This window comes from Sphingobium psychrophilum (genome assembly GCF_012927105.1).
Taxonomy (GTDB): Bacteria; Pseudomonadota; Alphaproteobacteria; order Sphingomonadales; family Sphingomonadaceae; genus Sphingobium; species Sphingobium psychrophilum.
Window position 1 is genome coordinate 1 of sequence record NZ_JABBFV010000016.1, and the last position, 56,878, is coordinate 56,878.

Consider the following 56,878-nt stretch of genomic DNA (forward strand, 5'->3'; position numbering starts at 1 on the left):
ACCATACCGGCCAGCGGCTTCTGGAAAACGCTGCAATCAAAGGCCTGACAGAAGACCGCGCTCGATCACCTGTTCACCGGTTCAAAAACTTCTTGCCTCACGGGCGGCAACCACAGAAGACTCATAGATGGTCAGAATAGCGCCTTCACGCCGACTTGCCAGCGGCGCGGCGCGCCCGGCCCATAAGCGCGGGGGTTGGACGCACCGGGCGCTTCTTCCAGTGCGATCTCGTCCACTTCGCCGAAGGTGCCGAAGGTCGCATAGCGGCGGCCGAGCGCATTGTTCAGCGTGCCGAACAGGCTGACGCCCTTCATCAACGTCACGCTCGCGCGCAGGTTCACGAGCGCATAGCCGCCCAGCCTGGCCTCGTCATTGCCCTCGTCGCCGACCAGATACTGGCCGGACCGCGCGATCAGGTCGCCACCGACGGACCAGCCTGTCCCCGCATAATCGAGGTTCAGCGTGGCGCTGTGCCGGGGGATGCCGGGCAGCCGGTCGCCGCGTGCGACGGCGATAAGCCCCTCAGCGTCCGCCGACGGATTGGCCGGGCTGGAGAGGCTGAGCGGGGCGCGATAGGTCGCGTCGGTGAAGGCGTAGCTGAGGCCCGCGTGCAAGCCGCCCCGGCTGGCGCGCAGGGTCGCCTCCACGCCCTGCCGCCGCGTGCTGCCGATATTGCGGAAATAGGCGCGGCCGCGAATTGCCGACGCGACATATTGGATGTCGTTGCGATTGTCGGTGCGCCAGGCGGACAGCAGCCAGTCGATCGTGAAGCCGCCCGCCTGTGCATGACCCTTCGCGCCTGCTTCCCAGCTTTTGGCGACGACCTGCTTCAACGGCGGATCTGCGACGAAGAAATTGGTCAGGCTGCATGGCGCATTTTCGTCGGCGCAGGACAGTTCGGCCGGGGTCGGCACGCGGTTGCTTTCCGCATAGCCCCCGCGCAGCGTCAGCCCGTCGGAAACGACATAGTCGAACTCGATGCCGGGGTTCAGGCGCTGGAAGCGGTGGCGGCCGTTCAGCGCGGTGCCGATCTGGTCCAGCATCACGATGCGCGCATGATTGTAACGCAGCCCGATCTCGGCCGACAGGCGTGACGTGATCGGCAACCTGTCCTGCACGAACACGCCCCAATAGTCGGTATGGGCGATCAGGCCGACCGGCGCGATCGCGCCGTCCGCCTGCACGATGGTCGACCCCAGACCCTCGACGCTGCGATCGTCGGTTAGCGCGCCCAGTTCGGTCGAGGTGTCGAAGCGCGTGCGGCTGGTGTCGTAGCTGAAGCCGAGCGCAAAGACATTCTCGCCCGCGCCGATCGCGCGCTTGTCGATCAGCTGCACCAGCGCGCCCATCGCCCGCGTCGCCGTGCGCCCGCGGTTGAGCACGCCATAGCCCTCGCCGCCCAGCGTATCGATGATGGCATTGCCATTGGCGTCGGTCAGGACGGCCTGTTCCTCTTCCTCGTCATCGTCCCCAACGGTCTCCAGGCAGACCAGTCCTGCCTCATCCTCTTCCTCGCATCCCTCGATATCGGCAGCGTCGCCATTGACCGAGCGCAGCGTCAGTTTCTGGGCATAGAGCGTGGCTTCGATCCGGGTGGTGTCGGACAGCGCGACCCAGGGGTGCAGGCTGACCCGGCCATAGCGGCTGCGGCTGTTGTCGGGCCAGGTGAAGACCGCGCTGCGATCCGCCGCCAGCAGTTCGACCGGAGACACGCCATTGCCGGTCAGGTCGGTATTCGCGCCCACGATTTTCAGGTGCAGGCCGCCGGTCGCCGTATCGAAACCGATATCGGCATAGCCATTATAGAGGGTGGAGGGCGAATAATCGCGCCAGCCATCGTCGCGCGTATATTGGAAAGCGCCGAACGCGCTCCAGTCGCCCCCCGCGACCTCCCGTGCCATGCCGCCCGCGATGCTCGCCTCGGTCGTGCCGAACCGGCCGAGCGACAGGCTCGCCTCCAGCCCCGGATCGCTCAGCCCGGTCTTCGTGTCGATGACCAGCGCGCCGCCCAGCGCATTGAGGCCATAGACCGCGCTCTTGTCGAGCAGGCTGACGCCCCGGACTGCGGCTTCGGGCAGCAGGTCGAACTGCACCGTATCGCCGAAGGGCTGGTTGAAGCGCGCGCCGTCCAGATAGACGGCGATGCCCTGCGCCTGCCCCTGTAGCGGCGAGGCGACGAAGCCGCGATAGACCAGATTGGGCTGCCACGGGTTGTTCTGCGCATCCTGCAAGGTGACGCCGGCGAAATTGCGGGTGAGCGCGCCCAGGAAATCGGGACTGCCGCTGCGGCCGATGTCGGCGGCGCTGAGCGTCAGCGCATCGTCCAGATCGATCGCACCGCCTGGCGCGGTGACGATGATCGGCTGGCGCACAGCGTCCCCGGCATCGGGCGCCTGCGCCAACGCCGATCCGCCGCCGACCAACGCGCTACCCACCAATAACGCCGCCATCACCTTCATGCCTATCCTCCCGTCTTTTATGGACGGGACGCTAGGGGGCGGCGGCGTGGCGCTCCATTATACCTTGGGTCGGGCCGCCCTTATGCCGCCTGCGCTTTCAACAGCTTGTCGATCGTCAGCGGATAATCGCGCAGCCGGATACCGGTTGCGTTGTAGATCGCATTGGCCACCGCCGCACCTGCGCCGCATATGCCCAGTTCGCCCACGCCCTTGGCCTTCATCGGCGAGCTTTTGTCGTCCAGTTCCTCTATGAACAGCACATCCTGCTGCGGAATGTCGGCATGCACCGGCACCACATATTCGGCCATATCGTGATTGACGAAGAAGCCGAAGCGGGTATCGACCTCCAGCGATTCCATCAACGCGGCACCCACGCCCATGGTCATCGCGCCGATCACCTGGCTGCGCGCCGATTTGGGGTTGAGGATGCGCCCGGCGGCAAAGGCTCCGCCCATGCGGCGGACGCGGACTTCGGCGGTGTCGATATCGACGCCCACTTCGCAGAAATGCGCGCCGAAGGTCGCCTGGGCATAGCGTTTGTCGAGATCGCCATATTCCATGCTGTCTTCGGCCCAGATGCCTTCGCGCCCGGCCAGCGCGGCGAGCGTCTGGGACTTATTATTCAGCTTGACCAGCCCATCCTCGAACTGCGCCTGATCGACGGGATAGCCCGCCTTTTCCGCCAGTTTCGCGCGCAGCGCCATCGCCGCGGCATAGACGCCCGCGGTCGAGCTGTTCGCGCCCCATTGCCCGCCCGACCCGGCCGATTCGGGGAAACGGCTGTCGCCCAGACGCACGATCACCTGATCCAGTGGCACGCCCAGCATTTCGGCCGCAGTCTGGCCGATGATCGTGTAGCTGCCGGTGCCGATGTCGGTCATGTCGGTTTCGACGATGACCTTGCCCTGCGCGTCCACGCCGATGCGCGCGCCCGACTTGCCGACCAGATTGTTGCGGAAGGCGGATGCCATGCCCATGCCCACCAGCCAGCGCCCATCGCGCACTTGCCCTGGCTTGGCCTTGCGCTTGTCCCAGCCGAAGCGATCGGCCCCGGCGCGCAGGCATTCCACCAGCTTGCGGCTGGAATAGGGGCGTTGCGGCCCGGCTTCGGGATCATATTGCACATCGTTGCGGATGCGCAGTTCGACCGGATCGACGCCGCACGCCTCCGCCAGTTCGTCCATCGCCACTTCCAGCGCCAGCAGGCCCACGGCCTCGCCCGGCGCGCGCATCGCATTGCCTTCGGGCAGGTTCAGCGTCACCAATCGGTGCGCCGTCATCCGGTTGGCCCCGCGATAGAGCAGCCGCGTTTGCTGCGCCGCCGTTTCCGGGCTGCCGCCGGGCAGATCGCCGGACCAGACTTCATGGCCGATCGCGTCGATCACCCCGTCCTTGTCCGCGCCGATGCGGATGCGCTGGATCGTCGCCGGGCGGTGTGTGGTGTTGTTGGGAATCTGGTGCCGGGCGATGGCGACCTTGACCGGCCGCCCCACCTGCTTCGCGCCCAGCGCCGCCAGCACCGCGTCGGCGCGCAGGAACAGCTTCGACCCGAAGCCGCCGCCGATATAGGGCGACACCAGCCGCACATTTGCCTTGGGGATGCCCAGCGTCTTGGCAACTTCGCCCACGCCCCAGGCGATCATCTGGTTCGACGTCCACAGCGTCAGCTTGTTGCCATTCCAGGCCGCCGTCGTGGCGTGCGGCTCCATCATCGCATGGCTATGGTCGGGCGTGGTGTAGCGCTGGTCGATCCTGACCGCCGCCTTGGCGAAGCCGCCATCGAAATCGCCCGCCTTCGTATCGGCCGGGGTGCCGAAACTGTCGGGCGGCATGACGCCCTTCAGGCTCTCGGCCGCCAGGTCATATTTGCCGTCCTCCGGCGTATAGTCGATCCGCACCAGCTTGGCCGCGTCGCGCGCATTTTCGAACGTGTCGGCGATGACCAGCGCCACCGCCTGTTCATAATGGTCCACCTGCGGCCCGCCCAGCAGCGGCGCGGTGTTCATGGCGCCCTTGCCCAGCTTGCCGGCATTGGCGTGGGTGACGATGCCCAGCACGCCCGGCGCAGCCTCCGCCGCGCGCAGGTCCATCGCCGCGATCCGCCCCTTGGCGATGGCGGACCCCACGATCCAGCCATAGACGGCGTTGGGCGCGGCGTCGTGCCGTTCATAGGCATAGGGCGCGCTGCCCGTCACCTTGGCCGCGCCGTCGATGCGGTCGTGCGGAATGCCGATCACCCGGCCCTTGTCGATCGGGTTGATGCCCGCTGGCGTATCGAACTTCATGCCCGTGCCTCCCGCTGGCGATAGAGGGACGCGAGCGTCCGTTCGACCAGTGTCTTCTTGAAGTCGTTATGATGGGTGGTGCGTGCGCCGGCCAGCGCTGCCTCCGCCACGGCCTTAGCGCCGCTCTTGGCTGCAGCGTCGGCCTCTTGCGTGCGCCACGGTTTCGCGCCGATCCCTCCGAAGGCGAAGCGCGCCGTCCCGTCCTTGCCGAACACGGCCGCCACCGACACCAAAGCGAAGGCGTAGGAGGCGCGGTCGCGGACCTTGCGATAGACATGGGTGCCGCCGATCGGCTTGGGCAGAGTGACCGAGGTGATGATCTCGCCGGGCCTCAGCGCGCTTTCCCTGTGCGGCGTGTCGCCCGGCAGCAGGTGGAAGTCCGCGATCGGGATCGCCCGCGCCGCGCCGTCTGCACCCATGGTATCGACCTGCGCGTCGAGCAGCCGCATCGCCACCGCCATGTCGCTGGGATGCTGAGCGATGCAGGCGTCGCTCACCCCTAATATCGCCAGACTGCGGTTCATCCCCTGTAGCGCGCCGCAGCCGCTGCCCGGCTGGCGTTTGTTGCAGGGCATGCGCGTGTCGTAGAAATAGGTGCAACGGGTGCGTTGCAACAGGTTGCCGCCGGTCGTCGCCTTGTTGCGCAACTGGCCCGATGCGCCGGCCAGCAGCGCGCGGCTCAGCACCGCATAATCCTGCCGCACGCTCTTGTCGGCCGCCAGATCGGTATTGCGCACCAGCGCGCCGATGCGCACGCCTCCGCCATCGGTTTTCTCGATCCGATCCAGACCCAGATGGTTGACGTCGATCAGGTGGGTCGGCGTCTCGATCTGAAGCTTCATCAGGTCGAGCAGGTTGGTGCCGCCGGCGATGAAGCGCGCGCCCTGCACCGACGCTGCTGCTTTCGCTGCGGCCTGCACGCTCGTCGCGCGCTCATAGGTGAAGGTCTTCATGCCACCTTCTCCCCAGCGACATCGCGCATGGCGGCGATGATGTTGGGATAGGCGGCGCAGCGGCAGATATTGCCGCTCATCCGCTCGCGCAGTTCCGCGTCGTTCAGCGACACATCGTTCAGCTCTGTCGTCGCATGGCTGGGGATGCCCGCCTTGATCTCGTCCAGCACCGCCACCGCCGAACAAATCTGTCCCGGCGTGCAATAGCCGCATTGATAGCCGTCATGGACGATGAACGCCTTCTGCATCGGGTGCAGCTTGTCGGGCGTGCCCAGTCCCTCGATCGTCGTGATGCTCTCACCATCATGCATCACCGCCAGCGTCAGGCAGCTGTTGATGCGGCGGCCCTCCACGATCACGGTGCAGGCGCCGCATTGGCCATGGTCGCACCCTTTCTTGGTGCCGGTCAGGTGCAGATGCTCGCGCAGCGTATCGAGCAGGCTGGTGCGCGGGTCGAGTTGCAGATGGACCTCACGCCCGTTGACGGTCAGTTCGACGGGCATCATCGCGCTTCCTCCATTGCGCCTGGGTGTCGCGACAGCGGCGGCTTGCGCCTGCGCCGCTACGGGGCTGGCTGCGGCGAGCGCCGCGCTGCCTTGCAACAGGCCGCGGCGCGTCAAATGATCGGACGACATGGCTGGTCTCTCCTGTTGGTTGCTGGTGACTACGAAGGGCGAGGGCAAATGATCCCGCCGCGGCAAGAAACTTGTCACGACAGCCTAGCAGAAGCACGGCGCGCGCCAAGCCACCCTTTCGCACGCGGCCAAGAGGTGATTCGCGCGGCAGATGATGCACCGACCCGACCGAGACATATTCCGTATCCATCTAACATACGGGGAAACATGGGTTTTTGTGCCTGGGAAGGAGAATTTCATTTTTGTGCAATTCTCCCCTTGCCCCTTTAGACAAGCGCTGCTAGTTCCCCGCCACCCGCCGAGAGAGACACATCCTCCGGCCGCCCGAGCGGGCGTAGCTCAGTGGTAGAGCACAACCTTGCCAAGGTTGGGGTCGAGGGTTCGAATCCCTTCGCCCGCTCCAGTTTTCCCCAAGAAAACTAATTAATTGCACCTCGCGTAGCTCGCGAGGCCTTGGTGACAAGGCTCCAATCGCTCGCCGTTGTCACCACATTGTCACCAATTCAAATCCAACTCAGGGCTAGTCAGGCGTTCTCCCAAGTTCAGCTTAGACTGATCGTATCGATCGCCGATCTCAAGCCTGTCCGCCCGAATGAGCTACTTTGGCATAGGCACTGGTAGGCGGATCGCTCGCTCCGCCGCAGAACCAACCACTCGCGTTAGCCGCTGATCCCTGGGCTCGAAGCCTGTCCTCCTTCAATCAACCCGTGAAGGGTCCGCTACGCGTGCGCGTGCGGCCGCAGCTTTGCTGCGGTGATTGCGGCCAGCCCCCGGCCTGTGGGGCGACTGTCGAGCGGGGTGGTCCCGCTCCTAGGCAGGAGCCGCAACATGCCATTGGCAACCGCACAATCGCTTGGCTGGAACCTCTCCCGGACGCTGATGACGGTCATCGTCCTCATCGAAACCAATCAGGGCTACTTCGTCATCCCCGCTGACGAATTTGACGGTGACCCCGAACAGGTGGTTCGCGAATATGACCCCTTCAACCGCTAATTTCAGGCACATTTCGCCTTTTCGGCCTGAGCCCTGCCGTGCTATTCTTGCACCGCAGATTGCGCTGAGGTGGTGGTGGCGAGCGCGTCCAGACAAGGGACGCTTATGACCATTTTTCTCATCCTCGGGGCCGTTGCTGGCCTTTATGTGCTCGCGCTGCTCTTCCGCCTCGCCAGCCACGCGCTGCCTGTCTATGCCGGGCTAACTTGTGCTTTCCTGCTGCTCCGCCATGATGTTGGCCATCTCGGAGCAATCCTGGGCGGACTGGCGGCAGGCATTGCTACGCTTCTGATTGGGCAGGGCCTCGTTGCCTTTATCCGCTCCCCCATGCTCCGTGCCGGGATCGCGCTCCTCTTTGCCATACCTGCGGGATTCGCCGGTTTTCAGGCCGCGCACGCGCTTGGATCACTGGCAACGGACAACAGCATGCTGCTGGCGATCCTTGGATCCATCGCTGCTATGGCGACATCCCTCTCGGCATGGCGAAGCGTGACAATGTCGGAGCGTGATACGCGCGTCACCTGACAGTTTGCCGTTCCCGTGGCTGGGCAAGCCTCTACAGGCCAATCCATGTCGGCCGAGTGATGGCGCGAGTGGCCAATACCGCCGGTCCAGTCGCTTCCTTTGCTTGGCCGATTTTGAACCGAGGGTTCAGGGCCAGCGTTCACCCGAGCCAGTGCATGCGATCAGCATCTGGCGTCCTTCCCGGCAGAACCGACCAGTACGGCCTCTTTCGATCCGCGCCCATGTCAGCCAGACGCTTCGCTTGGCAGGCTTGCCGCAACGGTGCTTGCCGAACTTTCTTCCCCCGGCGTTCCGCCGTTCCTCGCGAGACAAGAAAGCCCGGCCACACCGTCCTTCGCTAACGCTGCGGGCTGACGCTGCGGCGCCTGCCACTGGCTGACCCTTATCCGCGCATCGAGGCCGCACTGGCGCGGTCCCGTCCAACGGAAAGGAAATACCCATGGCAAAGATCGGCAACTTCAAGATGGTTTCGGGTGAACTCCGGGGCCAGATCGTTACTCTCGCCCTTCAGGCCAAATCGGTCAGGATCGTCGCGGAAGAGAACACCAGCGGCAATGCCCCCACCCACCGGGTCCTCATCGGGGAAGTCGAAATCGGCGCAGCCTGGAAAAAGCATACCCAGGATGACCGGCCTTACCTCTCGGTGAAGCTCGACGACCCCAGCTTTACTGCCGCAATCTTCGCTCAGCTCTTCGAGGCAGAGGACGGCAGTCACGATCTGGTCTGGAACCGCCCGAGCCGCCGCAACGACCAATGAATCAGCCAAGTCATCGCTCGGGTAACACCGGGCGATGACGAATCCCTAGTATATTGGGTGGCAGTATATTAGGGTTACGCCGACCCACGAGGCATGAAGCTTCGGGAGATTTTTGCTACCAACTTAAGGCGATTGCGGCACGCCAGTGGGCTTTCGCAGGAGGAATTGGCGCACCGTGCCGGACTCAACCGTAACTATGTTGGTCTACTTGAACGCGCAGCAAATTCGCCAACGCTCGACACGATCGAACGACTCGCCACTGAGCTTGCAGTCGAACCGGTCCGCTTCTTCGACAAGCCTGCCGGACATTGAACGCAAACCCACCGCCGTTCACCGAATCTCAGCAGCAATTTTACAATTTCTCGACTACAACAGGCAGATCATTGCCTCTGGGAAGGTTTTGTCCCGGCAGGCCGGTCTCAGCGTTATCCCGTGCTGGGGATAGCGCACTGCCCGATTGGGGATAAGTTCACCCTGCTTCTCTGCGCGCGTTGCAGGGGCGCAGTCACTAATCAGGTTTTGCTACAAGGAGAGACCCATGTCGGCTCCTGAGTTTGCCGATGAACCACCGCAGTCAGACCGATTGAGCGCTTATGATGAGCGCCACCTTGTCACGTATCTTCGCCTGCTGGATGCCGAAAAGGACGAGGCATCATGGGAAGAGGTGGTTTCGATCATCTTCGCCATCGATCCTGCCAGTGAGCCGGATCGCGCGCGAAGGGTCTATGATACCCATCTCGCCCGCGCCAAGTGGATGACGGAACACGGCTACAAGCACCTGATGGTCCCGCGAACCCAATAAAACTGGGCATTTAGCACCAATCTGGCGCAATCGATTGTGCCTCGCCGCGGGGGAGCCCGGAACTGACTCGAGCACTTCTCTCGTCACAGCTCCGACATGATCGTTCGACTCCAAAAAAACCTCATAGGAGAGGTGCGATGGAGAAGCCGCCCGACTGGCGTTCGGAGAATTACGCCAAAGCGTATGAAACCTATGACCGCACGGATTTCGCGCAGGAATTCCTGCGCCGCAATCCTGAATACCGCGACCAATATGCTGAGGCCGTTGACGCTACGCCACTCGCGCTGAGTCGTCTGGCCCGGCACTGGGGGTTGGTCTTTCGCTGCGGACCCTGACCTCCCGGCCCACCATCTCCCGATCATCTGGCACCCATCTACCGCGGCCAGCGTCATCCTTTTGCGCCCGGCTCCTTTCCCTTGCGACGGCTGCAGCCAAGCCGAAATTGTCGGGAGCATGAATATCGCGGCCCAGCACCGCGATGAGGAAGGGCGGCATCTCGTCCTATCGACGGCTAAGCGCCGCTACCGCCTGAATATTTGCGGCGAGACAACAGAGACCGAACCGCTCGCCTATGTTCTTCCGGGCGACGCATTTTGGGAAACGCGGAAGGCCGCTGTTTGCGACTTTCATGAGCATTGCCATCTCGGACATGTGAAGAAGCTCCCGTTCTGCCTTGCGCCTGGTCCGTCAGAGCACTGGCGTCTGGTCCAATGGCTTCGGTTGCTCGATGCGCTGTCCGGCGGTGCAACCACACGCGAATTGGCCATCGAACTTATCGCCCGCGATACCGGACGATATTCGGCCGCCGAATGGGATACGTCGAGCGAGCGCAAACGGATTGCTCGCTGGCAGCGACAGGCGCTCGCTATGCGCGACGGCGGCTATCTCGCCCTGTTGAGCGGCCACTAATCGGGACATTCGGCAGCCACGCCTTATGTCCGTTCACCCAAGTCCCTGAAAATCTCAAATCTCGCCTCCTGCTCGCCGGGCCAACCCCTTGTGTCCGGCACTTCACAGGAGACGTTTCATGGATGGAGATTTCGTCCCGGTATTCCCGCGCTATGTCAGGACGCCCGATGCTGCCGTGCATTTGGGTCTCTCAGCCCGCACGCTTGAAAAGCATCGTTGCTATGGGACGGGCCCGGCCTTTCACAAGCTCGGTCGGCGCATTGTCTACGCCATAGTCGATCTCGATGCCTGGGCGCAAAATGGTCGCCGCAATTCAACATCCGATCCCGGACAAGGCATTTGCCTGTCTGCACGCCCGGTGCGCCGCTGATGCGTTTGGTGAGCCCCCAGCAACAGCTCGACCTGTTCTACTCAATGCCCGGTGATATTGCTGCGCGCGATGCGCAGGATCTGATGTCCTGGCCTTTCTTCAGCCTTGCCAAGTCGCGGCGCTCCGCACCGATCGACTTCGCAATGGGGGCCACATGGATCTCGGTCGAAGCCGTGGCCGAACACGGCATGGCGACCATCTGGGATGCCGACATTCTGATTTGGGCGGCGAGTCAGCTCGTTGAAGCGCGCGACGCAGGCCGCCCGACATCTCGGCACATCGCCGCCCGTCCGCACGAGATTCTGACCTTCATCGGGCGCGGGACTGGCAAGGACCATTATGAGCGGCTGCGCGCAGCGCTCGACCGCTTGCAATCGACGACCATTGCCACGTCGATCCGCCAGCAACACCAGCGCCGACGCCACCGCTTCTCCTGGATCAACGAATGGCGGGAGACACTCGACGACCGTGGCCGCGCCATTGGCATCGAGCTCATACTGCCCGACTGGTTCTATGCGGGTGTGCTCGATCGCGGCCTGATCCTGACGATCGACCGCGCCTACTTTGCGCTGACTGGCGGCGTCGAGCGCTGGCTCTACCGTATCGTGCGCAAGCACGGTGGACACCAGCGCGGTGGCTGGAGCTTCGACGTTCCGCACCTTCATCTCAAATCAGGTGCGCTTTCGCCGCTCAAGCAATTCGCATTCGAGCTGCGGACCATCGTCCGGCGGCAGTCTCTCCCGGGCTACCATCTGAGCCTTGAGCACAGCTTCGGCCGCGAGCGGCTGATCTTCAAACCCATCCCCGTCGACCCGTTCGTTGCCGCTGCCCGGCGCGTCGGTTTCCCTGTGGAGAAGTTGGCATGACATTCGGCCTATCAAAAACCGTCGGACTCGGCCCATCGGAAACCCGATCCTCGGCCTATCGAAAACCGGGACCATGCGGAAACCCGCAGAAATCTGCGGTAAATCGGCGCTCCTCTAACGATGCTAATAGAAAAGAATCCTTCGGATTCTTGCTAACCCTTTTGCAGCCTGTGGATAATCTCGGTGCGACGGGCCTGCTCAACGCCCGCGTCAAGCTTGTCGGGTTCGCGGCGGCAGGAGCGCGGCCATGAGCGAGCCAACTGCGCAGCGGCACACCTCCTCGCATGCCATCAGGTCAGCGACAGCCAGCGCCCTGACCGAGGTCGAAGTGACCTGGATCGAGAAGCGCTACGAACAATGGATCCGCTTCGGGCGCATTGCGGCTGACACGATTATCAACCGCCGCACGCGCGTCATCGCCTTCCGTCCCGGCGCGGTCTTCGCTTTCGTGCGCTGGACCTCGAACGACTATGGCACGATCCATTCGTGCATCGACATCGTGACGGCAGTGGCACCGGGCGAGGCCTACACGACGTTGCCGTTTGTCCGTCCCGGCGCTGACATTCTGCTGCACATCGAGGGCTGGCCCAAGGTCGCACAGGTGTTGCAGGCCATCGATGCGGTCGAAGCCGCAGGTGTTGATCCGTGCGACGCATCGCCCGATCACTGGCGCCACGTCGGCAACCGGCTAAATGCCGGAATGCCGTTCAGGGCTTACACAGCGGAGCGGCACGCGGCCTGGCTCCGGCGCAAGGCGCTCGAAGCATGAGCCGCCGCCGCTATGTTCGCGCCACGATAGTGTGGGCAGGCCTGTTCAGCGCCGGGTTCTCAGCAGTCGCCGTGCTGTCGCCGCGACCGCGACTGATGTGGAACGCGAGCGCCAGTGCGCCCGTCGGCCTCTATCGCCTCGAGAGCGACACACGTCCAAGGTTTGGCGAACTGGTCGCCATTGTGCCCCCGGCTGCGACCGCGCGGATGATGGCCGACCGCCACTATCTGCCGATCGGCATACCGCTCATGAAACATGTCGCGGCTCTGCCCGGACAAAGGGCGTGCCGCGCCGGCGCTGTCGTCTCGGTGGACGGCAACCATGTCGCCATAGCCAAAATGCACGACAGAATGGGTCGGCCTTTGCCAAGCTGGCAGGGCTGTCACCGCGTTCGGACAGACGAATTGTTCCTGTTGAACCCGGCGCCCGACAGCCTTGATGGGCGCTATTTCGGCGCTCTGCCCGCAGCCGGTCTTATCGGCACGGCACACCCCATCCTTACCCGTGATGCACCTGACCAGCCCCTGCGCTGGCGAGGCTTTGGTGCGTCCGCCGCTTCCCCAACCACCAACCAGGAGCACAGGCCATGATGATCGGCATCTTCCATTCCGCGCAGGACAGTTTCACGGGCCAAATCCGGACCCTCTCGCTCGATGTTGTCGTGACGCTCGTCCCGGCTCCATCGAACGACAGCGACAATGCACCCGACTGGCGCGTGCTGCTCGGCGATGCCGAAACCGGCACTGAAATTGGTGCTGGCTGGAACCGCACAGGCGAGCGCGCCGGTGCCTTTGTCGCGGTGCAGATCGACGACCCGGCCTTTGCCCATCCCCTGCGCGCCAACCTGCTCCGGTCCATGTCCCGTGACGACGAGCATCACCTGCTCTGGTCGCGTCCGACCAATCGCGATCGGAAATAGGCCATGATCGTTGCTTCGCTTCGCCGTCGCAGGTGTTCCGTAGTTCGGATTGCCGTTCGGCTGCGCCTTCACCTTCTCCTTCCCGGCACTTGTTTCGCTCTCGGCTTGGCAGCGGCGACTTCTCCGGTTGCCGCAGTTGCGACGATACCTGACCAGTTTGCAGCGCATCCCTATGCGCCGCATGTAGCAGAGGCGTCGCAGCGCTTCGGCATTCCCGAGCTCTGGATATGGGCGGTGATGCGGGCGGAAAGTCGCGGCAATTCGCGCGCGGTTTCACCCGCAGGAGCCATCGGTCTGATGCAGATCATGCCCGGCACTTGGTCGATGCTGAGCGCGCGGCATGGCCTTGGCTCTGACCCGTTCGATGTGCGTGCGAACATCCTTGGAGGTGCGGCCTATCTGCGCGCCATGTGGGATCGGTATCGCAATGTCAGCTTGATGCTGGCGGCCTACAATGCGGGGCCAGGCCGTGCCGATGACTATGCTGCCGGTCGTCGCAGTCTTCCGGCAGAAACCGTCAACTACGTCGCCCAGATCGCGCCAAGTCTTGGAATGGCCAGCATCGCTTCGCCTGCTGCCATGCCACCTGCCAATGCTCATCCCTGGCGTCAGGCTACATTGTTCACACCGCGCGGCGATGGAGAAGCGAGCAGCAATGACGGTGCTGCCGATGTGCAGCCACAGCGCAGTCCGCTTGCGACGCCGTCGGCCTCTTTGCCGTTACCGAACCCCGCGCCGCACCCCCTGTTCGTCTCGCTTTCACCGCGAAATCCGTGATGGGTTACACGAGTGCATCTCTGACGCTTCGGGCGTCGTGTCGGTTAGAGACGGCGGGGAGACGTGTGTTTGAGCGAGGGGGCAATTTTGGAGGGCAAGATAAAAGGAGTGCCAGCACCTGGCCCTCATATGGTTGTTATAGAGCGATAATTTCGTATGGCACCGGGCAAAGCCTGCCATACGATGTTTCCCAATCACCCGCAAAACTGCGGCGTAATCGTCTGGCACCTTCAAAATGAGCCGCGACGACAATGAATTTCGGGTGCGGCCGGGAAGAAGCAGGGACAGCGGTGCAGCCTCTGGGCGGCGGAGCCAAAAGCTGGCGGCTCAGGTCCAGCGTGCCACCAACAAGGCGGGCCATGCGGGTTCACGGGGAGCGGGTCTGAAACGCGGCAGTGGCAGCGGCAAAGCCGCGCGCGGGCGTCGGACGGTTGCCGCGATGCGCCGCACACCTGGCCAACGCCGCGTTACCGTCATGGCGCGCATCGCTCGCCATAAAGGTGCGCATTACCGCGCCGCACCGCTGGCAAAGCACATCAAGTATCTTGAGCGTGACGGCGTGTCCCGCGACGGGCGCGATGCCTCGATGTTTGATGCCCAGACCGACAGGGCTGATCGGGATGCCTTTGCAGGGCGTTGCGAAGATGACCGGCACCACTTTCGTTTCATCGTCTCGCCCGAAGATGCAGGGGACATGGAAGACCTGCGCACCTTCACCCGCGAATTGATGGCTGACGCGGCTAAGGATCTGGGCACCGAACTGGACTGGGTCGCCGTTGACCATTGGAACACCGACAATCCGCACATCCATGTGCTGGTGCGCGGCGTTACCAGTGACCGCACCGATCTTGTCATTGACCGGGGCTATATCAGCGAAGGTCTGCGGTTCCGGGCGGAAGAGCGGGTGACGCTCGAACTGGGGCCGCGCACCGCGCTGGACATCCGCACCGCGCTCGAACGCGAGGTCGATGCCGAGCGCTGGACCAGTCTTGACCGGCAGCTTGAACGCTTGGGTCAGGATACCGCAGGCCTTGTCGATCTGCGTCCAGGCGGCGACGCCGATCCCGAAATGCGCCGGCTGCTGTTGGGCCGCGCCGCCAAGCTGGAACAGCTGGGGCTGGCGGCGCGCGAAGGGCCTGCGGTGTGGGCTCTGGAGCCCGGTGCCGAAAACACACTGCGCGATCTTTCGGTGCGCAACGACATCATCAAGACGATGCACAATGCCATGGGCCGCGACGGCGGGCGGTTTGATGTATCGGCATTGGCCCTGCATCACGACGTTCCAAGCGAACCGATTATCGGACGCCTGGTCGAACGTGGCCTCCACGACGAGTTGACCGGCAGCGCTTATGCCATCGTCGACGGAGTCGATGGCCGCACGCACCATCTGCGGTTCCATGACATGGAGATGACCGGCGATGCCAAAACCGGATCGATCGTCGAACTGCGCTCATGGGAGGATGCCAACGGGCATGACCGGCTGTCGCTCGCCACGCGATCAGACATACCCCTAGAGGCACAGATCAAAGCACCTGGCGCGACGTGGCTTGATCGCCAACTTGTTGCCCGCGATCCCGTGGCAACGGGCAATGGTTTCGGGCGCGAGATGCGCGACGCCTTGGATGCCCGCGCCAGCCATCTCGAAACGCAGGGTCTTGCCCGCCGGCAGGGCCAGCGGGTCATCCTTGCTCAGGATCTCGTCGGGACGCTGAAGAATCAGGAACTGACGGCCGCCACTCAGGCCATCGCCGCGCGCACGGGACTTGAGCACAAACCGTCGGGCCCAGGCGACTATGTCAGCGGCATCTACCGGGAGCGGGTGACGCTTTCGACGGGCCGCTTCGCGATGATCGACGAAGGGCTGGGCTTCCAGCTCGTGCCCTGGCGCCCAGCGCTCGATCAGCACCTCGGCCAGCACATCACCGGCACCATGTCGCCGGGCGGTTCTGTCGACTGGGCCTTGGGCCGCGGACGCGGGATCAGCCTGTGACCCTCATTTACCCCCTCATCAGGAGTAACTTTCAATGAACGCCACCCGTATTCTCTGGGGTCAGGTCATCGCCGTCATCAGCGTCACCTTGCTTGGCATCTGGTCTGCCACCCAATGGACGGCCCACGCCCTTGCGTACCAACCCGAGCTCGGCCAGCCTTGGTTCTGGCTTGGACCTTGGCCAATCTACCCGCCCTACGCCTTCTTCTGGTGGTGGTTTGCGTTCGACGCCTATGCACCAAAGATCTTCCAGACCGGCGCTTTTATCGCGGTCTCGGGTGCCATGGCCGCCATAGTCATCGCGATCGCCATGTCGGTGTGGCGCGCGCGGGAGGAGAAGCAGTCAGAGACCTATGGTTCCGCGCGCTGGGCGACCGACAAGGAAATCCGCCAGGCAGGCCTCCTGAAACAGGACGGGGTGGTGATCGGTTCGCACAAGAACCGGTATCTGCGGCACAATGGCCCCGAACATATTCTCTGCTTTGCACCGACCCGTTCCGGCAAAGGCGTTGGTCTCGTCATCCCGTCGCTGCTCGCCTGGCCGGGGAGCTGCATCGTCCACGATATCAAGGGCGAGAACTGGGATCTGACGGCGGGCTTTCGCGCCCGGTATGGCCGCGTCTTGCTGTTCGATCCGACCAACCCCGCATCCAATCCCTACAACCCGCTGCTCGAAGTCCGGAAGGGCGATTGGGAGGTGCGTGACGCGCAGAACATCGCCGACATCTTGATCGACCCCGAAGGGTCACTGGAAAAACGCACGCATTGGGAGAAGACCAGCCATTCGCTGCTCGTTGGCACCATCCTGCACGTCCTCTATGCCGAAAAGGACAAGTCGCTGGCCGGGGTCGCTGGCTTCCTTTCCGATCCGCGCCGTTCGATAGAAACCACGCTGCACCGGATGAAGACGACCCCGCACCTCGGCAAAGACGGTGTTCACCCCGTCGTGGCTGCCGCCGCGCAGGAACTGCTCAACAAGTCTGACAATGAGCGGTCTGGCGTCCTGTCGACGGCCATGTCGTTCCTCGGCCTCTACCGCGACCCTGTGATTGCGCAGGTCACCGGAGCCTCGGACTGGCGCATCACCGATCTTGTCGATTCAGCGGCACCTGTGTCGCTCTATTTGGTCATTCCTCCTTCCGATATCAGCCGGACCAAGCCGCTCGTGCGCCTGATGCTCAATCAGATCGGTCGCCGCTTGACCGAAGAGCTAAAGGCCAAGGGTCGCCGGCAGCGCGTGATGTTCATGCTCGACGAATTCCCGGCTCTGGGGCGGCTCGATTTCTTCGAAAGCGCACTGGCCTTTGTTGCAGGCTACGGGATCAAGGCATTCCTGATCGCGCAGTCGCTCAACCAGATTGAAAAAGCCTACGGGTCAAACAACGCCATTCTCGACAATTGCCATGTCCGCGTCGCGTTCGCGGCCAATGATGACAACACCGCCAGCCGCGTCTCGAATGCCCTTGGCACCGCGACCCAGATGCGGGCGATGAAGAATTATGCCGGACATCGGCTCTCACCATGGCTCGGACATATCATGGTTTCACGGACCGAGACCCCAAGGCCGTTGCTGACGCCCGGCGAAGTTCAGCAATTTTCTGAGCACGAGGAGATTGTACTGGTGGCCAGCACGCCGCCGATCCGCGCGGAAAAGGCAAAATACTTTCTCGACCCGCGGTTTCGCGCACGTCTTCTGCCTGCGCCAACCCCCAAACCGCTGCACCCGAAAAAACGGCCAAAGGACGACTGGTCTGCGCTCGCCCCCATTGCGGCAACGCTGCCGACTGAAGCAGCCAAGGCAGAAGCGAAAAGCTCCGAACAACCGTCAGCTGCTCAGCCAAAGCCGGATGTGCCGTCAGACGCCGATGGGACCGGTTCGGAAAACGACACGGCCAACTCTGGCATCAGGCGAGAACCAGAATTGGGTGAACACGAGGACGTCGTTCCTGCCCCGAAGCCACCGGCCAACGAGTTCGATCTTGATCGTGACGTTGCCGAGGATGACGCAGCCAGGGCGAAACGGGAGGCTGATCGCACAATGAATCGCAATGCCCGAAATGCATCGCTCGACCCCGATGACGGCATCGACCTGTGAGGAAGAAGCCCCACAGCAAACAAACCTTCCGGCTCGATATCGAACTGGCCAAATTGCTGGAGGAACGCGCTCATGCCCGCGGCGTCTCGCGCACCGAAGTGGTGGAAGCGGCGTTGATGTCCCTGCTGCAGTCCGATCAGGATGAGCGGATGGAAGCCGCTCTGGCGAGGCGGCTCGATCGCCTGTCGCGGCAACTAGACCGGCTAGAATGGCATGTGGAATTGACGAACGAAGCGATTGGCCTGTTCGTGCGCTTCTGGCTCACCAGCAATCCACCGCTACCTGAGACGGCAATGAAGGCGGCGCAAGCGATGGGCGCCAAGAGGTGGCATGGATTTGTGGAATCTCTTTCACGGCGGATGGAGGCGGGGCCGAAACTGCGGGACGAAGTCGAGCGCTGGCACCCAAAGGTCACCGAAATCTAGCTACGGGATCAAGGTCAAACGCGTTAAGAAAATTGCACCCGCCTTCTTTTCAGGTTCGCGCAGGTGCTGCTTTTTTGCTCTTCGCCCGTAGCGTTGCTTCCCGGAAGCAGGACAATCTCGATAGGCAGGCTGCATTCATTTTTATTATCGATTTTCATCTCGTACCTTTGATTGCATTGGCTATAGTAGCTGCCATGACGTTCTGGGGTGTTCTTCCCGGGCGTTATTTTTGAGTGATGGCGGTGGCAGAGAATCCTAAGTTCCCGTCGGAACACAGCTGCCCAGGGGGAATGATGGCAAGCGAGCCAATTGACGATATTGTCGCGTGGTCAAACACGCTGTCAACGTGGCGCCAGGATTGCTTAAGGCGGCTCGCTTTAGCTGATGACCTCAGTGACAGTGATCAAGCCGAGTTGCTCGGCATGATCAAGCAGGAGGCAGGCCTCGCTCTGGCTGAAGTGCCGCCGACCGCGATCCCATTTACAAAGCAGCATTTCAACGGGGGTAGTCACACTCCAATCGTTCTAAAAGGCATCGCCAATATTGTTGGCGTCAATCGCCTACTTTCGAATGCATCGCTCGAATTCTGCCCCAAGGCACTGACAGTGATTTATGGCCGCAACGGGAGCGGCAAAAGCGGCTTTGTGCGCATCCTGCGGACGGCCTGCAGAACTCGTATCGAAAACGCTGCGACATTGAAGGTACTCGCCGACGTCTATGGCGATGGCAAAGGTGCGCTTTCGGCAGATATCTTGATAGACGCTGGCGCAGGCGAGGTTCCGATTGCTTGGACGCCGGGTATGACTGCCGCTCCTCAACTTGGTCAAGTTGCTGTCTTCGACACGGCTTCGGCCCAACTCTACGTCGATGGTGGAAACAAGATCCGATATCTGCCGTTCGGCCTAGCGCTCCCGCACCGGCTAAATGCAGTTTGTTTGGCTTTGAAAGCGGTACTGGAATCCGAGAAACGGACGGCAGTTGGAGATAAGGTTTCGTTGACGACGATCGCGTTCCTTGCAGTGCGTGCAACTGCCGCGCAGAAGTTCAATCAGGCCGTCAATAAATCTACCACTGATTCTGCCATCGAAAAGGCCTCGGCATTCGACGATGCAGACGACGCCCGGTTGATCGAGGTTGCAGGAATCCTTTCGGCAGGCACGAGCGCTGCGGCCGATATGTCCAGCCTCGTCACTTGGGTCGAGACGATCACAGCCGAATGCACAACGGCCGAAACCAGCCTCAGTGATGCGGCATTGGCCGCTGCGACTGAACTCAAAGGCAAAGCTCTCTCTGCGCGTGAAGCTGCTAAGGTCTCTGCCGGCGCGCTCTTCGATGATGAGCCCTTGCATGGTGTGAGCAGTGATAGCTGGCGCAGATTGTGGCGTGCTGCGCGGGATTATTCCGTAGCCGAGGCTTATCCTGGGCAGGCATTTCCAGTTTTACCAACGGCTGGCTCAGATGCGGAATGCGTACTTTGCCAGCAACCTCTTTTGCCTGACGGTGCAGCGCGGATGCACCGATTTCAGGCCTACATGGACGATACCCTCGACACAGCGGCTACCAGAGCAGAGCAGGCGGTCGTCGAAGCAATCGCGGCGCTCCCAGTGTTCAAGCAGCTCACCGCCGATGATTTTGCCGAACGCATCGAACAAATCCGCTCGCGCGACACCCTTCTGGCGGATACGCTTGTTACGTTCCACCAATCCGTCATGGTGCGTCGCGCCGAAGCAGCTGCCAGGCTCGCTGGCGAAGCTGAAAACGACGTTGCCGCGCTTGGGTCGACGGCGGACGCGGTTAAGGCGCTCGCCAGTAAGCTGGCAGATGAGAAGGCCGCACTGATCAAGGCGGGCGATGTAGAGGAGCGGCTTAAGCTCGAGTCCGAAAAAGCGGAACTCGAAGATCGCAAAATCCTGAATGCCAATGCTGCGAAGCTGACCACGCGCCGTGATCTGATGGTAACTGACGCTGCGTATGCGAAGGCTCTGGCTCTGGTCGCAACAACCGGCATAACCAAGCGAGCAAATGAGTTGCTCGACGCCCATTTGACGTCCGCTGTAGTAGAGCAATTTGATGAAGAGCGCGCTCGCTTCGAGATCAAGCATCTCAAGATCGGGCTGGCGCGCAAAAGTGGCCAGACAAATGCCGAATTCGAAGTGAATCCGCAGACGACTCTGACGAAGATCACCTCACAGATCCTGAGCGAGGGCGAACAGCGGGCGCTAGCACTTGCCGGCTTCCTGACCGAGGTCGCGCTAACTGAGGGGTCGGGGCCCATCATAGTCGACGACCCAGTTTCTTCACTTGATCGCGATCGCAGCGCAAAAGTCGCAGATCGCATCGCCGAGGAGGCCCAAAAACGGCAAGTTGTGGTGTTCACCCACGACATGGTGTTCTTCAATGAGCTCTGCCGAGCCGCCGATGAATGTGGCATTGAGCCGGTTACCGTGGCCTTGTTTAGCGACCTAGACGCGGCAGGCAAAATCGACCCAGCCGGCATGGTTTGGAAAGGCCTGAACGTCGCCAAGCGCATCGGCCACATCAAGAACCGTTTTGCTCCAATGCCCAAACTCTATGCCACCAGCCCGGCAGACTACGAGTATGAGATCAAGGGGCTGTACGGTCGCCTGCGTGACACTTACGAACGCGTGGTCGAGGAGGTGATTTTCTGCGATATCGTTCGCCGCGGATCCGACGTCGTTCAGACTCAGATGCTGCGTTTCGTTACATTGCCCGACGCGCTAGCGATCCAGTTTCACGAAGGTATGTCGCGCGCGAACACACATAGCCACGATAATCCGGCCTCAGACACAGTGCCCGTGCCGAAGCCCGCAGAGTTCCAAGCGCACCTCGCAGAACTGGAAAAGCTTGTAGCCGATTTTAAGACCGCCAAGGACTTAGCGGAGGCTGCTCGTCCGCAAATGAAGCTCAAGAAGTGACCGGAAAAAGGACCAAGAGCGCAGCATCGTCTTATGTCGCGATCGCCTGTTGGCTTGACCTTCTTGGTTATGGGGGCGCCATCGATAAGGCTGGGTTCGACCCAGCACATCCGTTGGCACAGCTGCCGTTGAGGCGGCTACGGGCATTTCACCGTATTGTTTCCAAGCATAGCAGCGCCGGCTTTCCCACGCTCGTGATGAATGACGGAGCTGTTGCATACAGCAACGTCGAATTGGTGCGCAGTGACAAGGTATGGCGTTTCGTCGAGCGTTGCTGGGCGCTTTACCAGGAAGCGACGACTACTGACCGACGCAGCGGCGGTCCAGGCATACGCGGCGTCATCGCAGTAGGGCTGCGCGCAAAAGGCAGCAACCGTGCAATCGTTGCGCAGGACAAAGAGCTGACCGCCATCATCGAAGATCTCGTGGCCGGGCGCATCGATAAACAGAAAGCGCTGGCCGATGCCCGTAAGGTCAGGCGCGTCTTCGATATCATCCCTCAACTTCAAGCGAATTTCGCCTTCTCCCGTGCTTATGAGGCAGAGCAGGCGGGAAGCGCCGCCGGATTTCCCGGCCCTAACCTATACCTCGATACAGCGGTTTTCGCGAGGGACGTCCCGGACTGGATAATTGCGGGCCAACCCATCGCCTGGACTCCCAAAAAGGCATCGCTGGCAACATCGTTCATTGCAATTCGAGGCATCGAAAATGTGAGCGACGAGGTGGCGCACGCTACCCTGCGTTCGGGTCAGCAACTCCTCGAACTGCTTTGTTTCAATGCAGAACCCCACTGATGCCGAATTCCCAACGGACCTTAGCCCCTCCGCCTATTATTTGCCGAATCCCAAGCTTTGCATGAATCGCAACAATGGTGGCCAGCCATCCGGTTTATGGTTCTGGATCATCCGTGACGGCCACGCAGCACTATCAATTTCCTCGGGAGGAGAGCAGCGACTCGGCTGTCGCTTCGGCGCATTCGGTTAGGCTGGTAGCCAACGAATAGAGGGACGCATCGCCTGATGTCATCACTGCCAGCACCTGTGCCTTCTCTCTGAGATACACTTTTGCAAAGCCAGGGTCATGGCGAAGAATCGAGCGCGTGTTGCTTATAAAATCAGCCAGCTTGATTGTCTGAGCATCACGCGAAACACTAGAAAGCCGCACAGCCTCCGCAGATTTGCGAGCCGCACGATTGCCTTCGTGGCACTGATCTGTCAGTTCCATCACCAGCTTAGCAATTGTTGGGCCGAACTCGCGATTGATGTCTTCCGGCGTGACGGACGTATCCTCGATAGTGTCATGTAACAGCGCGGCCGCCAGCATATCCTCTGTGTGGGGAACACTACTGACGATTTCCATCACCTCAATAGGGTGATGGATGTATGGCTCGCCGGTGTATTTGCGTACATGATCGATGCTTCCGTGCGCCGCAGCCGCATATGCTAGCGCCTTTGATACTAGCGGAGATTGTGTGGAGCTCATTCCATCAATCTGGGTGAGTTGGACTGTCTTGTCGAGCCAACATAATTTGGCGGCGATATCTGCCCCACCATCTAGCAGGGTTCAAAGCCCTAACGTGGCCATCTACGCCACTCCCTGTTTTTCTATCCCTCACTGCTACGACGCTAAATCCTTGTTGAACTAGCCCCTTTTCTGCGTCCCTTACTCGTCCCCGTCGAGCCGGACGATCCTGTCCCGCTCCTGAAGCGGGGTATACGATGGGCGCTGAGCCAGTCCGAATTGAAGCACGTTCACGCGGCGCACGCATGCTGCGCACGGCGATGGGCGTATCGATCGCGACCTGGCTGGCTGACCCGCAGGTCATTGAGATCATGCTCAATCCTGATGGACGCCTCTGGGTCGACCGGTTAGGCATCGGACTGTCCGACAGCGGTGAACGCCTGACTGCAGCCGATGGTGAGCGCATCATCCGATTGGTTGCCCATCATGTGGGTGCCGAAGTTCACGGCGATGCACCGCGCGTGTCAGCGGAGCTGCCGGAAAGCGGAGAACGGTTCGAAGGCCTCCTGCCACCGGTGGTGGCGGCTCCCACCTTTGCCATCCGCAAGCCCGCCGTCGCGGTGTTCCTGCTCGATGACTATGTCAGCGCAGGCATTATGTGCGCAGCTGAAGCCGACAGGCTTCGTTCGGGCGTTGCACAGCGGCTGAACATCCTTGTCGCCGGGGGCACTGGCACCGGCAAAACGACGCTCACGAACGCCCTGCTCGCCGAGGTCGCCAAGACCACCGACCGGGTCGTTCTGATCGAAGACACCCGCGAGCTCCAATGCCGCGCGCCAAACCTTGTGGCGATGCGGACCAAGGATGGCGTGGCCTCACTCTCTGATCTGGTCCGCTCCAGCCTTCGACTTCGCCCTGACCGGATTCCCATTGGCGAAGTGCGCGGCGCCGAGGCGCTTGATCTCCTCAAGGCCTGGGGCACCGGCCACCCCGGCGGGATCGGGACGATCCACGCCGGAAGCGCCATCGGTGCCCTGCGGCGGATGGAGCAGCTGATCCAGGAAGCTGTCGTCACCGTCCCGCGCGCCCTGATCGCCGAGACTATCAACCTCATCGCCGTGCTGGTGCGCGATGGCACCGGGCGGCGTCTCGCCGAACTGGCCCGCGTCGACGGGCTCGACGCGGTCACCGGTGACTATCGCCTGATTCCAGCCACCCAAACCCAAGGAGACTCCCTATGATCCATGCCCTCCGGCGCGGCACCAATCGCGTTGCGCTCGCTGCTACCGCTGCCTTCGTAATGGTGGCCACTGGCACCCCGGCGCATGCCGGCGGTTCGTCGATGCCATGGGAAGCTCCGTTGCAGTCGATCCTCGAAAGCATCGAGGGGCCGGTCGCCAAGATCGTTGCGGTGATCATCATCATCGTCACCGGCCTCAGCCTTGCCTTCGGCGATACATCAGGTGGCTTTCGCCGGCTGATCCAGATCGTGTTCGGCCTCTCCATCGCCTTTGCCGCATCGAGCTTCTTCCTCAGCTTCTTCAGCTTCGGCGGCGGAGCGGTGATCTGATGACCTCGGCAGACGACACCCCCGGCTTCTATGCCCCGGTCCACCGCGCACTAGCCGAGCCGATCCTGCTCGGCGGTGCGCCGCGCGCACTCGCCATCGTCAATGGCACGCTGGCGGGCGCGATTGGCCTCGGCTTGCGGCTCTGGCTCGCTGGCCTTGCCATCTGGGCAATCGGCCATGTGCTTTCGGTATGGGCTGCCCGCCGCGACCCACAGTTTGTCGATGTCGCGCGCCGCCATCTCAAATATCCGACCTGGGTGCGGCCATGATGTCGCTTCAGGAATATCGGACCAAATCCGCCAGTCTCGCAGACTTCCTCCCCTGGGTCGCACTGGTGGGGCCGGGCGTGGTGCTCAACAAGGACGGATCGCTTCAGCGCACGGCGCGCTTTCGCGGACCCGATCTCGACAGTGCCACGCCCGCCGAACTCGTGGCCGTCACCTCCCGGCTCAACAATGCCCTGCGGCGGCTGGGCTCGGGATGGGCAGTTTTCGTCGAAGCGCAACGCAGCGCGGCGCAAGCCTATCCGCAAGCCCGCTTCCCCGATCCTGTGTCGGCACTGGTCGACAGGGAGCGCCGCGAACAGTTTCGTGAGGAAGGCGCGCATTTCGAAAGCGGCTATTATCTGACGCTGCTGTGGATGCCCCCGCCCGAGGAAGCCGCCCGTGCAGAAGGTTGGCTCTACGAAGGCAAGGCGTCGACCGGGGTCGACCCCAAGGAACTCGTCAAATCCTTCGCCGATCGAACCGACCGCGTGTTGCATCTGGTTGAGGGATTTATGCCCGAGGCAGCGTGGCTCGATGACGCCGCCACGCTGACCTATCTCCACAGCACGGTATCGACCAGGAAGCAGCGCGTTCGCGTGCCCGAAACGCCGGTCTATCTCGACGCGCTGCTGGCCGATGAACCGCTGACCGGCGGTCTCGAGCCCATGCTCGGCGCCCATCATTTGCGCACGCTCACGATCACCGGTTTTCCGACGGCGACCTTTCCCGGGCTGCTTGATGAGCTCAACCGGCAGGCCTTCCCGTACCGCTGGTCGACACGGGCAATCATGCTCGACAAGACCGACGCCACCAAGTTGCTCTCGAAGATTCGGCGGCAATGGTTCGCCAAGCGCAAATCGGTCGCCGCCATCCTCAAGGAGGTGATGACCAACGAGCAGTCGGTGCTGATGGATTCGGACGCCTCGAACAAGGCGGCTGATGCCGACATGGCGCTGCAGGAACTCGGCGCGGATCATGCTGGGATTGCTTATGTCACTGCGACGGTCACGGTCTGGGACCGCGACCCGGCGCTGGCGGCGGAGAAGCTCAGGCTGGTCGAAAAGGTCATCCAGGGCCGCGACTTCACCTGCACGATCGAAGGCATGAATGCGCTCGAGGCATGGCTCGGATCGCTGCCCGGCCATGTCTACGCCAATGTCCGGCAGCCGCCCATTTCCACACTCAATCTCGCCCACCTGATCCCCCTGTCAGCGGTATGGGCGGGAGCGGAACGGGACGAGCATTTCGGTGACGCCCCCTTGCTTTACGGCAAGACCGAAGGCTCGACCCCGTTCCGCCTTTCCCTTCATGTCGGCGACGTCGGACACAGTCTGATCGTCGGCCCGACCGGCGCAGGCAAATCCGTGCTGCTGGCGCTGATGGCACTGCAGTTCCGGCGCTACAGAGGCAGCCAGATCTTCGCCTTCGATTTTGGTGGATCGATCCGCGCTGCCGCGCTCGGCATGGGCGGCGACTGGCAGGATCTCGGCGGCGCGCTGCATGCCGAGGAAGGCGACAGCGCTGCCGTCGCCCTGCAGCCGCTTGCACGGATCGACAACGCCGGCGAACGCGCCTGGGCCGCCGAATGGCTGGCGGCGATGCTGGCCGGCGAAGGCATGGTGATTGACCCTGCCGCCAAAGAGCATCTCTGGTCGGCCCTGACGTCGCTTGCTTCCGCACCACCTGCCGAGCGCACACTCACCGGTCTCGCGGTCCTGCTGCAATCTCAGGAATTGAAGCAGGCACTCGCCCCGTATCTCATTGGCGGTCCATGGGGACGGCTGCTCGATGCTGAACAGGAACGTCTGGGTGAGGCGTCTGTACAGGCTTTCGAAACCGAAGGTCTGATCGGCGCGTCATCGGCCGCCGCTGTACTAGCCTATCTGTTCCACCGGATCGAGGGGCGGCTCGACGGCTCGCCGACCATGATCATCATCGATGAAGGCTGGCTCGTGCTCGACAGCCCGGCCTTCGCCGCGCAGCTGCGCGAATGGCTGAAGACGCTGCGCAAGAAGAATGCGAGCGTCATCTTCGCGACCCAGAGCCTTGCCGACATCGAGACGTCGGCCATTGCGCCTGCCATCATCGAAAGCTGCCCGACGCGCATCTTTCTGCCCAACGAGCGCGCAGCCGAACCGCAGATCGCACGGGTCTATGAGCGGTTCGGCCTCAATGATCGCCAGATCGAAATCCTGAGCCGGGCAACACCGAAGCGTGACTATTACTGCCAGTCGCGGCGCGGCAACCGGCTGTTCGAGCTGGGTCTCGGCGACGTCGCACTCGCCTTCAGCGCCGCCTCTTCCAAAACCGATCAGATCCGCATCGCCGAGCTTGTCGCCGCCCATGGCCGCGAAGGCTTTGCAGCGGCCTGGCTCCAGAACCGCAGTCTCGAATGGGCGGCCGAGCTGCTTCCGCCCCCGCCGCCCGCACTAACGGACAAGGAAAACCGCCCATGAAAATACCCGTCCTCCGCCGCGCTCTCATGGCGACGGCGATCGCCACTTCGCTGGTTTCAGGCACCATGATCGCCGCGCCGGCGCAGGCCCAGTTTGGCGGGATCGTCTATGACCCCAGCAACTACGCGCAGAACGTGCTGACCGCCGCCCGGACGCTGCAGCAGATCAACAACCAGATCCAGCAGATCCAGAATCAGGCGACCAGCCTCATTAACGAGGCCCGCAATCTTGCCAGTCTGCCGGTCTCGACGATCCAGACGCTGCAGCAACAGGTCGACCAGACCCGCCAGTTGCTGAACCAGGCCCAGCGCATCGCCTATGACGTGACCGACGTGCAGCAGGTGTTCAACGGCCGTTACAAGGGGGCTGCACTGACCGGCGGGCAGGCACAGATGGTCGCTAACGCCAATGCGCGCTGGCAGGACAGCGTCGGCGCCTTCGAAGATGCCATGAAGGTGCAGGCCGGGATCGTCGGCAATCTGGGTGCGACCCGCAGCTCGATCACGACACTGGTCGGCGCTAGCCAATCAGCGACCGGGGCTTTGCAAGCGGCACAGGCCGGCAATCAGCTATTGGCTTTGCAAACCCAGCAACTGGCCGATCTGACCGCCGCCATTGCGGCGCAGGGCCGCGCGCAGTCGATCGAGGCCGCGCGCAATGCTGCGACCGAGGCCGAGGGCCGTGAGCGTTTCCGCCGCTTCCGGACCCGGAACTGACATGAGCCGGTCGGTCAAGCTGGCGGCAGCCGCCGCTTTTGGCGGATTGCTGATCGCGGTCGCGGTTGTTTCGGCAACGCGGCCGCCGGCTCGGCACGACACAACGACCTATGTCGCGGACGAGACAGGATCTCCGAACCCTCACGCCGCAGAACTCAAGCGCTGCAGCACGATCACCATGCCGGAATCGGGATGCGATGCGGTCTGGGAAGCTGAGCGCCGCCGATTTTTCCATGGAAGGGACCAGCAGCCATGAATGATACCGGCGTCATCGACCAGTTTCTGACGGTCTTCACCCAATATATCGACAGCGGCTTCGGCTTGCTCGGCGGCGAGGTCGGCTTCCTGTCGACCACCCTCATTGTCATCGACGTGACTATAGCCGCCTTGTTCTGGGCCTGGGGCACCGATGAGGATGTGCTGCAGCGCCTGATTAAGAAGACGCTCTACATCGGCACTTTCGCCTTCATCATTGGCAACTTCTCGAACCTCGCTGGCATCATGCTCCAGAGCTTTGCCGGGCTTGGCCTGCAGGCCAGTGGCAGCGGCATGGCCATCGGCGATTTCATGCGCCCCGGCGTTGTGGCCGCAACCGGTCTTGATGCCGGGCAGCCACTGCTCGATGCCACCGCCGACCTTGTCGGACCGGTGGGCCTATTCACCAATTTCGTGCAGATCCTGATCTTGCTGATCTCGTGGCTGATCGTCGTCATCGCCTTCTTCGTGCTGGCGATCCAGGTCTTCGTCACCATCATCGAGTTCAAACTGGTGACGCTCGCCGGCTTTGTGCTGCTGCCGTTCGCCTTTTTCGGGCGCACCGCCTTCATGGCCGAGCGCGTCCTTGGCCACATCATTTCCTCCGGCATCAAAGTGCTCGTGCTTGCCGTCATCACCGGCATTGGCACGACCCTCTTCACGCAGTTCATCAATGCCGGACTCGGGGTCGAACCCGACATCCAGCAAGTCATGGCGATCGCGCTTGCGGCCCTGACTTTGCTCGGCCTTGGTATCTTCGGTCCCAGCATCGCCAACGGCATTGTGTCGGGCGGACCGCAGCTTGGCGCAGGCGCGGCAGCAGGTACGGCGATCGCCGCTGGCGCAACGATTGCGGGCGGCATCTCAGGTGCCAAGCTCGCCGCAGGTGCCGCCGGCTCGGCCATGGCGGGCGCGGCCACGGGCGGTGCTCGCGCGGCAGGCGGCGCGTCGGGTGCCTATGCAGCCGGAGCCGCTGGCAAAACCGGACGGGCTGCGGCTGCTTCGGGTCTCGCCAATGTCGCAAAATCAGCCGCAAGCAGCGCGGCGTCACCACTTCGCCGCGCCGCGGATAGCCTCAAGGCGAACTATGCCGCTGGCAAGGCCGGGACGCCCGCCAATGCGGCAGCGACCGGTGCCGACGATGGCCCTCCTGCATGGGCCACCGCGATGAAGCGGCGTCAGGCGATGACGCAGGGCGCCAACATGGCCTCGCATACCCTCAAGGGCGGCGACAGCCACGGCGGCGGCTCTGGCCCCGACATCTCCGACAAAAGCTGAAACTTCCGAAAAGGATCCTACATGTTTCGACGCCCCTCTATCCGCTACGGGACCAGTCCCGAGCCCGTCACGCCCTATCAACGCGCCGCCCAGGTCTGGGACGACCGCATCGGTTCCGCACGGGTGCAGGCGAAAAACTGGCGGCTCGCCTTCTTCGGTTGCCTTGCGCTTTCGGGAGGGCTGGCAGGCGGTCTCGTCTGGCAATCGGCGCGCGGCACGATCACGCCCTGGGTGGTCGAGGTCGACAAGCTTGGCCAGGCACAGGCCATCGCGCCTGCCGATGTCGATTATCGCCCGACCGACCCGCAGATGGCGTTCCACCTTGCTCGCTTCATCGAACAGGTGCGCGCCATTCCCGCCGATCCGATCGTGCTGCGGCAAGACTGGCTCAGGGCTTACGACTTCACCACCGATCGCGGCGCGCAGGCGCTCAACGACTATGCGCGCAACAACGATCCCTTCGCCCAAGTCGGCAAGGTGCAGGTCGCGGTCGATGTGTCGAGTGTCGTTCGTGCGTCGAACGACAGCTTTCGCGTCGGCTGGACCGAGCGGCGTTACCAGGATGGCGCCCTTCTCGAGACTTCGCGGTGGTCAGCGATCCTGACCACCGTCGTGCAGCCACCTCGCACTCCCGATGCCCTGCGCAAGAATCCGCTCGGCCTGTTCATCAACGCCATCAACTGGTCAAAGGAGCTTAGCCAATGATCCGCCCGACGCGCGCCCTGCGCACATCGATTATGCTCTCAGCGGTAACACTGATCTGCATACCTGCCCAAGCCATGGCGCGCGAACAGCGCGCTCAGCCCCATCCAATTCCTGCTACATCGGCGCAGACCGTTGAGCCTGCCGACCCGCGCACCCGTGTTGGTAGAGCCAACGCCGCAGCGCGGGTGGAACCGGAGCGCACCAGCTATTTCAATGCCATCCAGCAATATGCCTATACCGATGGAGCCCTGTTCCAGATTTACACCGCACCGGGGCAGATTACCGACATCATGCTCCAGGAAGGCGAAGAACTCGTTGGACCGGGGCCGGTCGCATCGGGCGATACGGTCCGCTGGATCATCGGCGACACGGTGAGCGGTGCCGGAGCAGCGCGCCGGGTTCACATCCTCGTCAAGCCGACGCGGGCCGACATTCGCACCAACCTCATTATCAATACCAATCGGCGCACCTATCATCTCGAACTCAGTGCGACGAACTCGACCTATATGGCCGCAGTCTCCTGGACCTATCCGCAGGACGCCTTGATCGCCCTGCGTACTGCCGAGGCCGAGCGTGAACGCACGGCACCGGTGGCCTCGGGTATCGACTTCTCAAGCCTGAACTTTCGCTACCGCATCGGGGGCGATCATCCCGGATGGCGACCAGTGCGGGTGTTCGATGATGGCCGGCAGGTGTTCATCGAGTTTCCGGGCGACATTGCGAGCGGCGATATGCCGCCGCTGTTCGTGATCGGCGCGGACCAGGCAGCTGAGCTGGTGAACTACCGGGTGCAAGGCCGCTACATGGTTGTCGACCGGCTGTTTGAGCGTGCCGAACTGCGGCTTGGCGCAGGTGGCAGCGCCAAGCAGGTTCGCATTGAGCGTGAACGCGCACGCCGCCGGAGCCGCTCATGAACACGAGACCGCAGGATGATGGCGTGCGACCGGTCTCCAACCGGATTGTTGAGGCTGACGTCGAGACTGACGTTGAAACAGACGTTGAGGTCGATGCCGAAGGCGACGAGCCTGACGACGAGCGCCCGGTTGCACCGGCCAACCCCGACGGGTTTCGCCTTGGCGGGGAACCGCCGCGCGTCATGCGCTTGTCGCGCAAGGCATTGGCAATCCTTGGCGTGATCGCCAGCGTCGGGATTGGCGGTTCGCTGATCTACGCACTTCAGCCCAAGAACCACGCGCCAGCCGAGAATCTCTACGACACGAACAGCCGCAACCGCGCGGACTCGGTCAACGGTGCGCCTGCCAACTACGGCGACGTGCCAAAATTAGGTCCTGCACTGCCTGGTGATCTCGGCGGCCCGATCGTTGCCGCGCAGCAGCGCGGGCAAAATTTCCCGATCCCGCCCATTGGCACCGCCCCGGCCGCAGGACAGCCCGATCCGCGGATTGCCGCCGCCGAGCAAGCGCGTGAGCGCGCGGCGCAGGAGCGTGACAGCGCCCGGACCAGTCGCCTGTTTCTTGCCGGAGAGACCGGAACGACCGACAGTCGATCTGCAACCGCGCTAGGGCCAGCGCCATCAGCTTCGATACCAGGTGCGGATCCAGCTCAACCGTCGGCACCAACAGCCACGTCAAGCCGCCGCGCATTTCTCGGACAGCGCGGCAACCGCAGCACAGAAAGCCCTGAGCGCATCATGCGCCTTGCATCGCCCTACGTTGTGCAGGCCGGAAGCGTGATACCGGCAGCGCTCATAACCGGCATCCGGTCCGATCTTCCAGGTCAGATCACGGCGCAGGTTACGCAGAACGTCTATGACAGCCCCACCGGCCGGATCCTCCTGATCCCCCAAGGCTCACGGCTGATCGGTGAATATGACAGCGACGTAGCCGCCGGACAGAACCGCGTGCTGCTGGCGTGGGACCGCCTCATCCTTCCCGGCGGTCAATCGATCCTGCTTGATCGCCTGCCCGGCGCTGATGCTGCCGGTATGGCCGGCCTTGAAGACCAGACCAACTATCATTGGGGCAACATGCTCAAGGCCGCGCTCATTTCGACATTGCTGGGCGCTGGTACAGAGCTCATCTCGAACGGTGATAGCGATCTCATTCGGGCGCTGCGTTTCGGCACGCAGGACACCATAAGCCAGACTGGCAGGCAGGTCGTGCAGCGGCAATTGAACGTGCCTCCGACCCTGACCGTGCGGCCCGGATTTTTGCTGCGCATCATCGTGACGCGCGATCTGGTGCTCGAACCGGTGCCTGCAGGAGGAATGCGATGACCCGTCTCAAACTGGCTGATCTCGCCGACGAAAAACCGGTGCGGCTGACCTTGGAGCTCTCTGCCCGACTTCACCGTGATCTGGTGGCTTATGCGCTCGCCGTAAACGGCGGGGATGCCAAAGGTGCGCCGACCACCGAGCGGCTTATTCCGCCCATGCTTGAGCGGTTTATCGCAACTGATCGGGCTTTTGCCAAAGCGCGGAAGACACCTCAGACCGGGTAACGCTCGTTGATCAGGGTAAAGAAGCGTTGCAGCGCCGGATTGTCATTGTCTTCGCGCCAATAAACGGAAAATTCGAGGCGTGTCGTGCCGTTCTGATCGTGGATATCGCGGAAATGGAGATCCGGCCATATCACGCCCTGCGAGGCTTCGGTTGCGATGGATATGAAGCGGCCGACCGACACAATGCTCAGCACGCTTTCGAGGCTGGTATTCTGCACGATGATGTTCGGCCGCCCACCCTGTCCGGTCAGCCGCGCAGCAAGCAGATTGGCCAAAGTCGGACCAATGCCGCCGCCCGGCACCACGAAAACCTCGCGGCGAAGATCGCTCCAGTAGATCCGGTCATTTTCAAGAAGCCGATGGCCCGACTGCAAAGCGACCATCAGCCTGTCAGACCAGACCGAGCGCGCCAGAATGCCGCTCTCTTCCATCCCGGCCGGTGCCACCGCGACATCGATGGTTCGCGATTGCAGGGCATTCAGCAGCTTTTCAGGGGCGGCTTCCTCGCCATCGAATTGAACGTCAGGAAATCGGGTCAGATACTCGGAGAAGGTCTGCTTCAGATTGCCTGCCATCAGCGAGGAGCTGTAACCGACGGCGAGACGTCCTTGTTCACCGTAGCTGACCGCTCGCGCAGTGGTCTGCAGATTGTCGATGTCGGTGATGATGCGCCGCGCAGACTCCAGAAAGACCTGGCCCATCTCGGTCGGCTCAGCTCCCCGCGTCGAGCGCGTAAACAACTTGATGCCGAGTTTGTCCTCAAGTTGCGTAACCCGCAGGCTCAGCGTTGCCTGCTTCATGTTGAGCGCCGTGGCAGCACGGGAAAAGCTACGGGTGTCTGCGGTCAGAACGGCGTAGCGGAGTTGCCGAACCTCGATCGTCATGCTGCTATCGCTCCCCTATTCTCTTTCTTGCCGGCATTGAGGCGCAATCAGACTGAAATCGCAATATAAATTCGCGGTATTGGATCGACGTCAGATCTCGATCCGTAAATTTACTTGCCCAGTCAGGCGGATGTCGGAATTTAACTTCAAATCTGTTTGATCTATTTTGGAGACAAATCTTAACGGCGGCGTGTTAAGGATTCGACATGTCGAATGAACCCCGTGCTCCGCGTCTTGCTGTCCTCATCGACGCTGACAATGCCTCCTCCCGTATCGCTACCCGTCTGTTCGAAGAGATCGCCAAGATCGGTGAAGCCAGTGTGCGCCGGATTTATGGCGACTTTTCCGGAACCCGCCTCAAATCCTGGGCAGAGGTGCTTTCACCCCACGCAATCCGGGCGCAGCAGAATTTCGCCTACACCACCGGCAAGAATGCGTCTGACATTGCGCTCGTGATCGACGCCATGGACCTGTTGCATACCGGGCGCTTCGACGCCTTCTGCCTGGTATCGTCTGACAGTGATTTTACCGGGCTCGCTGCCCGCATCCGCGAGCAAGGCATCGATGTATATGGCTTCGGCGAGCAGAAAACCCCCGAGAGCTTCCGCCAGGCTTGTCGACGCTTCATCTACACGGAAAATCTTCTGCCGGAGGCGCCGACCTCGGAAGAGCCCGAACGCGCCGATCTGCGTCCTGCGGCAGCCAAACAAGCCCCAAGCGGGGCCGCCCCGCTTATTCGCAAGGCCATTGCGCAGCTGGACGATGACGGTGGCTGGGTTCCCTTGGGCCGAGTGGGTCAGCGTCTTGCCGAACTTGCCTCGGATTTCGATCCGCGCACCTATGGTCAGGCCAAGCTCAGCGATCTCGTCGACAAGGCGGGTGCCTTCGAATCTCGGAGGACGGAGTCAGGGCATGTCCAAATCCGGCTAAAAAGCGTCAACGCCAAGGGCAAAAAATAGATTCGACGGCGCAATACCGTCCCCCATTTCATTTTCGTGGTTTGGACCATCTAACGGGCGGGCCAACTCTACAGGTGGGAAACCCTCGCGTTCTATCTGCCCGAAATTTCCACGTACCCAATTAGCTCGGCAGAATAGCTTCCATCACCAGTCGCCAGCCCCTTGTGTTTGAGCTCGCGTTGCAGAGTTGGCTCAACCACATTCCTGAACAGCTCGAGCCTTTCCTCGGCCGTCAGGAAGGGTTTGGCGACCGGTGCGTTCAGATACTGGGTCGACTGCCTTTCGATCGCAGGCATCCGGGTGCCGTCCGGCTGCACCGCAATTGTCTGGATTGTGGTCCGCCGCTCACCATTCGCGACTGCGGACTCAACAATCCAGAACGACAGTAGTGTGGGGCTGATGTCATCGCTGGATACGGAAAGGCCCAGTTGGTCTGGCGCCAGCCCTCTCCAGCGACCTAGTTCTTCCTGAACCAAAGGGTGGTCCAAGCCGAGTAATTCGATGCGTTCCTGGCTCGTGGCGACATCGCGATCGAGCGTGAAACGCACCTTGCGCGACCCATCAACGACCGTCAGATCGTAAGTCTGATCATCCACCTTTGCGAGCCGCTGGTGTCGGTCAGGAAGAGAGGATGACATGAACTGGACGATCCGCTCCATGCCAGTCGAGACGTCTGAAAATGGCTGATACTCGTCGAGGCTGAATCCATCGAGGTCCTGGAACAGATCAAACACGACCTCCCGAGCCTCTCTGGCATTGGATAGCGCGGCCTCGAGTTCTACTGTGGTTCGTTGCAGGGTGGGGTCAGACAGCGCCTCCTGATAGACGCGATCGTAGTTCAACCGTTCGGAAAGCTGGCCCAAAATCTGCGCCCGGAGATCCTCAGCGACATTGCCCTGATCGTCAACCTTGCCCAGTGTCCGGGCGATCTCGGTGAGCTTGTCATCCAAGAGCAGAAATATCCGCCCCTCAATTGTGTCGGAAAGAACGAGATTATAGACCTGCGCAGTATGTGCCTGGCCGTAGCGATGGATGCGCCCGATCCGCTGCTCCATATCCATCGGGTTCCAGGGCAGATCAAAATTGAACAGGATACGGGCAAACTGGAGATTGATCCCTTCACGTCCAGCTGCGGTGCAGACCAGAACCCTGGGTCCATCTTTCATCCGGAAGCGGCGCTCCGCGGCTGTCTTGGCGCCGTGATCCCCACCGCGCAGCACGACAACGCCTTGGCCAGGATAAACCTGCTCAATCTCATGGGCGATCAGATCGACAGTGCCGAGATAGGTCGCAAAGATGACGACTTTCTCGCTAGGATTTTGACGCCAAAGCGTTCCCAAACCATCCAGCAGCTTCTGGACCTTGGTCTCGCGTGGCTGCGGGAACGCTTCGAGCAGGTCGCCGATGCGCAGCCGCTCCTCGGGCAGATGAAGGTCCACGACGGACGAGGCGATATCCTCGACGTGTGACGCGGCGAACTCGCTGCCGTAAGGGTCTGAGGCCATTTCTAGGGCGTCGTCGTCGAGCTTTCTGGCAAGCCGGTACTTGAGGTCGGCCATCACCCGATCGACCTCGCTCCGCCCAATCGGATCGCGACCGAGGTTCCACTCAAGATGGATCAGCTCACGCGCTTCATCGTACAGGCGCTCGCGACCCTCGATATCGAGCTCGCGGTCGCGGAGAAGGGCTTCCTTGAGCGTCAGCATCAGCAACCGCCGCTTCAGGGTCCGACGGACGGCGGCGAAGCTCGAAGCGGCGATCTTCTGGAAAATCGCCATCAGGAAGCCCAGGGCTCGCCCCTGGCTTCCCTTGCGCTTGGCCAGATCGAAACCGTCCTCAAGGTACTCACGCAGCTTCTCGTAAAAGCGGCGCTCTTCTTCCTGCATGAGGAAGGACTCGGTGTGGACCCAACGCCTGGCGAACAGCGGCTCACCGTCTGGCTTGCAGGCGTCTGCCTTGGTCCGGCGGTACATGACTGTATTCAGTCTATGCCTATGCTCGACCATCTCCTCTGGTCCGTTAAACAGGGTCGGATTGAGCAGCTGGATCAGCATCCAAAATTGAAAGTGGTTGCCCTGATGCGGAGTCGCGGACAGGAGAAGGAGATCACGGGTATGGCCCTTAAGAGCCTCCGCCAGTTTGTAATTCTCGGTCTTTCTGACCTTCCCGCCCGTTCTATAGGCGGTCAGGTGGTGAGCCTCGTCGAACACCACCAGATCCCAACGTGGGGCATCCAAAAGGCGCTTTATCCGGTTCGGGCGCTTCAGCGTGTCGATGCTGGCAATCAGCAGATCGTGCTTGGCAAATGCGTTGGTCTTGCGGTCTGTGATGTCGCCTTCAGACCCGAAAACTTCAAAATCGAGATTGAAGATATCGTTGAGCTCACGATGCCAATTGTTCACCAGCCCTGCCGGCACCACCATGAGCGCGCGGTTGAGCTCTCCGCGGCTAGCCAGCTCTCTCAGGACGAGCGCGGTCTCGATCGTTTTGCCCAGACCCACCTCGTCAGCGATTAGAAACCTGCGGGGTGAAGCCGTCGCAATACGATGTGTGAGGACCACCTGGTGCGGCAAAAGGTCGATGCGAGCAGACGTCAGCGCCGATGCGCTTTCCATCAGCGGCAAGACATGAGCCTCGTAAGAGAGCCAAGCCTTGCGCGCGCGATCATCAGTGCCTTCAACCGACCGAAGAATCCGCTCGGTGCGAGACGCCTCTCCCTGGATGGTGGCAACGGGTACACGCCGCTCACCGACGCTGAAGAACGCCCGAAGGTAGCCTTCCCGGGGCGCATCTAGGACGACGCCGGCGCCGAACTCGGCGTGGGCAATCCTCTCGCCGGGAGCGAACTGAGGCTGGTCTGTCATGCGACCGCCTCAGGTGATCCGAAGGTGGAACAAGCCAGACGGCTTGGCCCCATCGGCAAGAATGATTTCCTGCGGGTAGTCCCGGGCCTCTCCCCAGATGAGTCTCCCGAACTCGACCTGCTGATCACTGTGCGGCGCGGCGCAACGCCAGCGAACGGCGTCTGTGGCCATGTCGGTGTGAAAGCGACGCTGGCCCGATGGTAGCCAGAAGACCAAGGCCGCTTCGCCGGAATAGGCGTCCTGAAACGACAGCACCGCCGCCTTGAGGTCGTCCCCCAGCCATGTCTCCGCATCGGTTGGAGACAAGAGATCGATGCAAGCGTCTAGACCGGCGACAACGAGGGTATTGCCATTGTTGCTCGGCAGGTCATCTGGCCAGTTCCTTCCGGCTTGCAGCAGCTCCCGCAGACTAAGAACTTCGGATGGGCGCGCCACGGTGTAGAGCGCTTCATCATCCCAAATCCAGCTTACGCCTCGGCGCTGCCAAACGCTGTCCAGCAATCGCTTCATGATCAGTCCTCCAGGAACAAGGACATCTGGACGACGGCGTCTTTGTTGCTGTCCGCCCAGGCGTTGTAGATGGACAGCGCCCTGGAGGACGCGTTGCGCATTGGCTGGTTCGGCGCACGTTTGCCCAGCCACTCCAACAGACCTTTCAGCGCTGGGTGGGGCTTGAAGTTGTCGTTCTTCAGCGTGTCGGATGCATTGATCCCACTGCCGTCGTAACAGGCACCAACAAGCACCAACGCCTGATCGATGTCAGCCGTCAGCCTCCGCCGGTGCTTGCCCTGCCAATCCCGGGCAAAGTCCAGGGGATCGGCTAGGTGAAAGACCTTCTTCACTTCGCTGGCCCAGCCACGGCTGGTAAATTCATCAGGCGCAATGCCGGAGCCACGGAGCAGCTTCTGCATCTGATCTCGGGCAAGCTCAGTCTTTCCGTCGAATATGCGCAGGAACTGCCGAGTGATCGGTTCCGCCGTCACCGGCGGCGGCTCCGCGGTCTTGTTCGCGTCCTCGTCGATCAGTTGGTTGATACCGACCAGCGCGTCCTTGACCGAGATCGGGCGACCTTCGTCGACGTAGACCTTGCCGTAGTGGCGCGAGAAGTATTCAAGCGCCTTGCCGCGACGAATAACCTGCAGGTCGGCCGCCGGCAGACCGGCGCGGGCGTGGTTCTCTAGCATGCCCTGCAGCTGGCGCACGTCAGCCAGCACCTCGCGGCGCATCCGGCCCCAACTGACTGGCTTGGGTTCTTCGGTCCGTTTGCGACAGACGTGAATAATGTCATACTCGATCTGCTGGGAACCGAAAGTACCGGGCTTGCTGCCCTCGCCTTTGGTCTCATCACTCCTGATCGGGTACGTTGCCTCAAGGTAAAAGCCGGCGTCGAACAAGGATTCGAGGACCGACACCCATGGCGCATCTTCACTGTGGTGGAAGGTGAATGCCAACATGCCGCCTGGCTTGAGCGCGCGGTGCGCTTCTGCCCAGCATGCGGTTAGGATGCGCTGATAGAAGCCATCAGGGTCTTCCGGCTCGCGTGCCCGGTTTGCGACGGCCTCCATCGCCTTCGGCGTGTGCTCAGGCTCGAAGGCTTGCGGGTACTTTTCCTTCATTGGCAGACGAAGCCAGACATGGAAGAAATCAGCCAGCTCTGAATAGTGCAGCAAACCGCCAAAAGGTGGGTCGGTGATGACGAGATCGAGTGATCCATCGGCGTAATTCGCAAGGTCTGTAGACGACGCCTGCAGAACGGTGGCGCCAAGCACTGGGTCAAGTGGAAGGACTTTCTCACTCTTGCCGCTTAATTTTTCAGATAGCTGAGGATTATTTCTAGAAAGCGTTTCTATGCTTACAGAGTCCCAAGGTTGCTTAGCCCATTCGTGCCCTTCAATTATGATTTTCGAGCAAGAATCCCAATTGCCACGCCCGAGATCGCTGAAAACACTGTTCTCAACCATATTGCTCTTGGGGTGGTAGTTGTTGTTGCTCATGTGAGGAGCAAGGCAGTCCCTGCTTATATCCCAAAAGCAAAACATATTCTGATTTCGAATATATTGCTGGAATGCTCCAAGCACATATTCCCTAGTGGCCCATCTGTAATCACCGGTCTCGACAATGGATTTAACCAGCTGAGTGAGCACAAGCATTTGACGAGGGTTAAACATGGTCCACCAGTGGGTGAATCCATGGTTGGCGATCCCCCCATTGTTCATGTGTGTCATGAACCCAAATGGCACGGCACTGCGAGGCCAGTATGGTGCCAGGTCAGCGTCTTTTCGTAACTCCCATTCTTTTGCGGCAGCGCTGTATTGGTTGGCGATTTGATCATCAAAGGGCGCGAAATACCTGCCCCCGTAGGTTGCTCCACTCTTATTTCGGCCCGGAGAAACTGCTTGTATGGCATATCCTGCAGAAGGACCCGTTTTCCCAGTCGGGCGAATTGCAGTCAGTACGTCCTGTTGCGTACCGCACGAACCGCAGGTGAAAGTTGATCGCTTGGGTACCGTCCCGCCTTCTTTTCCAGTTTGGAATGAAGCGCCTGTCTCGGGACATGTGACCGTGTCTGGCAATTCGCCACGAACTTCGAGCAACCGGATATGGCTTGCTCTTTCAGTGTTCCACGCGGCAGTCGAGGCTGCATCGTCTTGGGGGGATCCTCCAAAGATCGCTCCGTTCGTGTCCGCGCGAGGGCTCCCCGCTAGCCACTCGGGGTGAACCAAGAGGGTTAGGTCAATCTTCTTATTTTGGCCTTTGCCGAGCCTGAGCTGGCCACGGCTACTGTCGACGTGGAGACCCGTCTTCGGATGAACATGCGCCGAAAATGAAGTTGCGCAGCCGGGGCAGGCGACGCTGCCTTCTGCCGAAAGGATGGCATAGGGCGGTTCATCTGGAGCGACGTAGAGTGGAACGTCCGGTGCCATCCGTGCAGGAGCCTCTTCGATATCGAAGTTGACCTCGCACGAAGGGCATTGAAATTTCCAACTTTTCACCGAGATCGTCTTAATGGCCATCACCGGATTAGACATGATCGGAGTACGGTGGCCGCAGCCTGTCACCTGGCAAGGGCCATGCTTGGCCCAGAACGTATAGATGATCTCGGGTCCTTCGTAGCTGTAGTCCTGCCTCTCTTCGAGCTTTACCTTTAGCGGATCGAAATCCTCCCCCATCACTTTGCACGACGGCTTATGCGTCCATCTGCCTTTCTCGCCGTTCGGGCCGTCGCAATAGTAGAAAGGCATGATCTGCGGTTTCACCTCAGCCTCGATATCGGCCAACAGGCATTTCACTTCATCCAGATCAACATCAGCCAGTTCCTGCTTGACCACGAACCAGGCGACAGGGTTCAGGTCGTTGCCCGACATCTGCATGCCCAGGCGCGAGCCCTCAACCAGCGTGGTGCCGCCACCCATGAAGATGTCGGCGACCTTCAGATGCTTGAAAGCGCCCTTCTTCTGATGGTTGGCGTAATAGTTGTCCCAGACCAGCTTAGCTGCGTGGGAGGGATCTTCGGGAGCCTTGGTCGCGGCCGCGATGAGCATGGAACGGAACACGCTGGACCGCCGCCGTGCCCACCACTTCGACATCTGATAGATAGGCTTACCGGCATTGCCTTCGATCACGGCGACCTGGTTCACGGGCAGAATCGGGAAATCCACCTCAAGGCAGGTCTTGGGCCGGTTTGGATCGCTGAAATCGACGGTTTCCATGGAGACGGCCTTGCCTGCACCGACCGCGCGGGCGACTTCCTGTGCTATGAATTCCTTCTTGGTAGCCATGGTCTCGCGTCCTTATTTGGAGAGTTCGACGAAGGGCGAGAGCACTTCGAGTAGGGAAAGGCCGCCATGGGCCAAAGTTGGGTAGCCGCCCTGGCTGCGCCATTTCCAGCGGCCTACCGCCAAGAGATGTGCGCCGTTCGGACCGTTGGTCTGCATTACAATGGGCGGAACAAACGGGCCCGGGTCGAGCTCGCCGGCCATGCTGCGTCCACTCTTCAGCGTTGATTTGAGGTAGTTGGCTTGCTCGTCGGCGGCATCGAAAAATAGGCCCGTGGCGGCGTAACCGTGATCAGAGGTGATGATCAGCCGTCTGCCGACCGCCAGGCGCTCGACGAATGCCCAAAAGTCGTCGCTGTTCAGCTGCTCGGCAACATCGCGGGTCAGGACATCAAGGCCTTGGCCAGCGCCCGCCCCATCATGGATCTTGCTGTCGGGCCATTGGTGCCAGAAGAGCCAGTTTGGAGAAGCATCAATGAGGTTTGCGCAGTCGGCCCAAGGCAGGTCGATGCATTCGGTCTTGGTCGGCATCAGCCGATGCGCTGAGCCACCGCCATTGTTTTGGAGCTGACTTCGGCTGTTGAAACCCAACCCTCTTGCGAATGAGTTTGTATCACTAGGCAGCTCGGAGCCTGTGGCCGTGACCTCATGAAGCGTAAAGCCGCGTTCCTGTGCTCCCGCTAGGAGCCAGGGCAGTTCGCGGAGGCTCAAACCGTCGAGGATAAGTACGGCCTTGGCGCTGTAGGGTTCGGCCCACCAACGCGCCAAGCGGTCTGACGTCCGTTCGACATCCTGACCAAAACGCTTCCAAAGATCCCAGCCACCTGCAGCAAGGAAATGGTCAAGCGTGCCGATTTCGCGATCACGCCTAGTCACCTCGCCTGGAGCCGTAGCGGCCGACAGGGGCGCCGAACAGGTTTCGACCGCGCGGCAAATGATGGACTGCCACGCGGCCTCCGATGTCGCGCCTGCCAACTCGCGGAGTTCGTCAACACCCAAAGCCATTAGCCTTCCTCTTTGTCCAGGGAGAGCTCAAAGGTCATGCCGTCTGGCAGCTTTCGGAGGAGTTCCTTGAGTTGAGCTCCGGTTGCGGCAGAAACGACAAGCGTGACCCCGCCGACCGGCGTCGCCGGCCCGATGCCCCAACCCTCAAGTCGGCCGATCAGATTGAGTGCAGACGTCGGAGGATTGGACAGTCTCACGCGAGACTGCGAACCGCCGCCGCTGAAGATGCCGCCAGAGCCCGGAGACGGCGTGCCGTCGGTCGGACCCGGAACAGGCGTAAAGGTGGGCGAAGGGGGAGTACCCGGCGTTGGTTGCTCACCAAACAGTCCGCCGCCGGGTGCGGGGTTTGGCACACTTGGCACTGGCGGCGTTGCCCCACCTGTCGACGGGACCGCAGAAGGAGGAAGCAGGAACACTTCATCAAGCTGACGCCCAGTGAAGGACAGTTTCGGGCGCAGGCGACGCCACGCCGTATCTTCATCCTCACCTGGCTGAGACTGGAGGTACTCCATTCCGCGCAAATTGATCGCAATCTTGCCTCTCGCGCACATGCGCACGATCCGCTCTTTCATGGCGGTTTCACCCAGCCACGGCGTGCAGTCCAAGCCGCCCGCGCGGGGCTCCTGAAGTTCCTTGAGCAGTTTGCCGACCGATGCATTGTCGGCCGCCGCCTCCAGAACAAGCGCCTGGAAATCTTCCGGTACAAAGAGGTCGTTTACGACTGCTTGCTCCAAAGCTTCCGGGATCTTGGCTCCCTGCTCACGCAGCGCCTCAACGCTGAACTCGCACCTTTCAGGATCGGCGAAATTCCAGCGATGCAGGACCGCAAACCGGTCGAACCGCTTTTTCAGGATGTCCCTCAGCTCACCTTGGTACTTGGTCTGAAGCTTTCGGTACTCGGGGTTTTGGCCACTCCATTCCTGAGCCTTCATGGCGGCGCGCGCGAGGATCAGAAGGTCCCGATCATAAAATGCATTCGAGGAGCCGGCGCGAGGCAACAGAAAGCGAATGGTGTTGCGGCGCTTCTGAAGATGCTCCTTGAGCCACCGGCCGAGGCGCTCGTTGATCTTGTCAGGCTCCTCTGGGAGCAGAAGAATCGGGAGGCGTTCGTCCCAACGGTCTGGATGCTCGGCTTCATCTAGGGCCGTCCATGGGTCGGTTAGCCACTGCCGCGGAAGAGCGATAACCCTGAAAGTCTTTGCGACCTCTTCGGAGCCGCCGACTACATAGCGCACTTCCTTCGCCAGCTGCGCCAGATCCTCTCCGTCGCTGAAGAGTTTGTCATTGCGCGCCGACGCCATCAGCTTGGCCTGCGGGTTTTCGTCCTCACGGAAGACGAGCCTCTGGCCTTCTTGGTGGATGTTGAAACTGTTCTCGATAACCGTTGCCAGCTCGACTTGGAAACCATTGTCATCGATGGCCGTGCCTTGGGTGATATCGGCTTGAAGCGTCGAAGGCTCAGCGCCCGCAAGATTGCCAACAGCTATCGACCGAAGCCAAAGCGCCCCGATGATTTCCGGCAGGTGGGGCACCTTGGTGGAATGCCCTGGAACGGCCTCAACCACCGAAGTCAGATTCCGCAACGCTTTCTCGCGGAGTGTCCGGTGTTGCTGGTTGGCGACCGAGTCTAACAACGCGCCAATACCCGAATTCTCATCATCCAGCCGGAAGTCTGCCGCGGTTAGAATGGGGGCCTTTTCTCCTCGACTCTTGAACAGGTTGGCCAGGATGCGGATGAGGTCGCGCGTTTCCTGCGCGTCCGTGGCAACGAGGACCTGATCTTCCAGCAACTGCAGGAGGTGCGGTGCATATGGCCAGGACTCGATGAAATCGGCGCGCTTTCGATCGTGCTCGGAGGACGGAACGTCGAGAAGGCGGAAATACTCGGCGATATGTACGCCCAGCAGCGCCTCGACATCCGCCCGGCTGATTTGCAGACGGTTTTCGAACAGACGGTGCAACAGCATCCTGCGGCGATCGTGCTGGATACGCTCTGGACTGCCACCAGCCTTGAAGTCGACCTGAACCGGGTTGACGCGATGGATCTGCTGGTAGGCGTCGGTGTCGCCATTTCGCACCGATACGACCAGCGCCAGCAGATCGGGGTGCTCCTTGGCGATTTCCGAGAGGATCTGAATGAAATTGAACGCCCAGTTCTTCCACGGGAACTGCTTGGTGTTGGTGAGTCCGTCATACCAGGTCTGGAACTCATCGAGCAGCAACATGGAGGGCGTGTGGCGCAGGAGTTCCAAGATTAGCTTATCGGATGGAATGTCCGTCTTTGCAGCGCCCATGCCCTCCCATTTGCCTCTAATGAAGGCACCGTGCGGGTGCTGCTCAAAGAGCAGGTCCCAGAGAAACTTGTAGCGCTGGCGGTGGAGGCTTTCTCCGATCACCAGCATTCCGCTCCGCAGAGGTATTTGGCCAATCTCAGGCTGGCCTAAGGTGACCGCCCAGGTCTTCAGCCAAGCGTCTGTGGATACAGGATCGTGAACCGCGTGGAACAGCGCCGCCATCAAGTGCGACTTACCAAGGCCACGCTCGCCCATCACAACTACGGGACGCCCTTGGCCGGGTCCAACTGCCTCAATTCCCTTTAGCAAATCGTGAGTGGGGTAGGTAATGCGCAGAAATTCCTGCGCAGCAATTTGGGTCGCCCCTGTATTGCTTTCATTCGAGAGCTCAATCGCGGTCCCTTTAAGGCGCTTGCTCTGAAATTCATCCCTGAGAGTCAGCCCCAGCATTACCGAATCCTTCCGCTCATCGAATTAGCGCCCTGAGATGGATATGGGTCACTTAACAATACAATTTGTTGGTCTTGTGGTTTTCGCGCCGATGGGTCGGTGTCTAAACCTAGTCTTTTCAAAGCGTAATAAAGAAGCGCGCGTCGAACTGGGATCGAAACCCGACCGCTCTGCATCCCATAGTCCAGCTCGATCGCCCGTTTTTGAGGCGCACTGAGGTCAGGATGCGGGCCAACAGCAAGTTCAACGATTTCCTCCCAGGCGATGTCGGACATTGTTTGTTTTTGGGGAGCGCGAGTCTGACGAGTGTCCAAGATGCGCGAGATTACAAAATCCCGATATTCGCCGCTCTTTTCGCAACAGGATCGAGCGTGCCAGCGAAATCCATCAAAGGCTAATGCGTGCGGTGCTATCCAACGCCACTCTGGATCCTGTGCAGACATTGACTGATACCGGACTTCAATCGCCTCTACGCGCCTGATCGCAATGACGATTGACCGAAGGATGATGGGGTCAATCCCGCGGGCGGGCGCCGGAGTTGCATCAAACACCGGCAAATTGCCGATCCAGGCATCATCTGGGCTGACGACGCCTTCAGCAACTGAACGGATTTGGGCTAAGTATTGTGTAGAGTCTGGCTTCAGGAACAACGGGCTGAAACACGATGAGCGGACATAGGTCTTTCCACTCTTGTCGTAGATCATGTTGTTCTCTGCCAATGCGATGTAGCGATTGAGGTCACCTGACGCCTGATTGGGTGACACCCCAAACTTTTCGATCAGGTCGCTTCGATTGACGTGCCCCTCCCAGAACAGGCGGAATTCGATGAATTGAAGCTTCTGCTCCACACCCCATCGCAAACTTGGTCGTTCTTCGCCCATTCCCAGCCTTAGCCCACCTACTTGAACCACCCAAAAAGTGGATGGATACGACAATAGGGGGTAAGGCGGCCTGTCCGCAACAAGTTTCTCTTTTGATTCAATACGGGCAAAGATCCGACGTTTACGAACCGCGTTCCAAGTCAATTATGTTGGCGACGCCTTGCTGCGCCAATGGTTCAGCAAGCGCCCGGACGCTGCGGTGGTGTGTGAACAACAGGACCTGGTTGGTCTTGCCAAACTCGGCGAGCAGGTCGAGCGTGGACCGGCTGCGCTCATCGTCGAAATGCACCAGAATGTCGTCCGCGATGAAGGGCAGCGGCTCCGTCGCGCTGGCATAATTCTCAAGACTTGCCAGCCGGAAGGCGAGGAAAAGCTGGTCGCGGGTGCCGTCGCTCATGGTAGCAACCGCAGCAATACCGCCATTGGCTCGCCGTCCAACCACGACCGGATGGCCTTTGTCATCGATATCGGTCTCGATTCCGGCAAATTCACCGAGTGTCGTTGCCGTGAACAGTTCGCCTGCCCGCGCAATGAGCGGATCTTGCTGTTCTGCGCGGATCGTTGCCATGGCCGACGTCACCAATTCGCGCGCAACCGATAGCTCGAGATAGCGTTCGAGGGCGAGATGCATCTGCGCTGCCGCCGCTTCGCGTTCGGCAACGGCGTGATTGACCTCGCTCTGGCTCAGATAGGCAGCAAGGTCGTCCTTTGCCGCCTTCTCGGCGAGAATGGCTGCCTCGATTTCGCTCTCGATCTCGCTAGCACGCGATGTCTGCTCGGACAGTTCCGCGCGAACCTCATCGAGGTCGCGTTCATCCCATTCCGCCCGCAAGGTAGCGAGATCAAGCTTGTCGCCCACGTCCGTCGCGGTGCGTTCCGCCAGAGCGATCTCATTGCACAAAGTCATACGTGCTTCACACCCTGAAGCTGCGTCCAGAAGGGCCCCATCATCGCTGCCATCAAGTTTTGCCGAAGCCGCGAGCGTAGCCAGCTCCTCCAGAGCGGTGCCAAGGGCCTCTTGCGCCTGGTCGGCCTCGACCTTCGCCTCTTCAAAGTCGGGCAGTACCCCGTCATATTGCGTTTGCGCTGTTGCGTTGTCGGTAAATCGGGCCAGCACCATCTGCGCTGCAACCACACAGTCTTCGCCGATCTCGATGGCGAGTTCGGTCGCGAGGCTGCGGACATCCTTCGCAAGGCTCGTCTCGTCGTCGTCCATGCGCTTTAGCCGCTGGCGGGCCTGCCCTATTGCTGAAAGCACACCGCGTGCGCCCACCCATTCGGTGACCGCACTGTTGGCATCTGCCGGCGAAATGTCGGGTTTGAGCCCCAGCGCACCTGTTGCCGCAGGCCATGCCGCATCCCAGGCGGCCTGTGCGTCCGACAATTGTTGCACTTCCGCCTCAACCAGCTTGTGCTGCCGCGCCAAGTCCTCCCGGTCCCGCGTGTCCCTGCCATATTCGGCATGTGCTTGTTCGTGCCGGGAAATGGCGTTTTGCACCGCGCTGACCCGGGCCGCGAACGACAATGTGGTATCGAGCTTGCGGCTCTGTTCGATTCGCTCGAGCAGCTCAACGGCCGGCGCAAGCTGGGCCTCTTCCAAAGCCAGTGCATTTGCCAAATTCCGCAAGCGTTCTGATTCATCCAGCGCCAATTGTCGGGCCTGGCCAAATTGGAGCAGCGACGCCAGTTCCGGGTGTTTGACCATAACTTGCGGAAAACTGTTCCCCCATTGCGCGATCCGCACTTCGCCTTGTGCGACAAGCGCGGCCGTCTCGGCCTCCGCCGCGGTGACCGCAGCCCTTGCCTCCGCGACGCGCCGCAACGCGAGTGCGAGCGATGCAGCCCGTTCTGCCTCTGCGGCGCGGCGATCGGCAAGTTCGTCTGCAGACACGATTGCCGTTTCCAGACCGTCAGCAACGGCAAGGCGAGCAGCGCCGTCATCGGGCAGCTGTCCCGCGACATATGCCGTCTTTATCGGCCTCCAGGCATCGGCGCGCAGGCTGCGTGCCTCGGCAAGAGAGGCATCACTTGCAATGGTCCCGGATGCCTGAAGCGCGCCAATCTCAGCCTCACCGGCTGAAATCTCGCGCTCGGCCTGTCGCTTCAGCTTGGCCTGATCATCGATCTGCGAGGTCAACGTCTCGCGCGCGGCCTGCTCACTGCGAATATCGTCAACGCTGGGGCATGACAGGGTGGCAAGCGCATCGATGGTATCGAATCCAAGCGCCTTGAGCCGTCCGCTCAATGTTGCGCTGTCAGTATCCAGCGCCTGCTGACGTGCCTGGTGCGCCGACTTCTGGGCCGCAAGGCTGGCAAAGGCCGATGACGACGCCTCGGGCGGAGCATTATGCCCTGCCTGGCGTGCCGCTTCCAAACGATCTTCAATCACCGCAAGCGAAGCCACCAATTCGCCAAGGCGCTTTCTGGCAGAGGCTAGACCTGGACGGCGCTCCACCATCTCGTCGGCAGCCGAGCGCACAAGATTGAGGGCAGACGGGTCCGGGATCAGTGGTGCAAGGTCTGCATCGGCCGGCAGGCCAAGCATCCGGCGCAGCGCCGCCAGTTGAGCTTCGCCCTCATCAATCTCGCGCTGACGATTGGCACGATCGGACCGGGCCTTGCTGACGTGAAGGGCGCGTTCGCCCAGATCACGTACCCGCTGTTCGGCGGCTTTGAGACCCGGGTTCACCACCAGCGCATCAAGCCGTGCCTTCAGGCGATTCCGCCGCTCGATCGCGGCCTCGAGCCGCGTTTCAGCCTTGTTGCGCTGGTCCAGAGCAGTCCGCATCTTGGCCGCGAAATCATCCGGGAAGGAGGCGACATCGTCGTAGCCGACCAGATCCAGTGTAAAGTTGGCCAGCTGACGCAAATAGGGCACGACTCGCAGGACGCGCTCCAGCCGGGACGTCGATGCGCCGAGGCTGCGCCTCTCTGATCGCAGGGCCTCGAGCTTTTCCGCGGCTGCGAGCGATGCCTTGCGCGTCTGCTCAAAGGTTTCCCGGGTCAGTTGCGCGCCGCGTGCCGTCTTCTCGGCCGCCTCGAATGCCGTCAGCTGCTGGTAGAAAACACGATTTACCGACCGCCTCGTATCGAAGAGCTTGTCCGCTTCGCCGTCGATACCTTCGAGGCGAGATACCAGCGTGCGCAAGCCGCCGCCTGCTTCGACGATCAGACGCCCGATGTCGCCATCGGCATGAAGCAATCGCTCTCCGCCGTTGCGCAATGTTTCGTGGTTCAGACCAAAGAGGGTTTCGAACCGCTCCCGTGTGATGGCACCCAGAACCGGCGCAAGGACGGTGTCGTCGAGCGCCGTTCCGGACAGGTCAGCCAGTGTCTTGCCATTGCCCTTGCGGCGCTTGAGCGTCACCGTGCTGCCATCAGCCATCAGCATCGTGGCCCCGATGCGCATGCCATCGTAGCCGAACAAACTGCCGCGCTGGGTATTCTTGGGGATCGAGAACAGGAAGTCGCTGATCGCCTCGAGACAGGTGCTCTTGCCCGCTTCATTGGCACCGTAGACCACCGTGAGGCCCGCCGTTTCCGGAATGGTGAGATCGCGGCTGGCGCAGCCGCCATATTTCTCGAGGCTGAGTTCAGTCAGGCGCATGACCAGCCTCGCTGACTAGACTGCGCGCAAGGGCTGCGGCGCGTTCAGGTATCTCGGCGCGCATCTGCTCGATGAAGGCATCGGCATGTGCGCCAGCGGGCAGTTTCGTCCGAATCTCTGCAAGCCGCGCTTCGAGAACTTGCGCAATTGCGCTGTCCTGGCTGAGGCGGGTCACTTCCTGATCAAGCTTGCCAGCCACCGTTGGATCGACGGCGTCCGGGGCTTCAGGATGGGCCGTTTCCAACCTCAGCTTTTCGAGCCACACGTCATCCGAGAGCGTTGCCAGCAGTGTTTCCACGTCCTCCCGGAAAGCGGTGCGCTCGAGAATCAATCTGGAATGGAGCGGTGTAGTTCCAGTCACCGTCAGGCGCAGGGCAAGGGGCCGTCCATCGGCTTGCTCAGCGCCTTGGGCGATATGGCCGCGAATGAGATCCAGTAATTCCGGGTGTTCGCTCGTTCCCGACACATCAACTGTGATCGATGCCCAGCGCACCACATCCAGCGCGCGATGCTCAAGGCTGGTGACTCTGCCGTCATTGACCTTGACCAGGACGGCTCCCTTGGGCCCCGTCTCTCGTGGGTGCCGGCCCTGAAGATTGCCGGGATAGACGATGTGCGGGTGCTCCCCGAGCACGGCATGGGCGTGGACGTGGCCTAGCGCCCAATAGTCATAGCCATGATTGGTGAGCTGCTCGGCCGTGCAGGGCGCATAGCGGGCGTGATGACCTTCGCTGCCCGCACAGGCCGTATGGAGAACGCCGATATTGAACAGTGCCTCGGTTGCTGCCGGATATTCGCGCGCCAGATCTTCGGAGACGTCCGGGCGGGGGAAGCTCCGCCCATGGATCGCGACCCCGACATCATCGAGACGATGTGTGGCGGCCTTGGTCTTAGGAAAGACATGGACATTGCCGGAAAGGGACAGCTTGTCGGCAAAACGATTGGCGGAATCATGGTTTCCAAGGACCATGAAAACCGCGATGCCAGCTTCGTCCAGCCGGCACATTCCCTCCATGAAGTAAAGACCCGTCTGGAAGTTACGCAGATCGCCATCGAAAATGTCACCGGCCAACAACATGAACCGGCAGCCCTCATCGATCGCAAGGGCCACCAGGTTATCGAAGGCCTCACGCGACGCCGCCTCGACGCGCGCGGCATATTCCGCAGATTTACCCGCCAATCCAAGTAATGGACTGTCGAGGTGAAGATCAGCGGCATGTACAAAGGTGAATTCGGTCAATCGAAGGCCTCCCGCCTCCAACATGGCACAAACCACCCTAAAATGTCTCGATAAAATCGGTTCAGCGCATGTGGGGAAAGCCTTCCCCTGCTGCTGAACCCGCTCGGTCTCATCAGACCCCTTCGTGCGGGACTGCCGCCCCGCAACGCCCCGCGAGAGGAAGAGAACGGGCTGGCCCCGTGACGGGCTGAGAGCGGCGAGAGAGGCTCGCTGCGGGTCCGTCGCGGAGACCTGCCATGCCGCAACGACATGTTGCCCGCTCAAACCCTGAGCGAATCAACCTTTACCAGCAAATCACCGACCGGATCATCGCTGATCTCGAAGCTGGGCGCGTCCCATGGGTTCAGCCCTGGGGAACGGCCAGTGCCGGCATCGGCATGCCGCACAATGCTGTCAGTTCCCGTCGATACAGTGGCATCAATGTGCTTACCCTATGGCATGCCGTCGTGTCCCGAGGCTTCTCAAACCATGCGTTCCTGACGTTCCGGCAGGCTGCGGCCTTGGGGGGCTCGGTGCGTCGCGGCGAGCGCGGGGTCGGTATCATCTACACCCGCCGCTTTGTGCCCAGCAGCGAACGTCGCCGAGCGGATACCGAAGGCACCGCAACCAGCGGCGGGATTCCGTTCCTCAAGCATTTCACGGTGTTCTCGGCCGACCAGTGTGACGGCCTGCCCGAACATATCTGTCTCCCGCCGCCGCCCATCCCGGATGGCCTGATCCTGCCGCACGCCGAGGAACTGATCGCCGCGACGGGCGCTGACTTCCGCATCGGGGGCCCGTCCGCCTTTTACAGCCCGGCGCATGACTATGTCGCCGTGCCGCGGCCCGACGATTTCCATGAGCCGATCAACTGGCATCGCACGGCTTTCCATGAACTGGGCCATTGGACTGGCCATGCCTCCCGGCTTGGCCGCGATCAGACCGGCAGCTTCGGCTCCAAGGACTATGGCCGCGAAGAATTGATCGCCGAAATGGCGGGTGCCTTCGTCTGCGCCGCGCTCGGGATTGTGCCAAGCGTTCGCCACGCTGATTACATCGGCTCCTGGCTCCAGATTATCCGGGAAGACAATCGCGCCATCCTGCGCGCCGCCAGCGCTGCCTCCAAGGCGGCAGATTTTATCCTCGCCTGTCGTGAAACCGCATCAACTGGCCTTGATGTCGCTGGTGAGGACGAAGTCGACGGCTTCGACCTGGAAGGAAGGTTGGCGGCATGAACCTGCTCACCCCCGAAATCCGCGAGGCCTTGATCGCAAACCTGCACGCGCGTCGCAATGCGCAGGCACAAGGCGAACGAGAGCCTGATCCGGTTCCCGTTGTCCGCTTCTTCAATCCGCTTGGCGCTGCCACCTGGCTTGCCACCGAACTCGACGAGGACGGCATCCTGTTCGGCCTTGCCGATCTTGGCCTTGGCTGCCCTGAACTTGGCAGCTTCTCATTGTGGGAATTGCAGTCGCTGCGCCTGCCGTTCGGCCTCGGTATCGAGCGGGATATCCTTTTCGACACCGCGTTGCCCATATCGGCCTACGTCGCGGCAGCCCGGCAGGCGGGTTCGATCCTCGGTGCTGAAAAGCTGCTGAGGGAACGCTCCATGCCAGAAGGGGATGGCTGAAATCTGGCAGCATGGCGGCCTGCCAGATCGCGGGTTGGTCCGCCTGCGGCGACCCTAGAGGAAGAGGAAGGCAGGGCCTTCGTGACGGGCTTGGAAGCCGAGAGAGTGTCTCGCGGCGGCCCGTCATGGAGACCTGCAATGGCCAGACAGCCTGCAAAAATCACCCTCAGCCCGTCGCGTGACATTCCCTTCGACCATTTGATCCTGTCACAATCCAATGTCCGCCGCGTGAAGGCCGGCGTGTCGATCCCCGAACTTGCTGAGGATATCGCGCGCCGGACTTTGCTTCAGAGCCTCAACGTGCGCCCGGTACTTGATGCCGAAGGTCAGGAGACCGGCATCTTCGAAGTTCCGGCCGGTGGCCGACGCTACCGTGCCCTTGAACATTTGGTGAAACAGAAGCGCCTGGCGCGTACTGCTCCCATTCCCTGCATCGTCAAGGCGGCGGACAATGACGTCTCGGCGGAAGAAGACAGCTATGCCGAAAACGCGCACCGGGAGCAGTTGCATCCGCTCGACCAGTTCCGGGCCATGCAGGCCATGGTCGACAAGGGTAGCGCCGCCGAAGACATCGCCGCGCATTTCATGACCACGCCCGCTGTCGTCCGCCAGCGTCTCAAACTGGCGTCGGTCTCGCCCAAACTCCACGACATCTATGCCGAAGACGGCATGTCGCTGGACCAGTTGATGGCGTTCACCGTGTCTGAAGATCATGAGCGCCAGGAGCAGGTATGGGAAATGCTCACCCACAGCTTCAACAAATCCGCCGCCTACATCCGCCAGCGCCTGACGGAAAACAGCGTCCGGGTTGCCGACAAGCGGGTGCTGTTCGTGACCGTCGATGCCTATGTCGCGGCAGGTGGCGGCGTGATGCGCGACCTGTTCGAGCACGATGACGGTGGCTGGCTCACCGATCCCGCACTGCTCGACCGCTTGGTCGACGCGAAACTTGCCGCCGAGGGCAACCGCATTGGCACTGAAGGCTGGAAATGGGTGGCGACTGCCGTCGACCTGCCATGGAATGCGACCAACGGACACCGTGAGATCGTTGGCGCAGAATTACCCATGACTGAGGCTGAGCAGGCAAGACTCACGGCGCTTCAGGCTGAAATCGAGCAGATCGAGACCGAATGGGCCGACGACCCCAACGTGCCGCAGGACGTCTATGCGCGGATCGAAGGGCTTGAAACGGAAATCGGCCAGCTGGTCGACCGGCCCATGATTTTCGATCCTGCCGAAATGGCAATCGCCGGTGCCTTTGTGACCATCGAGGCGGATGGTTCGCTTTGCATTGAGCGGGGCTACGTCCGAGCCGAAGACGAACCGGTGGTGGAAGTGGGCGGCGAAGACGATGGCTCCGGGGTCGATCCCGTTTCGGGCGAGCCAATACCTGGCGCAAACCACCGTGGGACCGCACCAAACGCCAGCGGTTCGGCGCCTACCGGAACTGATGAAGAAGATTCCGACGATGACATCCTCAAGCCGTTGCCCGACCGGCTGGTTGCCGACCTGACCGCCTGGCGCACGCTTGCGTTGCAGGATGCCTTTGCCCAAAGCCCCGCCACAGCCTTCGCGACGGTGCTGCACGCGCTCGTGCTCGACACCTTCTACAGCTACAGCCGCGAGAGCTGTCTGCAACTGTCGCTCAACCGGGTGTCCTTTGCCAATCCACCTGCAGGTCTGCGCGACAGTGCTCCCGCGCGGGCCATCGCCGAGCGCATGAAGCGCTGGGAGGATCGACTGCCGGAGTCCGACAAGGAACTTTGGGACGCGCTTCTGGCCTTCGACGCCGATGAGCAGGCCAGTCTGTTTGCCCATTGCACATCGCTGGCGGTGAACGCGCAGGCCGAGATCGTCCCCAAATACGACAATGGCCGGGTGTCGACGCACAGCGTTGCACGCCGCATCGCTCACAGCCATGTCCTGGCGCATGCCGTTGGTCTTGATGTCGTGGCGGCAGGCTGGAAGCCCACAGTCGATGGTTATTTCCGCAGCGTGACCAAACCGCGCATTCTTGCCGATGTGACCGAAGCGCGCGGGGAGCAGTTCGCTGGCATGATCGATCACCTGAAAAAGGGCGACATGGCCCGCGAAGCGGAACGGCTGCTGGAAGATGTCCACTGGCTTCCCGAGCCGCTGCGGACGCCCGACGCCGACGGTGGTCATGGCGCTGTGCCTGACGTTGATCGTGAAGGGCTCAAATTACCCGCGTTCCTTGATGATGACGAGGCGGCTTACGCGATCGCTGCCGAATGATCCGAACCGCGCGGGTTCAACATCCCGACTGTTTTTCCGTCACTCAGGCCCGGCCACCACGCCGGGCCGCCTCTTTTTGAGGAGACCTCAAATGCCGAAATCCAGTGCTCCCGTGCCCTGCTGGGGAGGACGCCATGGCTGACTATCATTCACCAACGGTCGTGCAACCGGACATACCAGTCGCCGCGATGACCCCGCTCGAACGCCGTTTACTGTGCGAACAGTTCGAGCATGAAGGCAATGACCAAGCGGTCTACTTTTTCGCCAGCGATAATGTCGCCGACACGGCTTGGATCGCGACCGCTGAACTGGTCGAATTGCTCGGTCAGGATAATGGCATGGTCGGTCGCATCGCTGACGTGGTGCGTGCGGAAATCGCCAAGGGTGATCTTGGCGAAGACGAGTTCGAGCTCGATTTCTCGATGATCGGCTATGACCTGATCTTCCAGGACATTGTCCGGCGATCGCCTGACCTTGACCACGTGCAGATCATCGCAGCGTGGACCTGCACGAAGATGCGGCCCGACGGCTTTGGCGGGATGGCGACCGTCATAACGGCTGACGACGTCCATTCGATGTCCACCGCGTCCTACATCGAAGAGGTACTCGGGCGTTTGGGCGAGCCACCGCCCTCCACCTGAAATTTCCTATCCAATCACCCCGCGAAGCCCGGCCGTTGAGCCGGGCTTTCGCGTTTCAAGGAGACCTGAAAATGTCAGCGCAATACATCTACGACACCGCCCCCTTGGGCAGCCTCATCCGCTATTCGAACGGCGAGCCGCGCCCGCCCGAGCGTTTTCGCCGAAAGCTTGCCGCTTGGAACAACGACAACGGCACCGGTCGGCTCGTTGAACGCTACCCCGGCCAGGTTACCGACAACTACCGTTCGCCTGCGCATTTCATGCTCCATCTGGCGACCTACGGCAGTCAGGGCGTCATCGTCATGACCGTGCGACGCGCCTACAGCGTCGAAAACCCGCTCAATTTCGAGATCATCGACACGCCGAAACCGGGGCAAGTGCGCGTCCTGACCACGTTTCGGGATAAGGACGAATTGCGCCACCTCGCAGCTGACATGGCATCGGCAGAAGCATGGATGCGCGACAATCCCTATTCAGGGATGCGCGCCGAGATTGTGACCGACGCTGATCTGGCCGTTCTGTCCTCTGAACTCAGGAGGGCGGCATGAGCGACATCATCGTCGAACATGGCACGACCAGCGACGGCCTTATGGCTGCACGGGTCGATGGGCTCGCCTATATCGCCATTCCGCTCAAGGAAGGCTTCTCGATCGTGTCCGGCTGGAAGCTCAACCGACCGATTGGCGAATGGTCCCGGTCAGATGTTTATTGCGCCGAAGGCGCCGCGGCTGATGAAGTCTCCTTCCGCGCCCATATTGCCGACATCGCGCTGCATGTCCGCCAGCGCAACGCGCTCGGTCGCGTCGATACGATCCTGCGCATTTCCACGCCTTGGGGCATGTCTCAATCGGCGACCATCTACGCTGAGGGGATCGCCTTTCATTCCACTGCCGGTCATGGCGGCTTCAAGCTCGACCGAGCACGCAATGCGGGGATGGATCCCGCGTTGCGACTATCTGGCGGCTGGTATGAAGAAGACGCCGAATGGGCGCTCGTCGCAGCAGGTTACCCGGACCTGTTCACCTACCGCGAACAGGCAACGGCAGACAGGTCGTTGCGAGATTGGTATCCTGATGCTTGGGAGGCTCTCCATGGCCGCGAGTTGTCAGCGGCAGAATCTTTCACCCGCGACCGCCAGCAGTTTGCCCGCCGCCACGCAAAGGACTGGGTGGTCATTTCTGCCGTTCGATCATCCGATCATCCTGGCATGGTTGAGGCGCTGGCCACCGCCGGAGGGGGTCGGAAAAACCACGAAACGCGACGATTTCTTGTGCCAGCTGGTGAATATGCCGCTGGACGGCACGGGTTCGTTATCAATCCTTCGGCGCACCCTGAGATGGTACGGTCCTCCAGCATCCTATCGGGTTGTCGATTGGCTGGAATGTCAGAGTGACACAATCTTCAGACACCATTCCTGACCGCGCCTACTCGGAAAAAACTATGCCAAAGCAGCCACTTTAGCGGTCAGATAATCATGGTAACCTTGAAGCAGCGAAAGATCTGCGGCCGCTGCGCTTGCCATGAGCTTTTCACATTCTGACCGGGCTTTCGTCAATGTCGTCCACTTGACCCCGCTGTCATCCGGAGCGGCGATCCGCGAATAGATATGCGCAGAGATTTCTTGTTGGCAGACGAGGGGCAAACAGTTTGGATCGTGGGCAAAAATGAGACGCTTGGCCAAGAAGCCAAACTTGGGATTTTGAAATTGACTGGCCAGCGTATGGCGGTGTTCCCACGGCATCGCATGAAATTGGGTCATCAGCTGCTCATCTGCATTTCC

Annotated in this window: 52 protein-coding genes and 1 tRNA gene (1 of these 53 cut by a window edge); 37 read left to right on the forward strand and 16 right to left on the reverse strand. The window is 61.4% G+C overall.

The features are described from left to right. Window positions 1–131: 131 nt before the first annotated feature. The 4 genes from HHL08_RS18220 to paoA all read right to left on the reverse strand — a co-directional run bounded on the left by HHL08_RS18220 (window position 132) and on the right by paoA (window position 6,332). Window positions 132–2,459 carry a TonB-dependent receptor gene (locus HHL08_RS18220; protein WP_169574467.1) on the reverse strand — a complete coding sequence of 776 codons (2,328 nt, stop codon included), beginning with the start codon at window positions 2,457–2,459 and terminating at the stop codon, window positions 132–134. A gap of 80 nt (window positions 2,460–2,539) precedes the next feature. Continuing rightward, a complete protein-coding gene (paoC, locus tag HHL08_RS18225) occupies window positions 2,540–4,744 on the reverse strand; it encodes an aldehyde oxidoreductase molybdenum-binding subunit PaoC (RefSeq protein WP_169574468.1) in 2,205 nt (734 codons plus the stop codon). Then, complete coding sequence (locus HHL08_RS18230) at window positions 4,741–5,697, reverse strand: FAD binding domain-containing protein (RefSeq protein WP_169574469.1); 957 nt, start codon at window positions 5,695–5,697, stop codon at window positions 4,741–4,743. The genes paoC and HHL08_RS18230 overlap by 4 nt, the downstream gene beginning before the upstream one ends. Beyond that, window positions 5,694–6,332, reverse strand: a complete 639-nt coding sequence (paoA, locus tag HHL08_RS18235; protein WP_169574470.1) for an aldehyde dehydrogenase iron-sulfur subunit PaoA — start codon at window positions 6,330–6,332, stop codon at window positions 5,694–5,696. The genes HHL08_RS18230 and paoA overlap by 4 nt, the downstream gene beginning before the upstream one ends. 328 nt (window positions 6,333–6,660) lie before the next feature. Here paoA and HHL08_RS18240 point away from each other — a divergent pair. The 17 genes from HHL08_RS18240 to HHL08_RS18320 all read left to right on the forward strand — a co-directional run bounded on the left by HHL08_RS18240 (window position 6,661) and on the right by HHL08_RS18320 (window position 18,529). Continuing rightward, window positions 6,661–6,735: transfer RNA gene (locus HHL08_RS18240), tRNA-Gly, on the forward strand. 425 nt (window positions 6,736–7,160) lie between these two features. Continuing rightward, window positions 7,161–7,325, forward strand: coding sequence for a hypothetical protein (locus tag HHL08_RS18245; RefSeq protein WP_169574471.1), 165 nt, complete (start codon window positions 7,161–7,163; stop codon window positions 7,323–7,325). Between the two features lie 105 nt (window positions 7,326–7,430). Beyond that, window positions 7,431–7,850: a hypothetical protein gene (locus tag HHL08_RS18250; RefSeq protein WP_169574472.1), complete on the forward strand. Its 420-nt coding sequence runs from the start codon at window positions 7,431–7,433 to the stop codon at window positions 7,848–7,850. A 439-nt stretch (window positions 7,851–8,289) separates the two neighbouring features. Further along, window positions 8,290–8,607 (forward strand): DUF736 domain-containing protein, encoded by a 318-nt coding sequence (locus HHL08_RS18255; RefSeq protein ID WP_169574473.1) that lies wholly within the window; start codon window positions 8,290–8,292, stop codon window positions 8,605–8,607. Between the two features lie 93 nt (window positions 8,608–8,700). Further along, window positions 8,701–8,919, forward strand: coding sequence for a helix-turn-helix domain-containing protein (locus tag HHL08_RS18260; RefSeq protein ID WP_169574474.1), 219 nt, complete (start codon window positions 8,701–8,703; stop codon window positions 8,917–8,919). 226 nt (window positions 8,920–9,145) lie between these two features. Then, the gene (locus HHL08_RS18265) at window positions 9,146–9,409 is read left to right on the forward strand and encodes a DNA -binding domain-containing protein (protein ID WP_169574475.1); all 264 of its coding nucleotides are present in this window, start codon (window positions 9,146–9,148) and stop codon (window positions 9,407–9,409) included. Window positions 9,410–9,546: 137 nt separating this feature from the next. Next, window positions 9,547–9,744 carry a transcriptional regulator domain-containing protein gene (locus tag HHL08_RS18270; RefSeq protein ID WP_169574476.1) on the forward strand — a complete coding sequence of 66 codons (198 nt, stop codon included), beginning with the start codon at window positions 9,547–9,549 and terminating at the stop codon, window positions 9,742–9,744. 118 nt (window positions 9,745–9,862) lie between these two features. Then, window positions 9,863–10,318 (forward strand): DUF2285 domain-containing protein, encoded by a 456-nt coding sequence (locus HHL08_RS18275; protein ID WP_169574477.1) that lies wholly within the window; start codon window positions 9,863–9,865, stop codon window positions 10,316–10,318. 118 nt (window positions 10,319–10,436) lie between these two features. After that, window positions 10,437–10,688 carry a helix-turn-helix transcriptional regulator gene (locus HHL08_RS18280; RefSeq protein WP_006964014.1) on the forward strand — a complete coding sequence of 84 codons (252 nt, stop codon included), beginning with the start codon at window positions 10,437–10,439 and terminating at the stop codon, window positions 10,686–10,688. Next, window positions 10,688–11,554 carry a replication initiator protein A gene (locus tag HHL08_RS18285; protein ID WP_169574478.1) on the forward strand — a complete coding sequence of 289 codons (867 nt, stop codon included), beginning with the start codon at window positions 10,688–10,690 and terminating at the stop codon, window positions 11,552–11,554. The genes HHL08_RS18280 and HHL08_RS18285 overlap by 1 nt, the downstream gene beginning before the upstream one ends. A gap of 247 nt (window positions 11,555–11,801) precedes the next feature. Beyond that, on the forward strand, window positions 11,802–12,323 hold the full coding sequence (locus tag HHL08_RS18290; RefSeq protein ID WP_169574479.1) for a DUF2840 domain-containing protein: 522 nt from the start codon (window positions 11,802–11,804) through the stop codon (window positions 12,321–12,323). Further along, window positions 12,320–12,913, forward strand: coding sequence for a S26 family signal peptidase (locus tag HHL08_RS18295; protein WP_169574480.1), 594 nt, complete (start codon window positions 12,320–12,322; stop codon window positions 12,911–12,913). The genes HHL08_RS18290 and HHL08_RS18295 overlap by 4 nt, the downstream gene beginning before the upstream one ends. Further along, window positions 12,910–13,242: a DUF736 domain-containing protein gene (locus tag HHL08_RS18300; RefSeq protein WP_169574481.1), complete on the forward strand. Its 333-nt coding sequence runs from the start codon at window positions 12,910–12,912 to the stop codon at window positions 13,240–13,242. Before HHL08_RS18295 ends, HHL08_RS18300 begins: the two co-directional genes overlap by 4 nt. A gap of 144 nt (window positions 13,243–13,386) precedes the next feature. Beyond that, window positions 13,387–14,019, forward strand: a complete 633-nt coding sequence (locus HHL08_RS18305; protein WP_169574548.1) for a lytic transglycosylase domain-containing protein — start codon at window positions 13,387–13,389, stop codon at window positions 14,017–14,019. 235 nt (window positions 14,020–14,254) lie between these two features. Beyond that, window positions 14,255–16,009 (forward strand): relaxase/mobilization nuclease domain-containing protein, encoded by a 1,755-nt coding sequence (locus tag HHL08_RS18310; RefSeq protein WP_169574482.1) that lies wholly within the window; start codon window positions 14,255–14,257, stop codon window positions 16,007–16,009. A 34-nt stretch (window positions 16,010–16,043) separates the two neighbouring features. Then, window positions 16,044–18,104 carry a conjugal transfer protein TraG gene (locus HHL08_RS18315; RefSeq protein WP_169574483.1) on the forward strand — a complete coding sequence of 687 codons (2,061 nt, stop codon included), beginning with the start codon at window positions 16,044–16,046 and terminating at the stop codon, window positions 18,102–18,104. Next, a complete protein-coding gene (locus HHL08_RS18320; protein WP_169574484.1) occupies window positions 18,101–18,529 on the forward strand; it encodes a ribbon-helix-helix protein, CopG family in 429 nt (142 codons plus the stop codon). The genes HHL08_RS18315 and HHL08_RS18320 overlap by 4 nt, the downstream gene beginning before the upstream one ends. A 23-nt stretch (window positions 18,530–18,552) precedes the next feature. Here the strand turns inward: HHL08_RS18320 and HHL08_RS25980 are convergent, their stop codons facing one another. Beyond that, entirely contained in the window at window positions 18,553–18,687 is a 135-nt protein-coding gene (locus HHL08_RS25980; protein ID WP_268932730.1) for a hypothetical protein, read from the reverse strand. 132 nt (window positions 18,688–18,819) lie between these two features. On the opposite strand from HHL08_RS25980, the gene HHL08_RS18325 reads away from it, so the two are divergent. Next, window positions 18,820–21,465, forward strand: coding sequence for an AAA family ATPase (locus HHL08_RS18325; protein WP_169574485.1), 2,646 nt, complete (start codon window positions 18,820–18,822; stop codon window positions 21,463–21,465). Further along, a complete protein-coding gene (locus tag HHL08_RS18330) occupies window positions 21,462–22,259 on the forward strand; it encodes a hypothetical protein (protein ID WP_169574486.1) in 798 nt (265 codons plus the stop codon). Before HHL08_RS18325 ends, HHL08_RS18330 begins: the two co-directional genes overlap by 4 nt. A 133-nt stretch (window positions 22,260–22,392) precedes the next feature. On the opposite strand, the gene HHL08_RS18335 is transcribed toward HHL08_RS18330, so the two are convergent. Then, a complete protein-coding gene (locus HHL08_RS18335) occupies window positions 22,393–22,947 on the reverse strand; it encodes an HD domain-containing protein (protein WP_169574487.1) in 555 nt (184 codons plus the stop codon). A 284-nt stretch (window positions 22,948–23,231) separates the two neighbouring features. Between HHL08_RS18335 and trbB the strand changes: the two genes are divergently transcribed. From trbB to HHL08_RS18390, 11 genes are read left to right on the forward strand one after another with little or no spacing between them, the layout of a single operon-like run. After that, on the forward strand, window positions 23,232–24,167 hold the full coding sequence (gene trbB / locus HHL08_RS18340; protein WP_408021792.1) for a P-type conjugative transfer ATPase TrbB: 936 nt from the start codon (window positions 23,232–23,234) through the stop codon (window positions 24,165–24,167). Then, a complete protein-coding gene (locus tag HHL08_RS18345) occupies window positions 24,164–24,496 on the forward strand; it encodes a TrbC/VirB2 family protein (RefSeq protein WP_169574489.1) in 333 nt (110 codons plus the stop codon). The genes trbB and HHL08_RS18345 overlap by 4 nt, the downstream gene beginning before the upstream one ends. Then, window positions 24,496–24,765 carry a VirB3 family type IV secretion system protein gene (locus HHL08_RS18350; RefSeq protein WP_169574490.1) on the forward strand — a complete coding sequence of 90 codons (270 nt, stop codon included), beginning with the start codon at window positions 24,496–24,498 and terminating at the stop codon, window positions 24,763–24,765. The genes HHL08_RS18345 and HHL08_RS18350 overlap by 1 nt, the downstream gene beginning before the upstream one ends. Next, window positions 24,762–27,218 carry a conjugal transfer protein TrbE gene (gene trbE / locus HHL08_RS18355; RefSeq protein ID WP_169574491.1) on the forward strand — a complete coding sequence of 819 codons (2,457 nt, stop codon included), beginning with the start codon at window positions 24,762–24,764 and terminating at the stop codon, window positions 27,216–27,218. The genes HHL08_RS18350 and trbE overlap by 4 nt, the downstream gene beginning before the upstream one ends. Then, the gene (gene trbJ / locus HHL08_RS18360) at window positions 27,215–27,934 is read left to right on the forward strand and encodes a P-type conjugative transfer protein TrbJ (protein WP_006964039.1); all 720 of its coding nucleotides are present in this window, start codon (window positions 27,215–27,217) and stop codon (window positions 27,932–27,934) included. The genes trbE and trbJ overlap by 4 nt, the downstream gene beginning before the upstream one ends. A gap of 1 nt (window position 27,935) precedes the next feature. Further along, the gene (trbK-alt, locus tag HHL08_RS18365; RefSeq protein WP_169574492.1) at window positions 27,936–28,190 is read left to right on the forward strand and encodes a putative entry exclusion protein TrbK-alt; all 255 of its coding nucleotides are present in this window, start codon (window positions 27,936–27,938) and stop codon (window positions 28,188–28,190) included. Further along, window positions 28,187–29,467, forward strand: a complete 1,281-nt coding sequence (gene trbL / locus HHL08_RS18370) for a P-type conjugative transfer protein TrbL (RefSeq protein WP_169574493.1) — start codon at window positions 28,187–28,189, stop codon at window positions 29,465–29,467. Before trbK-alt ends, trbL begins: the two co-directional genes overlap by 4 nt. A gap of 21 nt (window positions 29,468–29,488) precedes the next feature. Continuing rightward, window positions 29,489–30,172, forward strand: a complete 684-nt coding sequence (gene trbF, locus HHL08_RS18375) for a conjugal transfer protein TrbF (protein WP_054109445.1) — start codon at window positions 29,489–29,491, stop codon at window positions 30,170–30,172. Further along, window positions 30,169–31,086 (forward strand): P-type conjugative transfer protein TrbG, encoded by a 918-nt coding sequence (trbG, locus tag HHL08_RS18380; RefSeq protein ID WP_169574494.1) that lies wholly within the window; start codon window positions 30,169–30,171, stop codon window positions 31,084–31,086. Before trbF ends, trbG begins: the two co-directional genes overlap by 4 nt. Continuing rightward, window positions 31,083–32,408: a TrbI/VirB10 family protein gene (locus HHL08_RS18385; RefSeq protein WP_169574495.1), complete on the forward strand. Its 1,326-nt coding sequence runs from the start codon at window positions 31,083–31,085 to the stop codon at window positions 32,406–32,408. Before trbG ends, HHL08_RS18385 begins: the two co-directional genes overlap by 4 nt. Continuing rightward, complete coding sequence (locus HHL08_RS18390; protein ID WP_066283704.1) at window positions 32,405–32,632, forward strand: DUF2274 domain-containing protein; 228 nt, start codon at window positions 32,405–32,407, stop codon at window positions 32,630–32,632. Before HHL08_RS18385 ends, HHL08_RS18390 begins: the two co-directional genes overlap by 4 nt. Here HHL08_RS18390 and HHL08_RS18395 read toward each other — a convergent pair. After that, entirely contained in the window at window positions 32,620–33,516 is an 897-nt protein-coding gene (locus HHL08_RS18395) for a LysR family transcriptional regulator (RefSeq protein WP_169574496.1), read from the reverse strand. The two genes, HHL08_RS18390 and HHL08_RS18395, sit on opposite strands and share 13 nt — an antisense overlap. A 206-nt stretch (window positions 33,517–33,722) precedes the next feature. Between HHL08_RS18395 and HHL08_RS18400 the strand changes: the two genes are divergently transcribed. Further along, the gene (locus HHL08_RS18400; protein ID WP_169574497.1) at window positions 33,723–34,475 is read left to right on the forward strand and encodes an NYN domain-containing protein; all 753 of its coding nucleotides are present in this window, start codon (window positions 33,723–33,725) and stop codon (window positions 34,473–34,475) included. A 92-nt stretch (window positions 34,476–34,567) separates the two neighbouring features. On the opposite strand, the gene HHL08_RS18405 is transcribed toward HHL08_RS18400, so the two are convergent. The 8 genes from HHL08_RS18405 to HHL08_RS18440 form a co-directional block, all read right to left on the reverse strand. Further along, window positions 34,568–37,339 (reverse strand): DEAD/DEAH box helicase, encoded by a 2,772-nt coding sequence (locus tag HHL08_RS18405; RefSeq protein WP_169574498.1) that lies wholly within the window; start codon window positions 37,337–37,339, stop codon window positions 34,568–34,570. 9 nt (window positions 37,340–37,348) lie between these two features. Continuing rightward, the gene (locus HHL08_RS18410) at window positions 37,349–37,849 is read right to left on the reverse strand and encodes a hypothetical protein (protein ID WP_169574499.1); all 501 of its coding nucleotides are present in this window, start codon (window positions 37,847–37,849) and stop codon (window positions 37,349–37,351) included. Between the two features lie 2 nt (window positions 37,850–37,851). Further along, window positions 37,852–41,118, reverse strand: coding sequence for a DUF1156 domain-containing protein (locus HHL08_RS25700; RefSeq protein ID WP_169574500.1), 3,267 nt, complete (start codon window positions 41,116–41,118; stop codon window positions 37,852–37,854). 12 nt (window positions 41,119–41,130) lie between these two features. Next, on the reverse strand, window positions 41,131–42,120 hold the full coding sequence (locus HHL08_RS18420) for a hypothetical protein (protein WP_169574501.1): 990 nt from the start codon (window positions 42,118–42,120) through the stop codon (window positions 41,131–41,133). Then, a complete protein-coding gene (locus HHL08_RS18425; RefSeq protein WP_169574502.1) occupies window positions 42,120–44,864 on the reverse strand; it encodes a DUF499 domain-containing protein in 2,745 nt (914 codons plus the stop codon). The genes HHL08_RS18420 and HHL08_RS18425 overlap by 1 nt, the downstream gene beginning before the upstream one ends. After that, window positions 44,864–45,745, reverse strand: coding sequence for a WYL domain-containing protein (locus HHL08_RS18430; protein ID WP_169574503.1), 882 nt, complete (start codon window positions 45,743–45,745; stop codon window positions 44,864–44,866). The genes HHL08_RS18425 and HHL08_RS18430 overlap by 1 nt, the downstream gene beginning before the upstream one ends. 121 nt (window positions 45,746–45,866) lie before the next feature. Beyond that, the gene (locus HHL08_RS18435; RefSeq protein WP_169574504.1) at window positions 45,867–49,352 is read right to left on the reverse strand and encodes an ATP-binding protein; all 3,486 of its coding nucleotides are present in this window, start codon (window positions 49,350–49,352) and stop codon (window positions 45,867–45,869) included. Then, complete coding sequence (locus HHL08_RS18440) at window positions 49,339–50,592, reverse strand: metallophosphoesterase family protein (protein ID WP_235955132.1); 1,254 nt, start codon at window positions 50,590–50,592, stop codon at window positions 49,339–49,341. Before HHL08_RS18440 ends, HHL08_RS18435 begins: the two co-directional genes overlap by 14 nt. Window positions 50,593–50,828: 236 nt before the next feature. Here HHL08_RS18440 and HHL08_RS18445 point away from each other — a divergent pair, with 236 nt between their 5' ends. The 6 genes from HHL08_RS18445 to HHL08_RS18470 all read left to right on the forward strand — a co-directional run bounded on the left by HHL08_RS18445 (window position 50,829) and on the right by HHL08_RS18470 (window position 56,491). Next, entirely contained in the window at window positions 50,829–51,806 is a 978-nt protein-coding gene (locus HHL08_RS18445) for an ArdC family protein (protein ID WP_169574506.1), read from the forward strand. Further along, window positions 51,803–52,201 (forward strand): DUF2958 domain-containing protein, encoded by a 399-nt coding sequence (locus HHL08_RS18450; RefSeq protein WP_169574507.1) that lies wholly within the window; start codon window positions 51,803–51,805, stop codon window positions 52,199–52,201. The genes HHL08_RS18445 and HHL08_RS18450 overlap by 4 nt, the downstream gene beginning before the upstream one ends. Before the next feature lie 138 nt (window positions 52,202–52,339). Beyond that, complete coding sequence (locus tag HHL08_RS18455) at window positions 52,340–54,457, forward strand: ParB/RepB/Spo0J family partition protein (protein WP_169574549.1); 2,118 nt, start codon at window positions 52,340–52,342, stop codon at window positions 54,455–54,457. 134 nt (window positions 54,458–54,591) lie between these two features. Beyond that, on the forward strand, window positions 54,592–55,098 hold the full coding sequence (locus HHL08_RS18460) for a hypothetical protein (protein WP_169574508.1): 507 nt from the start codon (window positions 54,592–54,594) through the stop codon (window positions 55,096–55,098). 35 nt (window positions 55,099–55,133) lie between these two features. Further along, window positions 55,134–55,646 (forward strand): hypothetical protein, encoded by a 513-nt coding sequence (locus HHL08_RS18465; protein WP_235955133.1) that lies wholly within the window; start codon window positions 55,134–55,136, stop codon window positions 55,644–55,646. Then, on the forward strand, window positions 55,643–56,491 hold the full coding sequence (locus HHL08_RS18470; protein WP_169574509.1) for a DUF7007 domain-containing protein: 849 nt from the start codon (window positions 55,643–55,645) through the stop codon (window positions 56,489–56,491). The genes HHL08_RS18465 and HHL08_RS18470 overlap by 4 nt, the downstream gene beginning before the upstream one ends. A gap of 45 nt (window positions 56,492–56,536) precedes the next feature. Here HHL08_RS18470 and HHL08_RS18475 read toward each other — a convergent pair whose 3' ends face one another. Then, window positions 56,537–56,878 carry the final stretch of an exonuclease domain-containing protein gene (locus tag HHL08_RS18475; protein WP_169574510.1) on the reverse strand. The gene runs 1,053 nt beyond the window's last position, so only the last 342 of its 1,395 coding nucleotides appear in the window; its start codon lies beyond the right edge, outside the window; the stop codon is at window positions 56,537–56,539.

What these genes read in the sequence shown, in the direction of transcription:
- HHL08_RS18335 (WP_169574487.1), bottom strand. Translation starts at nt 22,947, where the DNA reads ATGAGCTCCACACAATCTCCGCTAGTATCAAAGGCGCTAGCATATGCG.
- HHL08_RS18395 (WP_169574496.1), bottom strand. Translation starts at nt 33,516, where the DNA reads ATGACGATCGAGGTTCGGCAACTCCGCTACGCCGTTCTGACCGCAGAC.
- HHL08_RS18245 (WP_169574471.1), top strand. Translation starts at nt 7,161, where the DNA reads ATGCCATTGGCAACCGCACAATCGCTTGGCTGGAACCTCTCCCGGACG.
- HHL08_RS18390 (WP_066283704.1), top strand. Translation starts at nt 32,405, where the DNA reads ATGACCCGTCTCAAACTGGCTGATCTCGCCGACGAAAAACCGGTGCGG.
- trbG (WP_169574494.1), top strand. Translation starts at nt 30,169, where the DNA reads ATGATCCGCCCGACGCGCGCCCTGCGCACATCGATTATGCTCTCAGCG.
- HHL08_RS18435 (WP_169574504.1), bottom strand. Translation starts at nt 49,352, where the DNA reads ATGCGCCTGACTGAACTCAGCCTCGAGAAATATGGCGGCTGCGCCAGC.
- HHL08_RS18280 (WP_006964014.1), top strand. Translation starts at nt 10,437, where the DNA reads ATGGATGGAGATTTCGTCCCGGTATTCCCGCGCTATGTCAGGACGCCC.
- trbK-alt (WP_169574492.1), top strand. Translation starts at nt 27,936, where the DNA reads ATGAGCCGGTCGGTCAAGCTGGCGGCAGCCGCCGCTTTTGGCGGATTG.
- trbE (WP_169574491.1), top strand. Translation starts at nt 24,762, where the DNA reads ATGATGTCGCTTCAGGAATATCGGACCAAATCCGCCAGTCTCGCAGAC.
- HHL08_RS18315 (WP_169574483.1), top strand. Translation starts at nt 16,044, where the DNA reads ATGAACGCCACCCGTATTCTCTGGGGTCAGGTCATCGCCGTCATCAGC.
- HHL08_RS18275 (WP_169574477.1), top strand. Translation starts at nt 9,863, where the DNA reads ATGAATATCGCGGCCCAGCACCGCGATGAGGAAGGGCGGCATCTCGTC.
- HHL08_RS18265 (WP_169574475.1), top strand. Translation starts at nt 9,146, where the DNA reads ATGTCGGCTCCTGAGTTTGCCGATGAACCACCGCAGTCAGACCGATTG.
- HHL08_RS18345 (WP_169574489.1), top strand. Translation starts at nt 24,164, where the DNA reads ATGATCCATGCCCTCCGGCGCGGCACCAATCGCGTTGCGCTCGCTGCT.
- HHL08_RS25700 (WP_169574500.1), bottom strand. Translation starts at nt 41,118, where the DNA reads ATGGCTACCAAGAAGGAATTCATAGCACAGGAAGTCGCCCGCGCGGTC.
- trbB (WP_408021792.1), top strand. Translation starts at nt 23,232, where the DNA reads ATGCTGCGCACGGCGATGGGCGTATCGATCGCGACCTGGCTGGCTGAC.
- HHL08_RS18420 (WP_169574501.1), bottom strand. Translation starts at nt 42,120, where the DNA reads ATGGCTTTGGGTGTTGACGAACTCCGCGAGTTGGCAGGCGCGACATCG.
- HHL08_RS18430 (WP_169574503.1), bottom strand. Translation starts at nt 45,745, where the DNA reads ATGGGCGAAGAACGACCAAGTTTGCGATGGGGTGTGGAGCAGAAGCTT.
- paoA (WP_169574470.1), bottom strand. Translation starts at nt 6,332, where the DNA reads ATGTCGTCCGATCATTTGACGCGCCGCGGCCTGTTGCAAGGCAGCGCG.
- HHL08_RS18400 (WP_169574497.1), top strand. Translation starts at nt 33,723, where the DNA reads ATGTCGAATGAACCCCGTGCTCCGCGTCTTGCTGTCCTCATCGACGCT.
- HHL08_RS18260 (WP_169574474.1), top strand. Translation starts at nt 8,701, where the DNA reads ATGAAGCTTCGGGAGATTTTTGCTACCAACTTAAGGCGATTGCGGCAC.
- trbJ (WP_006964039.1), top strand. Translation starts at nt 27,215, where the DNA reads ATGAAAATACCCGTCCTCCGCCGCGCTCTCATGGCGACGGCGATCGCC.
- HHL08_RS18220 (WP_169574467.1), bottom strand. Translation starts at nt 2,459, where the DNA reads ATGAAGGTGATGGCGGCGTTATTGGTGGGTAGCGCGTTGGTCGGCGGC.
- HHL08_RS18290 (WP_169574479.1), top strand. Translation starts at nt 11,802, where the DNA reads ATGAGCGAGCCAACTGCGCAGCGGCACACCTCCTCGCATGCCATCAGG.
- HHL08_RS18445 (WP_169574506.1), top strand. Translation starts at nt 50,829, where the DNA reads ATGCCGCAACGACATGTTGCCCGCTCAAACCCTGAGCGAATCAACCTT.
- HHL08_RS18310 (WP_169574482.1), top strand. Translation starts at nt 14,255, where the DNA reads ATGAGCCGCGACGACAATGAATTTCGGGTGCGGCCGGGAAGAAGCAGG.
- HHL08_RS25980 (WP_268932730.1), bottom strand. Translation starts at nt 18,687, where the DNA reads ATGAAAATCGATAATAAAAATGAATGCAGCCTGCCTATCGAGATTGTC.
- HHL08_RS18470 (WP_169574509.1), top strand. Translation starts at nt 55,643, where the DNA reads ATGAGCGACATCATCGTCGAACATGGCACGACCAGCGACGGCCTTATG.
- HHL08_RS18350 (WP_169574490.1), top strand. Translation starts at nt 24,496, where the DNA reads ATGACCTCGGCAGACGACACCCCCGGCTTCTATGCCCCGGTCCACCGC.
- HHL08_RS18405 (WP_169574498.1), bottom strand. Translation starts at nt 37,339, where the DNA reads ATGACAGACCAGCCTCAGTTCGCTCCCGGCGAGAGGATTGCCCACGCC.
- HHL08_RS18285 (WP_169574478.1), top strand. Translation starts at nt 10,688, where the DNA reads ATGCGTTTGGTGAGCCCCCAGCAACAGCTCGACCTGTTCTACTCAATG.
- HHL08_RS18230 (WP_169574469.1), bottom strand. Translation starts at nt 5,697, where the DNA reads ATGAAGACCTTCACCTATGAGCGCGCGACGAGCGTGCAGGCCGCAGCG.
- HHL08_RS18450 (WP_169574507.1), top strand. Translation starts at nt 51,803, where the DNA reads ATGAACCTGCTCACCCCCGAAATCCGCGAGGCCTTGATCGCAAACCTG.
- HHL08_RS18270 (WP_169574476.1), top strand. Translation starts at nt 9,547, where the DNA reads ATGGAGAAGCCGCCCGACTGGCGTTCGGAGAATTACGCCAAAGCGTAT.
- HHL08_RS18295 (WP_169574480.1), top strand. Translation starts at nt 12,320, where the DNA reads ATGAGCCGCCGCCGCTATGTTCGCGCCACGATAGTGTGGGCAGGCCTG.
- HHL08_RS18250 (WP_169574472.1), top strand. Translation starts at nt 7,431, where the DNA reads ATGACCATTTTTCTCATCCTCGGGGCCGTTGCTGGCCTTTATGTGCTC.
- HHL08_RS18325 (WP_169574485.1), top strand. Translation starts at nt 18,820, where the DNA reads ATGATGGCAAGCGAGCCAATTGACGATATTGTCGCGTGGTCAAACACG.
- HHL08_RS18300 (WP_169574481.1), top strand. Translation starts at nt 12,910, where the DNA reads ATGATGATCGGCATCTTCCATTCCGCGCAGGACAGTTTCACGGGCCAA.
- HHL08_RS18425 (WP_169574502.1), bottom strand. Translation starts at nt 44,864, where the DNA reads ATGCTGGGGCTGACTCTCAGGGATGAATTTCAGAGCAAGCGCCTTAAA.
- HHL08_RS18385 (WP_169574495.1), top strand. Translation starts at nt 31,083, where the DNA reads ATGAACACGAGACCGCAGGATGATGGCGTGCGACCGGTCTCCAACCGG.
- paoC (WP_169574468.1), bottom strand. Translation starts at nt 4,744, where the DNA reads ATGAAGTTCGATACGCCAGCGGGCATCAACCCGATCGACAAGGGCCGG.
- HHL08_RS18255 (WP_169574473.1), top strand. Translation starts at nt 8,290, where the DNA reads ATGGCAAAGATCGGCAACTTCAAGATGGTTTCGGGTGAACTCCGGGGC.
- HHL08_RS18410 (WP_169574499.1), bottom strand. Translation starts at nt 37,849, where the DNA reads ATGAAGCGATTGCTGGACAGCGTTTGGCAGCGCCGAGGCGTAAGCTGG.
- trbF (WP_054109445.1), top strand. Translation starts at nt 29,489, where the DNA reads ATGTTTCGACGCCCCTCTATCCGCTACGGGACCAGTCCCGAGCCCGTC.
- trbL (WP_169574493.1), top strand. Translation starts at nt 28,187, where the DNA reads ATGAATGATACCGGCGTCATCGACCAGTTTCTGACGGTCTTCACCCAA.
- HHL08_RS18455 (WP_169574549.1), top strand. Translation starts at nt 52,340, where the DNA reads ATGGCCAGACAGCCTGCAAAAATCACCCTCAGCCCGTCGCGTGACATT.
- HHL08_RS18460 (WP_169574508.1), top strand. Translation starts at nt 54,592, where the DNA reads ATGGCTGACTATCATTCACCAACGGTCGTGCAACCGGACATACCAGTC.